This is a genomic window from Peribacillus asahii, from assembly GCF_003570725.1.
In the GTDB taxonomy this organism is placed as follows: Bacteria; Bacillota; Bacilli; order Bacillales; family DSM-1321; genus Peribacillus; species Peribacillus asahii.
In genome coordinates this window covers 1-57,671 of the sequence record NZ_QWVS01000008.1, presented here as the reverse complement: position 1 = coordinate 57,671, position 57,671 = coordinate 1, and the positions used below count along the sequence as shown (strand labels likewise).

49 protein-coding genes and 2 pseudogenes (2 of these 51 only partly in view) are annotated in these 57,671 nt (G+C 37.6%); 44 read left to right on the top strand and 7 right to left on the bottom strand.

Annotated elements, in window-relative coordinates; all coding sequences use genetic code 11:
* Positions 1-9, top strand: the end of a protein-coding gene (locus D1953_RS04615) for an OPT family oligopeptide transporter (RefSeq protein WP_119115992.1). 1,884 nt of this gene lie to the left of the window's left edge; the window shows 9 of its 1,893 coding nt (coding positions 1,885-1,893); its start codon lies off the left edge, out of view; it ends in the stop codon at positions 7-9.
* Positions 1-355 carry the 3' portion of a PqqD family protein gene (locus D1953_RS04610; protein ID WP_119115991.1) on the top strand. The gene continues 2 nt to the left of window position 1, outside the view, so the window shows 355 of its 357 coding nt (coding positions 3-357); only part of the start codon is in view: it crosses the left edge, with 1 base visible at position 1; the stop codon is at positions 353-355. Before D1953_RS04615 ends, D1953_RS04610 begins: the two co-directional genes overlap by 11 nt.
* A gap of 352 nt (positions 356-707) precedes the next feature.
* On the top strand, positions 708-1,886 hold the full coding sequence (locus D1953_RS04605) for a glycerate kinase family protein (protein WP_119115990.1): 1,179 nt from the start codon (positions 708-710) through the stop codon (positions 1,884-1,886).
* A gap of 5 nt (positions 1,887-1,891) precedes the next feature.
* Complete coding sequence (locus D1953_RS04600; protein ID WP_119115989.1) at positions 1,892-3,343, top strand: SLC13 family permease; 1,452 nt, start codon at positions 1,892-1,894, stop codon at positions 3,341-3,343.
* 11 nt (positions 3,344-3,354) lie between these two features.
* Positions 3,355-4,044 carry a response regulator transcription factor gene (locus D1953_RS04595; RefSeq protein WP_119115988.1) on the top strand — a complete coding sequence of 230 codons (690 nt, stop codon included), beginning with the start codon at positions 3,355-3,357 and terminating at the stop codon, positions 4,042-4,044.
* 3 nt (positions 4,045-4,047) lie between these two features.
* Positions 4,048-5,388, top strand: a complete 1,341-nt coding sequence (locus D1953_RS04590; RefSeq protein ID WP_119115987.1) for a sensor histidine kinase — start codon at positions 4,048-4,050, stop codon at positions 5,386-5,388.
* A gap of 9 nt (positions 5,389-5,397) precedes the next feature.
* Positions 5,398-6,174, top strand: a complete 777-nt coding sequence (locus tag D1953_RS04585; protein ID WP_119115986.1) for a PepSY domain-containing protein — start codon at positions 5,398-5,400, stop codon at positions 6,172-6,174.
* 223 nt (positions 6,175-6,397) lie between these two features.
* On the top strand, positions 6,398-8,755 hold the full coding sequence (nirB, locus tag D1953_RS04580; protein ID WP_119115985.1) for a nitrite reductase large subunit NirB: 2,358 nt from the start codon (positions 6,398-6,400) through the stop codon (positions 8,753-8,755).
* A gap of 59 nt (positions 8,756-8,814) precedes the next feature.
* Entirely contained in the window at positions 8,815-10,950 is a 2,136-nt protein-coding gene (nasC, locus tag D1953_RS04575) for an assimilatory nitrate reductase catalytic subunit NasC (protein WP_119115984.1), read from the top strand.
* Positions 10,951-11,189: 239 nt separating this feature from the next.
* Entirely contained in the window at positions 11,190-11,438 is a 249-nt protein-coding gene (locus tag D1953_RS04570; RefSeq protein WP_142920435.1) for a hypothetical protein, read from the top strand.
* Between the two features lie 172 nt (positions 11,439-11,610).
* On the opposite strand, the gene D1953_RS04565 is transcribed toward D1953_RS04570, so the two are convergent.
* Entirely contained in the window at positions 11,611-12,810 is a 1,200-nt protein-coding gene (locus tag D1953_RS04565) for a nitrate/nitrite transporter (protein ID WP_119115982.1), read from the bottom strand.
* Positions 12,811-13,209: 399 nt separating this feature from the next.
* Positions 13,210-13,539 (bottom strand): MerR family transcriptional regulator, encoded by a 330-nt coding sequence (locus D1953_RS04560; RefSeq protein WP_119115981.1) that lies wholly within the window; start codon positions 13,537-13,539, stop codon positions 13,210-13,212.
* A gap of 340 nt (positions 13,540-13,879) precedes the next feature.
* On the opposite strand from D1953_RS04560, the gene nirB (D1953_RS04555) reads away from it, so the two are divergent.
* From nirB (D1953_RS04555) to D1953_RS04495, 13 genes are all read left to right on the top strand, one after another.
* Positions 13,880-16,294 (top strand): nitrite reductase large subunit NirB, encoded by a 2,415-nt coding sequence (gene nirB, locus D1953_RS04555; RefSeq protein WP_119115980.1) that lies wholly within the window; start codon positions 13,880-13,882, stop codon positions 16,292-16,294.
* Between the two features lie 20 nt (positions 16,295-16,314).
* Positions 16,315-16,638 carry a nitrite reductase small subunit NirD gene (gene nirD, locus D1953_RS04550; protein WP_119115979.1) on the top strand — a complete coding sequence of 108 codons (324 nt, stop codon included), beginning with the start codon at positions 16,315-16,317 and terminating at the stop codon, positions 16,636-16,638.
* Positions 16,639-16,680: 42 nt separating this feature from the next.
* Positions 16,681-17,529, top strand: coding sequence for a formate/nitrite transporter family protein (locus D1953_RS04545; protein WP_119115978.1), 849 nt, complete (start codon positions 16,681-16,683; stop codon positions 17,527-17,529).
* Between the two features lie 13 nt (positions 17,530-17,542).
* On the top strand, positions 17,543-18,328 hold the full coding sequence (cobA, locus tag D1953_RS04540; RefSeq protein ID WP_119115977.1) for a uroporphyrinogen-III C-methyltransferase: 786 nt from the start codon (positions 17,543-17,545) through the stop codon (positions 18,326-18,328).
* The gene (locus D1953_RS04535) at positions 18,325-19,083 is read left to right on the top strand and encodes a sirohydrochlorin chelatase (RefSeq protein ID WP_119115976.1); all 759 of its coding nucleotides are present in this window, start codon (positions 18,325-18,327) and stop codon (positions 19,081-19,083) included. Before cobA ends, D1953_RS04535 begins: the two co-directional genes overlap by 4 nt.
* A gap of 47 nt (positions 19,084-19,130) precedes the next feature.
* On the top strand, positions 19,131-20,183 hold the full coding sequence (locus tag D1953_RS04530) for an anthranilate phosphoribosyltransferase (RefSeq protein ID WP_119115975.1): 1,053 nt from the start codon (positions 19,131-19,133) through the stop codon (positions 20,181-20,183).
* A 314-nt stretch (positions 20,184-20,497) separates the two neighbouring features.
* Positions 20,498-21,136, top strand: coding sequence for a YczE/YyaS/YitT family protein (locus D1953_RS04525; protein ID WP_142920434.1), 639 nt, complete (start codon positions 20,498-20,500; stop codon positions 21,134-21,136).
* 326 nt (positions 21,137-21,462) lie between these two features.
* Complete coding sequence (locus D1953_RS04520) at positions 21,463-22,572, top strand: CaiB/BaiF CoA transferase family protein (protein ID WP_119115973.1); 1,110 nt, start codon at positions 21,463-21,465, stop codon at positions 22,570-22,572.
* Between the two features lie 169 nt (positions 22,573-22,741).
* A complete protein-coding gene (locus D1953_RS04515) occupies positions 22,742-23,539 on the top strand; it encodes an NUDIX domain-containing protein (RefSeq protein WP_119115972.1) in 798 nt (265 codons plus the stop codon).
* Positions 23,540-23,642: 103 nt separating this feature from the next.
* Complete coding sequence (locus tag D1953_RS04510) at positions 23,643-24,188, top strand: cysteine hydrolase family protein (protein WP_119115971.1); 546 nt, start codon at positions 23,643-23,645, stop codon at positions 24,186-24,188.
* Between the two features lie 28 nt (positions 24,189-24,216).
* Positions 24,217-25,686 carry a nicotinate phosphoribosyltransferase gene (locus D1953_RS04505; protein WP_119115970.1) on the top strand — a complete coding sequence of 490 codons (1,470 nt, stop codon included), beginning with the start codon at positions 24,217-24,219 and terminating at the stop codon, positions 25,684-25,686.
* Positions 25,687-25,705: 19 nt separating this feature from the next.
* Positions 25,706-26,404 carry a nicotinate (nicotinamide) nucleotide adenylyltransferase gene (gene nadD, locus D1953_RS04500; RefSeq protein ID WP_182480501.1) on the top strand — a complete coding sequence of 233 codons (699 nt, stop codon included), beginning with the start codon at positions 25,706-25,708 and terminating at the stop codon, positions 26,402-26,404.
* 247 nt (positions 26,405-26,651) lie between these two features.
* Positions 26,652-28,196, top strand: a complete 1,545-nt coding sequence (locus D1953_RS04495) for a GGDEF domain-containing protein (protein WP_142920433.1) — start codon at positions 26,652-26,654, stop codon at positions 28,194-28,196.
* Between the two features lie 58 nt (positions 28,197-28,254).
* On the opposite strand, the gene pepT is transcribed toward D1953_RS04495, so the two are convergent.
* Complete coding sequence (pepT, locus tag D1953_RS04490; RefSeq protein ID WP_119115968.1) at positions 28,255-29,490, bottom strand: peptidase T; 1,236 nt, start codon at positions 29,488-29,490, stop codon at positions 28,255-28,257.
* Positions 29,491-29,737: 247 nt separating this feature from the next.
* Here pepT and D1953_RS04485 point away from each other — a divergent pair, with 247 nt between their 5' ends.
* The 10 genes from D1953_RS04485 (at position 29,738) to D1953_RS04440 (ending at position 40,127) form a co-directional block, all read left to right on the top strand.
* On the top strand, positions 29,738-31,498 hold the full coding sequence (locus tag D1953_RS04485; protein WP_142920432.1) for a XylR N-terminal domain-containing protein: 1,761 nt from the start codon (positions 29,738-29,740) through the stop codon (positions 31,496-31,498).
* Between the two features lie 249 nt (positions 31,499-31,747).
* The gene (locus tag D1953_RS04480; RefSeq protein WP_119115966.1) at positions 31,748-33,304 is read left to right on the top strand and encodes a 4-hydroxyphenylacetate 3-hydroxylase N-terminal domain-containing protein; all 1,557 of its coding nucleotides are present in this window, start codon (positions 31,748-31,750) and stop codon (positions 33,302-33,304) included.
* 66 nt (positions 33,305-33,370) lie between these two features.
* Positions 33,371-34,333 (top strand): catechol 2,3-dioxygenase, encoded by a 963-nt coding sequence (locus tag D1953_RS04475; protein WP_119115965.1) that lies wholly within the window; start codon positions 33,371-33,373, stop codon positions 34,331-34,333.
* 62 nt (positions 34,334-34,395) lie between these two features.
* Positions 34,396-34,878: a flavin reductase family protein gene (locus D1953_RS04470; protein ID WP_119115964.1), complete on the top strand. Its 483-nt coding sequence runs from the start codon at positions 34,396-34,398 to the stop codon at positions 34,876-34,878.
* A gap of 25 nt (positions 34,879-34,903) precedes the next feature.
* Positions 34,904-35,689, top strand: coding sequence for a 2-keto-4-pentenoate hydratase (locus tag D1953_RS04465; protein ID WP_119115963.1), 786 nt, complete (start codon positions 34,904-34,906; stop codon positions 35,687-35,689).
* A gap of 2 nt (positions 35,690-35,691) precedes the next feature.
* Positions 35,692-36,564: an acetaldehyde dehydrogenase (acetylating) gene (locus tag D1953_RS04460; protein ID WP_119115962.1), complete on the top strand. Its 873-nt coding sequence runs from the start codon at positions 35,692-35,694 to the stop codon at positions 36,562-36,564.
* 25 nt (positions 36,565-36,589) lie between these two features.
* Complete coding sequence (gene dmpG / locus D1953_RS04455; protein WP_119115961.1) at positions 36,590-37,606, top strand: 4-hydroxy-2-oxovalerate aldolase; 1,017 nt, start codon at positions 36,590-36,592, stop codon at positions 37,604-37,606.
* A 20-nt stretch (positions 37,607-37,626) separates the two neighbouring features.
* The gene (locus D1953_RS04450) at positions 37,627-38,421 is read left to right on the top strand and encodes a 2-keto-4-pentenoate hydratase (protein ID WP_119115960.1); all 795 of its coding nucleotides are present in this window, start codon (positions 37,627-37,629) and stop codon (positions 38,419-38,421) included.
* Between the two features lie 15 nt (positions 38,422-38,436).
* A complete protein-coding gene (locus D1953_RS04445) occupies positions 38,437-38,646 on the top strand; it encodes a 4-oxalocrotonate tautomerase (protein WP_119115959.1) in 210 nt (69 codons plus the stop codon).
* A 5-nt stretch (positions 38,647-38,651) separates the two neighbouring features.
* Complete coding sequence (locus D1953_RS04440; RefSeq protein WP_119115958.1) at positions 38,652-40,127, top strand: aldehyde dehydrogenase; 1,476 nt, start codon at positions 38,652-38,654, stop codon at positions 40,125-40,127.
* 87 nt (positions 40,128-40,214) lie between these two features.
* Here D1953_RS04440 and D1953_RS04435 read toward each other — a convergent pair whose 3' ends face one another.
* From D1953_RS04435 to D1953_RS04425, 3 genes are all read right to left on the bottom strand, one after another.
* Positions 40,215-42,476, bottom strand: coding sequence for an SH3 domain-containing protein (locus D1953_RS04435; protein ID WP_119115957.1), 2,262 nt, complete (start codon positions 42,474-42,476; stop codon positions 40,215-40,217).
* 323 nt (positions 42,477-42,799) lie between these two features.
* Entirely contained in the window at positions 42,800-43,342 is a 543-nt protein-coding gene (locus tag D1953_RS04430; RefSeq protein ID WP_119115956.1) for a GDYXXLXY domain-containing protein, read from the bottom strand.
* Positions 43,332-44,396, bottom strand: a complete 1,065-nt coding sequence (locus tag D1953_RS04425) for a DUF2157 domain-containing protein (protein WP_182480500.1) — start codon at positions 44,394-44,396, stop codon at positions 43,332-43,334. Before D1953_RS04425 ends, D1953_RS04430 begins: the two co-directional genes overlap by 11 nt.
* A 188-nt stretch (positions 44,397-44,584) precedes the next feature.
* Here D1953_RS04425 and D1953_RS04420 point away from each other — a divergent pair, with 188 nt between their 5' ends.
* Genes D1953_RS04420 through D1953_RS04410 form a run of 3 tightly spaced genes read left to right on the top strand, consistent with a single transcriptional unit; the run spans position 44,585 to position 46,254 of the window.
* The gene (locus tag D1953_RS04420) at positions 44,585-44,908 is read left to right on the top strand and encodes a PadR family transcriptional regulator (RefSeq protein ID WP_119115954.1); all 324 of its coding nucleotides are present in this window, start codon (positions 44,585-44,587) and stop codon (positions 44,906-44,908) included.
* Positions 44,901-45,455: an HAAS signaling domain-containing protein gene (locus D1953_RS04415; RefSeq protein WP_119115953.1), complete on the top strand. Its 555-nt coding sequence runs from the start codon at positions 44,901-44,903 to the stop codon at positions 45,453-45,455. Before D1953_RS04420 ends, D1953_RS04415 begins: the two co-directional genes overlap by 8 nt.
* The gene (locus tag D1953_RS04410) at positions 45,448-46,254 is read left to right on the top strand and encodes a DUF4097 family beta strand repeat-containing protein (RefSeq protein WP_119115952.1); all 807 of its coding nucleotides are present in this window, start codon (positions 45,448-45,450) and stop codon (positions 46,252-46,254) included. The genes D1953_RS04415 and D1953_RS04410 overlap by 8 nt, the downstream gene beginning before the upstream one ends.
* Before the next feature lie 50 nt (positions 46,255-46,304).
* Here D1953_RS04410 and D1953_RS04405 read toward each other — a convergent pair whose 3' ends face one another.
* Positions 46,305-47,264, bottom strand: a complete 960-nt coding sequence (locus D1953_RS04405; protein ID WP_119115951.1) for a bile acid:sodium symporter family protein — start codon at positions 47,262-47,264, stop codon at positions 46,305-46,307.
* Between the two features lie 356 nt (positions 47,265-47,620).
* Between D1953_RS04405 and D1953_RS04400 the strand changes: the two genes are divergently transcribed.
* From D1953_RS04400 to D1953_RS04365, 8 genes and pseudogenes are all read left to right on the top strand, one after another.
* Positions 47,621-48,613 carry a thiamine pyrophosphate-dependent dehydrogenase E1 component subunit alpha gene (locus D1953_RS04400; RefSeq protein ID WP_119115950.1) on the top strand — a complete coding sequence of 331 codons (993 nt, stop codon included), beginning with the start codon at positions 47,621-47,623 and terminating at the stop codon, positions 48,611-48,613.
* 25 nt (positions 48,614-48,638) lie between these two features.
* Entirely contained in the window at positions 48,639-49,673 is a 1,035-nt protein-coding gene (locus tag D1953_RS04395) for an alpha-ketoacid dehydrogenase subunit beta (RefSeq protein ID WP_119115949.1), read from the top strand.
* 60 nt (positions 49,674-49,733) lie between these two features.
* Positions 49,734-50,963, top strand: coding sequence for a dihydrolipoamide acetyltransferase family protein (locus tag D1953_RS04390; protein ID WP_119115948.1), 1,230 nt, complete (start codon positions 49,734-49,736; stop codon positions 50,961-50,963).
* Positions 50,964-50,981: 18 nt separating this feature from the next.
* Positions 50,982-52,364, top strand: coding sequence for a dihydrolipoyl dehydrogenase (gene lpdA, locus D1953_RS04385; protein ID WP_119115947.1), 1,383 nt, complete (start codon positions 50,982-50,984; stop codon positions 52,362-52,364).
* 31 nt (positions 52,365-52,395) lie between these two features.
* The gene (locus tag D1953_RS04380) at positions 52,396-53,172 is read left to right on the top strand and encodes an acetoin reductase (protein ID WP_119115946.1); all 777 of its coding nucleotides are present in this window, start codon (positions 52,396-52,398) and stop codon (positions 53,170-53,172) included.
* 253 nt (positions 53,173-53,425) lie between these two features.
* Positions 53,426-55,300: a sigma-54-dependent Fis family transcriptional regulator gene (locus D1953_RS04375; RefSeq protein WP_119115945.1), complete on the top strand. Its 1,875-nt coding sequence runs from the start codon at positions 53,426-53,428 to the stop codon at positions 55,298-55,300.
* A gap of 532 nt (positions 55,301-55,832) precedes the next feature.
* Positions 55,833-55,937 (top strand): annotated as a pseudogene (locus D1953_RS21650) (SEC-C metal-binding domain-containing protein); the annotation flags it as partial.
* Between the two features lie 290 nt (positions 55,938-56,227).
* Positions 56,228-57,079: pseudogene (locus tag D1953_RS04365) on the top strand (VOC family protein).
* Positions 57,080-57,671: the final 592 nt, after the last annotated feature.

Here is a 57,671-nt window from a genome sequence, read left to right as displayed (position 1 = left end):
GTTTCATAAGCGCCAATCTGAAAAGAGGAACCTATTAACAATGGTTCCTCTTTTGAAAGAAAGCGTTAGCCTGGAACGAGATAATGTTAAAGGGAGTTATTTAATCATTCAGCGGACAAATGCTTTGGAACGATTTTCTATTCGTTTCTTCAAACAGCCTAAGGTTCGTCGAATTAAGCTAGATCAATTCGGGGCATTTGTTATTGAACAAATAGAGCAACACAAAAATGTTCAGGATATCTCCGAAGCGATGATTGCCCATTTTGGAGAAGCGGCTGAGCCGGCCCTGCCACGCCTGGCTAAATTTCTAGAAATCCTTGAAGTGCAAAATTGGATTACATGGGAGTCACAGTGACTTTAGGTGTTGTGGATAAAATGTGGATAAACTAAAGACGATATACATTCGAACCCTTGTAAAGAGTGCTTTCTGCAAGGGTATTTTTTATTTGGAGAATAGAAGAAGGATAGATAATCGTGAATGATATTAGCGATTGTCTATCCTTTTTTCTTATAAACTTTTGGCTATATTAATGAATATTGTTGATGTTTTTCGATTGTAACGAATGTATGGGAAGGGCTCATATGTTTCGTTAGCTAATTGATTTTAATTCACTTTCTAATCATTTCTTAACATTTCTCTAAATTTCTATTAGCTTTTTAAACGTATCTTATAAAGTAATAAAAGATTTTTGGGGGAGGAATGTTGAGTGAAAATTGTAATGGTGCCGTCACGATTTAAAGAATGTTTGGATGCGGAGGAAGTGGCGTTAGCGATGGAGAGAGGGGCAAGAAAATTTAATCAAACGTTTGATTTAGAAGTTGTTCCGATGATTGATGGAGGAGAAGGGTTTGCCAAAACGATTGTAAATCTAAAAGATGGAGAGTTCATTTATAGAGAAGTGACGGGTCCCGTAGGAGAGAAGATTGTCAGTTACTTTGGAATCTTTGTGGAGGGTGATAGACGAACGGCTGTGATTGAAATGGCTGCTGTTGCAGGGTTAAAGTTGGTGCCGCGCAATCAAAGAAACCCGTTAAAAACGACAACATATGGTGTAGGAGAGTTGATTCGTTCTGCCCTCGATTTTGGTGTTGACCATATTCTCATCGGTTGCGGTGACTCAGGTACATCGGATGGAGGAGCAGGATTAGCTCAAGCATTAGGTGTTCGATTTTTAGATAAGGAAAAACAAATGATCGAAGTCCATGGAGGAGAGGATTTGATAAAGGTCGATTCGATTGACACAACACAGCTGGATCAACGGTTAGGGAATGTGACTGTCGATGTTGCTTGTAATTGGAAGAACGTGTTATGCGGAGAGAACGGGGTCGCACGTGTTTTCGGTCCTCAAAAAGGAGCAACATCCCAACAAGTAGAGCAATTATCAGCAGCGTTAGAACATTATGCTTCTTTAATTCAAGAAGAGTTAGGGATGGATGTTCGATTGCTTCCAGGGAGCGGAGCATCGGGTGGACTAGGAGCAGGACTGATTGCTTTTGCAGGTGCTGTATTGCATCCCCGTTTTGATATTATTATGGACTACATTCGAATAGAAGAAAAAATTGCGACGGCAGATGTGGTTATGACGGCGGAAGGGAGTTTGGATTTTCAAACACCAAATGGAAAGATTCCGTCAGAGGTTGCGAGAATTGCTAAAAAACATAATATACCGGTCATTGCTATCACCGGTACGATTGGTAAAGGGGCCACTTTAAACTATGAGGCAGGTATCGACGCTTATTTAAGCATTATTCAAAAGCCGACATCTTTGGAAAAAGCGATGATAAAAGCTCCGGAATGGATTGAAGAGAGTACAGAGTCTGTGTTAAGACAAATCGTCATTGGCTTAGAAATGGCTGAGAAGAAGCTGATTAGAGAGAGGATTTAGTCAATATGATTAAGAGAATGGATAAATACGTATCGAAACAAAAGCAAATCTATACGTGGCTCAATCAAGTATCTACCAAGCTGTTAGCTATAGTAAGTGTGCACGTTTTTTTCTTAGTGCTTATTGTACTGATTGATGAGCTGGATTACCGTGCCAAAGTATCCTTATTTGCTTTCTTGTCAGCAATGACCTTGTGGATTGTGACGAAGTTTCCTGCTGGTTTTGTAGCCGTTGTGCTTATTTTATTCATTATCCTATTAAAGGCAGGAAATCCGGAATTATTATATAATGCACTCGCGGAGGAAGTAGTGTGGTTAATGATTGGCTCGTTTATTATTGGGGAAGCGGTGAAACAGTCGGGACTAGCTGAACGATACAGCCAGTACTTACTGAGGCGTTCTAAACAAAAAAGTCATGCCCTGTTTGGTATCACTTCAATTTTGTTCGGATCTGCTTTTTTTATTCCGTCTACTTCAGGAAGAGCGGCTTTGTCGATGCCCATTATCAAACAGCTGCATTCGAAATTTTCTCCGAAAGAACAAAGTGTGTTGGCGATTATGGCACCTGTTATTATATTAATCAGTACATCGGCTACTTTAATTGGTGCAGGATCTCATATTATTGGAATTAGTTTGCTTGAAAATACAGTCGGTGAATCGATTTCATATATACAATGGCTGATATGGGGTGGGCCGTTCGCTCTATTTATTACACTTATTTCATTTACTATAATAAAATGGATGTATTGGCCTAAAGATGGGGCAAAGGAGATGGAAGACGTAAAAATACAGGAAATTCCTGTGTTGAGACAGCCTTTGAATAAAAGTGAAAGAAAGACTGTGATGTTAATCTCATTTTTAATTATAGGCTGGGTGACAGAAAGTCTTCATGGGTATGGTATTGCATTGATTACGATGATTGGTGCTGTTCTATTTATGTTGCCGAATTATGGTGTCGTTAGTTGGAAGCAAGGGATGAAATCAGTCTCTTGGAACTTGATTATATTTGTCGCTGCAGCCACTGCACTTGGAAAAGTATTAGTGGATACAGGGGTCGTTCATTGGATCGAGCAAAAGATGTTTCGTATGCTGCATCTATTTGTGGATGCACCAGAATGGTTGATTGTGTTTGTTATTTTACTTGTAACGGTCACAAGTCATTTATACATTACTTCTCATACAACGCGTGCTGTCGTTTTTATTCCGAGTTTAATAGTTTTTAGTGAAACAATCGGAGTGAATGCTGCGACAGTTGTTTTTTTAGGGTTAATAGGCATGAATTATTGTGTGACGTTTCCTGTTAGCTCAAAGGCGTTGTTGCTTTTTTATGAAGAAGGGGACATTTCCTATGATGCAAAACATTTAGTTAAAGTGAGTGCGGTTCTAATGCCCCTTTATATTTTCGTTACGATGATGTTTTACTTTTCTTATTGGCAGTGGGCGGGGATGTATTTATAAGAGGTGAAGGAATGAACCATCATATATTAATTATTGAAGATGATGAAAAAATTGCACGAGTGATTCAGTTGGAATTAGAATACGAAGGATATCAAGTAAGTGTTGCCCATACAGGACGAGAAGGACTGTCTATTGTCGAGCAGAAAGAGATTGACTTAGTCATTTTAGACGTGATGATTCCTGAGTTAAATGGCATGGAAGTATTAAGACGAATTCGTCATATGAGCAATGAAATTGTTGTGATTATGTTGACGGCACGCAGCTCTGTCTATGATAAAGTGAATGGACTTGACTTAGGCGCAAACGATTATATGACAAAACCATTTGAAATTGAAGAATTGCTTGCTAGAATTCGGGTTAATCTACGTTTTAAGCATAAAAGTGAACTTTCTCAATCAGAGTCGAATATCTTTTATTGTCATTCTATTGCTATTCATACAAATACGAGAGAAGTATATAAAGATGAAAGAAATATAGAATTAACGCCACGGGAATATGATCTTCTGCTTTATTTAGTGACAAACAAAAATCAAGCGCTTGAAAGAGAACAAATTTTAAATCAAGTATGGGGATTTGACTACTATGGAGATACAAATGTAGTAGATGTATATATTCGCTATTTAAGAAAAAAATTAACGGACTCGAAGGAAGATCAGTTGATTCATACTGTTCGCGGTGTCGGTTATATGATTAAGGATTAGTGTATGAAATTACGAACTCGTATACAGTTATCAACAACTGTTGTATTAATTGTTTTACTTATTATAGCGAATACGTCGATTTATTTGATTTTTCAAAATAGAGCAATTACGTCGGAGCACAATCGTTTGGTAAATACCTCCTATAATATTATAGAAGAGTTGAATAAAAATAAAGATGCCTCTATGCAACAAGTATTAGAGGCGTATTTAATAAGCGATGGTATTATCCGTACCGTCGATGGAAAGGGTCATCCGATTAGACAAGTGACAACGGATGATGATTATTTGGATATAAAGAGTATGTATAATGATGATCAAATGGAAGATGTCTTTTCCTATGAAGAATCTATGTTTGTAAGTGTCTCCATTCCTACAATCGATGAAAATGGAGAAGTTATTAATTTACAACTAGTCGAAAATGTTGATTTTCTGTTTGATACGATTCATGAGTTGAAATGGGTATTAGTATTCGCAACGATTATTGTCATTATTATATTATTTGTAACGAGTGGTTTTTTAGGCCGTGTAATTTCGTTACCGATTCAACGTCTTACGCAAACGATGAAAACGATTGAAGAAGAAGGATCGTTTGAACAAATTACAATCACGAACCGTACAAAAGATGAATTAACGGAAATGGCGATGACATTCAATCGAATGATTAGTAAGTTAGAAGAAAGCTATACAAAGCAAGAACAGTTTGTATCAGATGCTTCACATGAGCTTAAGACGCCTTTAACGGTTATTGATAGCTATGTGAAATTATTGAAACGCTGGGGGAAAGAGCGTCCTGATATATTGGAAGAAGCGATTGAAGCGATTGGATCGGAAGCGAATCGAATGAAGTATTTAACCGAGCAATTATTACAATTAGCAAAATCTGAAGAGATTATTGAAAATGAAAAAGAAGTGGTCAATATCGTATCAATCGTCGAAACAACCATTCAAAGATTGCAGCAGGCTTTTGCGCATGACATTTATATAAGGAATGAACAATCGACCATTCAAATGAAAATACATGAACAAAGCTTTATTCAATTACTCGTTATTTTATTAGATAATGCGAAGAAATATAGCGATGATCATATTACTGTGGAATTGAAAGACAAGAAAGACAGTGTAAACATTAGTGTAACGGATAAGGGCGTTGGAATTCCGTTAGAAGCTCAAGCGCATGTTTTTGATCGATTATACCGTGTGGATAAAGCGCGAAGTCGTAAAACGGGAGGGGCTGGTTTAGGGTTATCGATTGCAATGCGTATTGTTGAACAGCATGGTGGGCATATCACCTTAGAAAGTGTCGAAGGAAAAGGGGCGACTTTTACGATTATCTTGCCTAAATAGGAGGTGTAGATGGTGAAAGTGAAGATTGTATTAATTGTGTTTATTGTTTTAGGGTTGTCATTTACTTTATTTCAAGTTTTTATAAAAGATTCTCCTAAGATGATTTCTCAACAAGATGCTGAACAAATTGCAACGAAACTATACGGTGGAAAAGTGTTAAATACAACAGTAGATGCTGAAAAGGACAATTATCAAATTTCGCTTGAAAACGATCAAGGAATCTATGATTTGTATGTAAATGGGCAAACGGAGAAAGTTAGCAATGTCCGACTTGTTGAGAAGAAAGAAATCGCATTAACTGTTGATGAGGCGAAAAAGAATATAGAAAATGAACTAAACGGCCGCGTACAGGAGATTAAACAAATGGATAAGGAAGGTCGACCTTTTGTAGAAGCTATTGTAGAGAAAAATCAAAAATACTATCAGGTTGAGTATGATTTAAATGAAAAAAAGATAATAGCTAATCATGAAGTGAAGGAGCAAGTGGAAACACCTGTTATTTCAAAACAAGAAGCAAAAGAAATCGCATTGAAACAATATAAAGGGGAAGTTACGAAGATATCTACAGTGGAAACTGCAACAGGTACACACTACAAAGTAACCATTGATGGTCAAAAGGCAGATGCTAATGTCTATGTGCAAGGACATACAGGAGTTGTATCCTCTATCTCGGTTAACTCTAAGCAAGATGATGATGAGGATGAAGCGGATGATGATAACGACGACGAAGATGCAGATGAAAATGAAAACGAAGATGACAAAGATGATGAAGATGACGACGATTAAATTCAAATAAAGATAGATTTGTCCACAAAGATATCCACAAGTTACCCACAAATGAAAAAGTCACTGTGACATTTAAGCCTGAGTTCTAAAAAGAACTCAGGCTATTTGTCGTATATTTCGTGTGAGAAAACATGACATATTTAATTTTTATAATTGTATTTTGTGGTAGGCTAAGGAAAATATCTGTTGGTTGGTATCATCTTTTTTTACTGGAGGTTTTAGAATGCATAAACAGAAGCTGGTGTTGATTGGGAACGGAATGGCGGGCGTACGCTGTGTTGAAGAAATTATAAAAAATGCCCCCGATACTTATGATATTACGGTTTTTGGAAGCGAACCGCATGTTAATTATAATCGAATTTTATTATCGACTGTATTACAGGGCAGTACGTCATTTAAAGATATTGCAATAAACGACCGCAATTGGTATGAAGAGCATCGCATTCAGTTGTTTACCGGAGAAACAGTTGTGCAGATTGATATAGAGAAAAAAATGATAAAAACAGATAAAGAAAGAGAAGTAGATTATGACAAGCTTATTATTGGAACTGGTTCTGTTCCATTTCTTATTCCTATCCCAGGCGCAGATAAAGAAGGAGTTATGACATTTCGTACAATTGAAGATTGCCAAAAAATGATGGAAGGATCGAAGCGCTATAAGAAAGCCGTTGTAATTGGCGGAGGGTTATTAGGATTAGAAGCGGCAAGAGGGTTATTGAACCTTGGGATGGAAGTGAGTGTTGTTCATATTGCGAGTCATCTAATGGAGAGACAGCTTGATTCAACAGCGGCCAATATGCTGAAGAGGGAATTGGAAGCTCAAGGGATGAATTTTCTGTTAGAAAAAGAGACTCAAGAGATTTTTGGTAACGATCGTGTAGAAGGTTTACGTTTTAAAGATGGAACGGAAGTAGAAGCTAACTTAGTTGTGATGGCCGTGGGTGTTCGTCCTAATATTCAGTTAGCGAAGGAAAGTGGAATCGAAACAAACCGTGCAATCGTTGTTAATGACTATTTAGAGACGAATATACCTGATATTTACGCTGTTGGTGAGTGTGTGGAACATCGAGGGATGGTCTACGGTCTTGTAAAACCTCTTTATGAGCAGGGGAAAGTACTAGCAAAGCAGATTTGCGGTGCACCATGTGAAGGATATCAAGGCTCTGTACTCTCTACACAGTTAAAAATATCCGGTGTGGATGTATTTTCAGTTGGCCAATTTACTGATAGTGAAACGACGAAATCTATTACAGTTTTTGATGAGGTAGATGGGGTATATAAGAAGATTGTTCTTCAAGATAATAAAATGGTTGGGGCCGTCTTGTTTGGCGATACAAGTGATGGACCAAGATTGCTAGATATGATTCTTGAAAAAAGAGATATATCCGAGATGGAAAAAGTCGCACTGTTTCAATCATCTGAAGGAAATGAAAGTCAAGTTGCTTCCATGGCCCACGGTGATATGATTTGTCAATGTAATGGTGTGTCAAAAGGAGCGATTATTGAAGCGGTTCAAAAGGAAGGATTAACGACGGTTGAACAAGTGAAAACATGTACAAAAGCCTCGGGTTCTTGTGGAGGATGTAAACCGTTAGTAGCGGAATTATTAACGTATATTCAAAGTGACTCCTTTGATGAAGTGATTGAACAAAAGACTATGTGTTCTTGTACAGCGTTAACGGAAGATGAAGTGGTACAAGAAATACAGCAGAGAAATTTTACCTCTATACAAGAAGTAATGGATGGATTGAACTGGGAGAAGTCAGAAGGCTGTGCTATATGCCGTGCTGCACTACATTATTATTTAGGCATGATTTATCCGGAATATGAGCGTGAACAAGAAGCTCTGCTTATAGCAGATCAGATGAATGCTACTTTGCGACAAGACGGTACGTACTCTGTTACCCCGCAAATGTATGGGGGGATGACAACCGCAGAGGAATTAAGAAAAATCGCAGACATTGTAGAGAAGTATCAAATACCAAACGTTGCTGTAACAAGTGAACAAAGAATTCATTTAACCGGAATAAAGAAGGAGCAGCTGCCGTATGTCTGTGCAGAATTGAATATGTCGTTACGTTCTATTGATCAACATGCAGTCCAAAATGTAAAAGTAGAGTTAGGTGAGGGTACGTGTCAATGTAATCAACATCCAGCTTTTCAATTGGCTGTTGATGTAGACAAGAGATTAGAATTTCTAAAAACGCCTAATCAGGTGAGGCTGAGTATCGCTTCTTGCTTGCATAACGGTGAAGAAGCGTTAATAAAAGATATAGGATTTATTCCTATTCATAGAGGATGGGAAATGTATGTTGGTGGAAATAGCGGGCGTAATGGGCGTGTTGGCGAATTATTATATGTTGCCGAGACAAGCGAGGAAGCACGAGAAATGATTAGTGCTTTTGTTCAATATTATCGTGAAACGGCTAATTATTTAGAATATATAGGACAGTGGGTTGATCGAATTGGTTTAATACACATACGTGAAGTGTTGTTTGCAAGAGAGTTTCGCAATCAACTCTGTCAGCGATTAGAATTTGATATTTCTCAACGTAAACCCAATTTAGTGAAAAGTCATTGAGGAGCGATGGATTTTACAGTTGAAAGAGCAATCATGTCAGTAAAAAAGGAGCAAAGGCTATGACTGAAATGTTATTAAAATACTTTCGCAATCAACAAAAACAAGTGCAGTCGGAAAAGCTATATGATACTCAATGTCCATATTGTAGTATGCAATGTAAAATGCAATTTGTCGAACAAACGATTGTCACGAGAAAAAAGTATATGACTATTGGAAAAGACAATCCGACTTCTCAAGGACGCTTATGCATAAAAGGAATGAATGCTCATCAGCATGCTTTGCATCATGAGCGAATTAAATATCCTTTATTAAAAGTAAATGGAGAATTTACTCGCATTTCTTGGGAGGAAGCGTTAAATCATATTAAAGAAAATTTCACGAAAATTCAATCTGAAGATGGGATGAATGCACTAAGTGTATATGGCAGCGCGTCGATTACAAATGAGGAAGCTTACTTATTAGGGAAGTTTGCACGCGTAGCATTAAAAACCAAATACATTGATTATAATGGGCGCTTATGTATGTCGGCCGCAGCTTCTGCCGCTAGTCAAACCTTTGGGATGGACAGAGGTTTAACGAATAGTTTATCGGAAATTCCATCTGTACAGTGTATCATTTTAGCGGGGACAAATATTGCTGAATGTCAACCGACTATCATGCCTTACTTTGAAAAAGCGAAAGAAAATGGCGCGTTTATTATTGCGATTGACCCACGAGAAACGGCAACAACGAAAATAGCAGACTTACACTTGAAGGTTAAACCAGGAAAGGATGCTGCTTTAGCCAATGGCTTATTAAAGGTGATTATTGATGAAAATTATGTGGATGAAACATTCGTTCAAGAAAGAGCCAAAGGCTTTACGGAAGTGAAGGAGCATGTTTCTTCTTTTACCTTGGAAGAGATTTCAGAATGGACGGGAGTTCCTGTAGCCGACATCCGTAAGGCTGCTACGATGTTTGGAAAAAAAGAAACGGGCATGATTTTTACAGCAAGAGGGGTTGAACAACAAACGGATGGATCTATTGCCGTTCGTAATTTCTTAAATATTCTAATTGCTACAGGTAAACTTGGAAAATGGGGCTGCGGTTATGGAGCTATTACTGGACAGAGCAACGGTCAGGGAGCGAGAGAACATGGTCAAAAAGCAGACCAACTTCCAGGATATCGTTCCATTGAGAACGAGGAACATCGAGCTTATATTGCGAGTGTGTGGGGAATCGATCAAGACGAGATACCTAGAAAAGGTGTATCTGCTTATGAAATGATGGAGAAAATTCATGATGGCGAGATTACAGGGATGTTTTTAATGTGTTCTAATCCGATTGTTTCAAATCCTAATGCCAATTTCGTAAAAAAGGCATTAAATAAGTTAAAGTTTCTTGTAGTAGTAGATATGTTTATTTCAGAAACTGCTAGATTGGCAGATTTAATTTTACCTACTTCATCTTATTTAGAAGATGAGGGGACGATGACAAATGTCGAGGGGCGAGTCACGTTGCGGGAAGCGAGCTGGCCGACTCCGGGAGAAGTGAAGCATGACTGGCAAATTATTTGTGAGATTGCCCGTGTGCTTGGAAAAGGGGAGTATTTTTCGTTTTCATCCGCTGAGGAAGTTTTTAATGAATTAAGAGTAGCAAGTCGGGGAGGGATAGCAGATTATTATGGAATAACGTATGAGCGTTTGAGGAAGGAGGGCGGTCTTTTGTGGCCTTGTCCAACACTTAATCATAAAGGAACAGATCGGTTATTTGAACAATCATTTGCCCATTCTGATGGCTTAGCGTCTATGGTGACTGTACCAAATAGACCTGAAGTCCCGAAAGAACAGTTAAGTGAAGAATTCCCGTTGTACTTAACAACAGGAAGAGTGATGTCTCATTATTTAACAGGTGTACAAACGAGAAAAAGCTCTTCGCTTTCAGCTAGGAATTTCGAATCTTATATGGAAATCCATCCAAATACCGCAAGAAAGTATGATATTCAAGATCAATCTTTAGTGAAGATTGAATCTAAGCAAGGAAGCATTATTGTTAGAAGTAAATGGTCAGAAACAATTCGGCCTGATACCGTTTTTGTACCATTTCATTGGGCTGATTCGCAAAATGTGAATTGTCTTGTTTCGGAGAAGTTAGATCCTACATGCAGGATGCCAGGTTTTAAAGTGAGTGCAGTAAAGATAGCTCCAGTTGTGTAAATAGAAGCTAAAATGAAAAAGAACCATGAGGAAAGAAGATGGAGGCTGATAGCCGAAGTCCTCTTTTTTTATGGAATCGTATTAATGAATGGGGCTTGTGAACCTTATTCCTCCTGTGAGTAGGAGATGAGGGTAGAAAAACTATTTTTAAAGAGCGTAGGATTACGCTGGTAAGTTATAAAGAGGCTAAAAAAGAAATGGGTGAACAAACTAAGTATTATAGAGTGGGAGCTTTGGAGATGGGGAGGAAGTGTTATGAATATAAAGACAGCGAAAGTGAGGGGGGGTTATTACCCCTCTCTGCATCTAAGTCATTTTGCTCTTCCGGTACACGTGCCGGTTTATCCCTGAATGGATTTAATTTAGAAAGTTTAATTGGAAGTGAAGCGAAAGATGAGGCGTTATTAGATGCTATTTGTAACGTATGGACTGTACATGTAGATCCGCGCATTATTAATCTGACGAAAGAACCGAGCAAACTGCTATAAATTGCGAAGAATAGGGCTGTCTTATATGAAGGAGGAACGAATAAGAGAAAAGCCCGGCTTACTTGCTTATTCTCTAGTTGGATAAGTTAAAAATCAATAGAATAAAATAAGGTAACTCATGGAGGTACAAGCCTCTTATAAGTTACCTTATTTGTTTTGCCTTTCTTTATAATTAAGCCGTTTTTTCTTTTAGAGATAAGGCTCTTTTCCATGAGTGTTGGGCTACTATTAGCAGAATAAGAGCTGCGATTCCGATGCAAGCATAGACGGTGAATCCGGCTGCATATGTACCGGTAATTTGCTTGAGTGAGCCAAGTAGATTTGGAAGGAAGAATCCGCCTACGCCTCCTGCTGCCCCGACAATACCGGTAATAACACCAATCTCTTTTTGAAAGCGTTGAGGCACTAGTTGGAAAACTGCTCCATTTCCCATTCCAAGACACATCATCCCTACAAATAATAATATCGTGACGAGTGTAAGAGATGGAAGGGTGCTAATTCCAAACATACATCCAGCAAGGATGATAAATAAGAATTTTAATAGCGTTGCTCCACCGATTTTATCAGAAATAAAACCACCAATCGGGCGGACAAAGCTGCCAGCGATTACACATAATGTAACAAAATCTCCTGCCTGAATCTTGGATAAAGCATATTGATCAACGAAGAAGATGCTTAAAAAGCTGGTTAATCCAACGAATCCACCAAATGTTACACTGTAGAGAAGACAGAAATACCAAGTGTCTTTTAGTTTGAAAACAGTTAAATAATTTTTAAGCGGCTGTGGCTTAGGTTGTGTAGGTGGGTTTTTGGCAATAAATATATAGGTGATTAAAACGAGTGTGAGTGGAATTAAGGCAATCCCCATTACTCCGTTCCAGCCAATGTTTTCTGCTAGGCGTGGACCAAACAACGTTGCGAGAACGGTTCCGCTATTTCCTGCCCCGGCAATCCCCATTGCTAACCCTTGTAAGTGAGGAGGGTACCAGCGGCTTGCCATTGGAAGTGCTACTGAGAAACTTGCTCCGGCGACACCGAGTAATATTCCGATAAAGTAAAGTTCTGACATGGAGTTTCCGAATAACCATCCCCATAATAGAGGAATCATAGTGACAAGCATTCCGCCAATTGCTGTTTGTCGCGGGCCGATTCGATCTGTTAAGACACCGAGTATTAATCGAAAGAAAGAACCGGCAAGAATAGGAATCGCTACAATCATCCCTTTTTCAGCGGGAGATAAATTAAAATCTTCAGTGATATACACACCGAGCGCACCGAGTAACACCCAAATCATAAAACTAATGTCGAAATATAAAAATGAAGCGAGCAAGGAAGGTGCGTGACCGGCTTTGGTTAAACTTGATAATTTCATGTGTTAGTCTCTCCTTTTTAAATATTGATTAATGCAAGTATATAGTTTGGTATAAGGGTCTGCTATACTTGCGTAAGGAAATCTAACATCTTTTTTGAAGGTGCATCTCTTGCTCTTTCTGTATGGTTATATTTGTGAATAGTGTCGATTTATATGATATTTTGTTTATACGTGTCGAAAGGTTATGAAGCTAAGAATTAAACATTACATTATTATTTATCAGAGCTTTGCATGAAAATAAACCAGTAAAGGTACTGGGTGCGTTATTTGGGCTACAAGAGAAAACTATCGAAGCTTATAAGTAAATGGATTAAAATTCTTCATTTCTTGATAAATTAAAATGTATAGTGGTAATCGTGATGTTGATATAGAAGGGATTGTTTGTTTCATATAGAGTCTTCATTTATAGTTTTTGATACCAAATTGTGCATTTAATTGACCTTGTAGCATTTTCTTGCGAATAGCTTTTTGTTCTTCTTTTTTCTTTTCTTTTACTATTTCTTGTCGGATTTCAAATGTTTGGACACCGTCTTCGATTTTATTGGCTATTTCCATTAATAGCTCCACATCTGAAAAAGAATACTTACGGTTCCCGCCGCTTGATCTTTCAGGGAAAATAAGTTTTCTTTCCTCGTAATACCGAATTTGCCTTTCTGATAAACCTGTTAATTCGCGCATAACTCCGATAGAAATAACCTTTTTATCTTTATAGGATATATCTTTATCCATTTTCATTCACCTCGAAAAGAATAATTATTTAATTCTTCAAATTTATTTAATTTTTCAGATTTAAATAAATTATACACTATTTATGACAGAATTGTGTCATTAAATATAACGTAATGAGAAATTTGGTACATTGTCCATAAAAAATACTTAATTTATATAGAAAGGAGTTATATTTAGAAATCTCTGTGGAGAACCAACTTCTTTAATATAAGCGGTACTCTGTGAAGGGAGTACTTTGTAAAAATGATGTCAGATTTACTAACAATACTGTGGAACATTCTTGTTAAGCTGTTTATAATTTGGACTATATTCATTTCCAAAATTGATTGGGGGACCTTACATGTCAAAGCAAAAAATCGTATTAATCGGGAATGGTATGGCCGGAGTTCGATGTATCGAAGAAATGTTGAAAATTCAACCAAACCATTTTGAAATAACCATTTTCGGAAGTGAGCCTCATCCGAATTATAATAGAATCCTATTATCCAAAGTATTACAAGGTGATACGACGATTGATGATATTACTTTAAATGATTGGAATTGGTATGAAGAGAACGGTATCCAATTATATACGGGTGAGACAGTGACACATATTGATACTGCGAAGCAAGTCGTTTATTCCGATAAAGATCGTGAAGTTCGCTATGATCAATTAATTTTGGCTACAGGGTCGCTTCCTTTTATTCTCCCAATTCCGGGAGTGGATAAAGAAGGCGTAACTGGCTTTCGGGATATTCAAGATTGCGAAAAGATGATGGAATATTCTAATAAATACAAAAAGGCAGCTGTAATCGGTGGGGGATTGTTAGGTCTTGAAGCGGCGAGAGGTCTGTTGGATTTAGGGATGGAGGTTGACGTAATTCATCTTTCTGATTATTTAATGGATCGACAGTTGGATTCAGCAGCTAGTAAATTATTGCAAAAGGAATTAGAAGGTCAAGGCATGAACTTTTTACTTGGAAAAAATACGCAAGAAGTCATTGGTAACACACATGTTGAGGGGCTTCGTTTTAGTGATGGGGAAGAAATTAAAGCTGACTTAGTAGTAATGGCGGTTGGAATTAAGCCTCATATTCAACTTGCTATAGATAGTGAGATTCCAGTTAATCGAGGAATTATTGTCAATGATTACATGGAAACGAACATCCCGAATGTTTATGCAGTGGGTGAATGTGCAGAACATCGTGGTGTAGTGTATGGATTAGTTGCTCCGCTTTATGAACAAGGGAAGGTATTAGCGAAAAGAATTTGTGGAATAGAAGGAGATCCGTATGAAGGAACAGTGCTTTCTACACAATTAAAGGTTTCAGGTGTGGATGTCTTTTCGGCGGGGGAAATTTTCGAAAGTGAACAGACAAAAACAATTAAATCTTTTAATGATTGGGAGGGAACATATAAAAACATCCTTATTCAAGATGGGAAAATAATAGGGGCCGTCTTGTTCGGCGATACAAAGGAAGGCAATAAATTACTAAGTTTCATTAATAAACGTGCAGACGTTACAGAATATTTGGAAGCGGAAAAAGGGGAAGAAGCAGGTGCTAGTCTTGTTGCTACAATGCCTAACGAGGAAATCATCTGTGGATGTAATGGTGTTACAAAAGGAGATATTGTTCAAGCGATCGAGTCTCAAGGGTTAACAAGTGTTGAAGAGGTCAAAGGCTGTACGAGTGCTTCGAGGTCATGCGGGGGCTGTAAGTCGTTAGTTGCTGATCTTTTAGAATGTACATTAGGGGATGCATTTAGTAAATCGAATCAAAAGGAACCAATTTGCAGTTGTACAACATTATCTAGAGATGACGTTATAGCTGAAATTCGCGAAAAGAATTTGACCCATACTCGTGAAGTGATGAGTGTTCTAGGATGGACAACGAGCGAAGGGTGTTCTAAATGTAGACCAGCTCTGAATTATTATTTAGGTATGGTTAATCCGCTAGAATATAAGGATGAAAGAGAATCTCGTTATGTGAATGAGCGTCTTCATGCCAATATTCAAAAGGATGGTACATTCTCTGTTGTACCAAGAATGTATGGAGGAGTTACAAATCCAGATCAATTACGGAAAATCGCAGATGTTGCAGATAAGTACAATGTTCCATTATTAAAAGTGACCGGTGGACAGCGAATTGATATGTTTGGTGTGAAGAAGGAAGACCTTCCAAAGGTTTGGGCAGATCTTGACATGCCATCCGGTTATGCTTATGGAAAAACACTTCGAACAGTGAAAACTTGCGTCGGAGAAAGCTTCTGTCGCTTTGGTACACAAGATTCTATGAGCTTGGGTATTGCTCTAGAAAAGAAACTCGAGCGTGTAGGCACACCGCATAAGTTTAAAATGGCTGTTTCCGCTTGCCCGCGTAACTGTGCAGAATCAGGAATTAAAGATCTTGGTGTTGTTGGTGTAGATGGTGCATGGGAAATTTATGTTGGAGGAAACGGCGGTACGCATTTAAGAGCAGCGGACCTATTATGTAAAGTAAAAACAAGTGATGAAGTGATTGAAATAACAGGTGCCTATTTCCAATATTACCGTGAGACGGCTGTCTATTTAGAAAGAACTTCCGTATGGGTGGAGCGAATGGGTCTTGATTCTATCAGAGCCGTTATTGAAGATAAACAAAACCGAATCGAGTTAAATCAACGGTTAGATGAGGCATTATCTGTATTACAAGATCCGTGGAAAGAAGCGCTTAACAGCGATAGAATCTTAAAAGATTTATATCAGAGTGTGAAAGTGCCTGCGGGAGTCAAATGAAAAACGAGGAGGAAATGACTATGGAAAAAACCCTTCAACGAATCAAGGTTGCAACAGTGAGTGAATTACCAAAAGATCTTGGGAAGACGGTACGTGTCGGTTCTCACGAAATTGCGCTCTTTCATTTAGTAAATGGCAAAATTCGAGCGATTGAAAATCGTTGTCCTCATAAAGGGGGCGTGCTTGCGGAAGGAATGGTAAGCGGAGAGCATGTTTTTTGCCCAATGCATGATTGGAAAATCAATGTTTGCGATGGGGAAGTTCAAAAACCAGATAGAGGATGTGTAAATACATTTAAGGTTGAGATAGAAAATGAAGATGTTTATATTGTTCTAGATAAATAGTAATATAGACAGATAAGAATATAGGAAAGAGGGAAGTCTACGATGACGTACGTACAGCCAGAACAAGTTGTGAAAAATATGGTTCAAGCAGGAGCGGCTAAGTCGAAGCTTCCCATTCGAGACCTTGTAATAAGAGGGGCATTAGCCGGGGCACTTCTCGGCTTTGGCACCACTCTAGCCTTTACTGCAGAAACACAAACACAAATGGGGATTGTAGGTGCACTACTTTTCCCCGCTTGTTTTGTGATTATTATTCTTCTTGGACTAGAATTGGTTACAGGGAATTTTGCTTTAATTCCTTTAGCCGTTTTAGAAAAGAAGGCAACGTGGCAAGGAATGCTGACCAACTGGTTCTGGGTAATCGTTGGCCATGTTATTGGCGGTTCTTTTTATGCAATGTTATATGTAGTTGCCGCTACTCATTTGGGGCAGGTAACGGATCATGCTGTGGCCCAAAAGATTATTCAAGTTGCTGAAGCAAAAACGCTAGGCTACTCAGCGTTAGGAACTACAGGATTGCTTATTGTTTTTGTAAAGGGGATTCTTTGTAACTGGATGGTGGCGTTAGGGGCTGTTATGGCCATGACATCACAAGCAACCCTTGGAAAAATCGTTGCGATGTGGCTGCCTATTTTACTGTTTTTTGCCCAAGGATTTGAACATGCGGTCGTCAATATGTTTGTTATACCCGCTGGAATGATGTTAGGTGCGGATATTACGCTGTCTCATTGGTGGTTGTGGAACCAAATCCCAGTGTTGCTTGGGAACCTTGTTGGTGGTTTGTTATTTACTGGACTTGCTTTATACGTTACATACCGAAGTCAAGAAGTGAACAAAGGGAAAGAACAGGTGAAGAACAATAAAGGCAAGCGAGAGAGAATGGTAAGCTGAGGAGGGACAGCGAATGGGAAAAGTATACTTAGTTGGAGCGGGTCCTGGAGATCCTGACTTAATTACGATTAAAGCATTAAAGTGTATTCGAGAAGCAGATATTATTTTATATGATCGGCTAGTTAATAAATGTTTATTAGAGGAAGCGAAACCAGATGCTACACTTATTTATTGTGGAAAACTTCCGAATAATCATACGATGAAACAAGAAGCGATTAATGCTCTATTAGTTCAATGTGGAAAACAAGATAAAGTTGTCACCCGTTTAAAAGGTGGTGACCCTTTTGTATTTGGTCGAGGAGCTGAAGAGGCTGAGTCTTTAGTGGAGAATGGTATTCCTTTTGAAATTGTTCCAGGTATTACATCGGGAATTGCAGCACCGGCTTATGCAGGAATTCCCGTTACACACCGTGAGTATGGAAATTCATTTGCGGTTATAACGGGTCATGGTGTAAAAGGAAAGCCTGACGATATCAACTGGGAAGGGTTGGCGAAAGGCGTAGATACTCTCGTGGTTTATATGGGAGTCGGCAATCTATCATATATTTGTCAATCGCTGATTAATCATGGAAAGAGCACTGATACGCCAATCGCGTTAGTTCATTGGGGAACAAAGGCGGAGCAGCGTACGGTAACGGGTACACTTAGTACGATTGTAGAAGTTGTGAAAGAGAAAAAGATTGAAAATCCGAGTATGATTATTATTGGAGAAGTAGTGAAAGTAAGAGAGAAAATTGCTTGGTTTAAGGAAGCTAATTTAGTGGAATCTAAATGGTTTTTAGAAGAGGAAAGCGTATGAAGGCAGTCTTATATGTATGCCATGGCAGTCGAGTGAAGGAAGGATGTCAGCAAGCCATTGAATTTGTTCAAAAAACGCAACAATTAGTGCCAGTGCTGATTCAAGAAATTAGTTTTCTAGAATTGGCTCATCCGACAATAGAAGAAGGATTTACCCGATGTATTGAACAAGGAGCAACAGAAATAGCGGTTATGCCTGTTCTTTTATTAGCGGCCGGACATGTTAAAAAGGATATACCAGAAGAACTAGAAGTTCTACAAGCTCGTCACCCCCATGTGAAAATTTCTTTTGGCAAACCTTTTGGCGTTCATGAAAGAATTGTGGACATTTTATTAGAAAGAATTCAAGAAAAGACAACCGTCATAGACGAGAATACAGCAATTCTATTGGTGGGACGCGGAAGTAGTGATGCAGATACCATTCGAAATTTTGAAGAAATTATTCACCTTTTCCACAATAAAACTAACTTCTCTTATGTGGCGCCATGCTTTTTAGCCGCAGCTAAGCCTCGTTTTGAAGATTTGTTAGAAGAAACCCTTGCGCGAGATGTAGATTCCATTATAGTCATTCCGTATTTACTATTTACAGGTCTGTTAATTAAAGGTATAGAAAAAACAATTGATATGGTACAATCGGATAAGGATATTACTCTATGTGATTACTTGGGATTCCATCCATACCTTAGAGAAATTTTGGCAGACCGGGTGAATGAAGCGTTACAGCAAGAAGGAATGGTTTTAGCCCAGTACGCTTGATTATATACAGAGTGATGAACATGTTTAAGTTAAGAGGGTGAAATACATTGCAACAATGGATTAAAGAAGTAGCCAGAGGCAAGCGTGGTGCAAAAGATCTTTCCTATGAACAAACGAGAGAGCTTGCGCGTTTTATCGTAGAAGGAAAAGCAACAGATGTTCAAATTGCAGCTTATTTTATTGCAGAACGCATTAAGATGGAGTCTCCAGAAGAGTTACTGGCATTTGTTCAGACTTTTCAAGAGAATACGGACAAGCTAACTATAAAAGAGCCTGTTCGTGATCGTATAGTCGATTTTGCTGGAGCGTATACAGGCAGAAATTTATTTGCTGCGACAGTACCAGCCTCTATTTTATTAGCTGAAAGTGGTCTTCCAGCTTTTTTGCATAGTAGTGAATCATTACCGCCAAGGTATGGAACGTCCATTAAGGAAATTACGGAAGAACTAGGGGTAAACACGAATCAAGATGTCCAATCTCTTTCTGAAACCATCGATTCTGCTAACATTGGATTTGCTTGGGCAGACCGATTTTGTCCGCCTTTAGCACAATTGCGATCCATTCGTGAAGAATTGGGTGTTCGTACTTTAATGAACACAGTGGAGAAGCTTTTAAATATATCCAATGCAAAATCGTTGATGATGGGGGCATTTCATCGAACAGCGATTGTCAAGATTGCCCCGATTTTTGCTAGTCTACCTTATGACAATGTTTATATTGTTCAAGGGGTAGAGGGTTCTGAAGATTTGCCTGTTCATCGCAACAGTTTTATTTATACATTAAAGAACAATGAGTTGGATTCCTTCATTGTCAAGCCTGATGAGTACGGTCTGTTTGAGGAAGAAAAGAAGGAAAAGCTCACTCGTAAAGAACAAGCTGATATTACTCTCGCTTTATTAAACGGCGAGACATCGGAACAATTGAAGTATTATTACAAGCAAGTTCTCTTTAATACAGGTATTCGTTATTATCTTTTTGATGCTACACCGACGATTGAAGAAGGAATTGCGTTGGCTAAAGAGCAGCTGCGTTCTCGAAGAGGAATGAAGCAATTGCAGAAATGGAAAGAATCTTGTGTGTCGCAACCTTATGTAGGATAAAGGAATAGAAAAAAGCAGCAGGTTTGGAGCCGGCTGCTTTTTTCTATTCCTATTTAACATGATTAAAAAATGCATTCATTTTCTTATTCTTGGAAAGAGATTAGTATCCGTTGAAATCAGTAGTAATGAAGACGGAAGTTTTGACTTTATTGTTGAGAATGAATACGCTGAACATTCGAAAATATTTGTTACAGAAGATACCGAAAAAAGATAAGTATATAGGCTTTCTTGCTTATTTTTTCCCCGAAAACATAATAATTCGGGTACAATTTAAAAAACAAACATGGAAACAATTCATCGAGGAGAGAATTATTATGAAAATTAGGTTTTCTTTAAAAGAAGGAACAATGTTTTTTATAGGTTTAATTATAATAGCACTTGGAAGTATTCACATGATAAAAGCTTCTGATTTAGGCGTGCAGCCTTTCGACGTGCTGTATATAGCGATAAATCAGTTAACCTCCATTTCGATTGGAAAAATATCCATTTTAACAGGGAGTGTACTGTTAATTATATCTTTTCTTATTAGTAAAGAGAAGAAGTTAAAAATAGGAACGATTTTGGACACTGTTTTTTTAGGGACATTTGTTGATTTATTTTTATATCTCGATTTTATACCAGTTCCGGAAACATTATTGTTAAAGATTTCCTACTTATCAATAGGCACTATCTTTATTTCGTTTGGAGCGGCTATGACGATTTATTCCAAATTGGGTGCTGGACCTATTGATACTTTTATGTTATCTATACATACTAGATTTAATATTTTGGTAAAAAAAGCAACAACGATGATAGAAATCACTGCGTTGCTAGTAGGCATGTTATTAGGAGGACCAGTTGGAATTGGTACGATTATATTTTGTATATCAGTAGGACCTCTAATAGAAGTTTCACTAAAAATTCTGCATAGCCTAAATGGTGGTTTCTTAAAAAAGTTAAATCCACAAGATTAAATATTCATAAACATAAAGCCGATGTACTTGTGAACCATTGATACAAAAGGCTTTTTTTACTTTATTACAGATAACACTTAATTATCTGTAGTAAAAATACATGTATTTAACATGATTAAAAACGCATTATCTTCTCATTCTTGGAAAGAGACTAGTATCCACGAGGGAATATGCTTCTTATTTCCTTATATTTCTACAAAATATCCTAGATTTAGAGGGGATTATCAGTTATTGTTGTGGTTTTAAAAGGATAATTTGTATAAATATAGAAAATATATAAAAGCTAGTTTTTTAATACGGAATATGTTTCGGAGAGGGAGAAGATAATGACACTATTATCCAATTTGAAAATATTAGATTTTTCAACATTGCTGCCAGGACCTTTTGCTACGCTCTTGCTAGCAGATTTAGGAGCTGATGTAATTCGGGTTGAAAGGCCTTCTGGTGTAGAAGCGTGGGCAATGGATCCATACTTAAATCGTTCTAAGCAGTCTATTACGTTAGATTTAAAAAAGCAAGAATCGATTGAAGCAGTTAAAAAATTAGTAGAAGAATATGATATTGTACTAGAGCAATTTCGCCCAGGTGTGATGGAGCGTTTAGGACTAGGATATGAAACTTTGAAGCAAATCAATCCGCGTCTAATTTACTGCTCCATTACAGGGTTTGGACAAACAGGTCCTTATAAAGATCGCCCAGGTCATGATCTTAACTATGTATCCATGGCTGGTTTATCGAGCTATTCTGGCACGAAAAAGGAAGGCCCAGCGAAGAATGGCATCCAAATTGCAGATATCGCAGGCGGTTCGATGCATGCAGTAGCGGGCATTTTAGCGGCCGCTTTATATAGGGAACAAACGGGAGAAGGTCAATATATTGATATTAGTATGACAGACTGCGCCTTTACATTAAACGCATTATCTGCGCCCACGTATTTAAATGATGGGATCGATTTGGAGCCAGAGGCCATGCTGTTAAATGGCGGTACATTCTATGATTTTTATGAAACGAAAGATGGCCGATATTTTTCCGTAGGCAGTTTAGAGCCTGTATTTCGGAAACGATTGTGCGAAGGCATCGGGCGTCCTGAACTATTTGAGATGAGTATGAGTCAAGAACCGGAACAGATTCGGGAGTTTAAAGAAATCGTTCGAGAGGCGTTTCTAACAAAGACATTTGCCGAATGGCATGATATTTTCACAGAAATTGAAGCGTGTGTCGAGCCCGTTTTAACCTTTGCAGAAGCTTGTGAGCATCCTCATATGAAAGCGCGCGGCATGCTTGTCGATGTTCCGAATGTCCATGGAGGAAGTGAAAGGCAGATAGCTTGCCCGATAAAATTCTCAAGTTTTACGCCGAATTATAAATATGTTGGGCTGAGTCCAGGAGCGAGTAACGAGAAGATTTTAGGAGAACAGTGGAAGAGTAAAGCATAAGAATAAAAATCAGGTGACTGCATAAAGCAGTACCTGATTTTTATTTGTTTTTATAAAAGGGCTTGCAAACAGATTATATATGTTATATCATTTCATTAACGATTAGTTAAACATTAATAATTGAAATGGATGTATAAAAAGTTTGAATGTTTGTTATGAGGTGAAAGGTATGTCGGAGGAGTTCGTGAGACCTGAGGAAGCACTTAAAGAATATAAGGTAAGTCAATATAAGACGCCTGATGGCTATACGAGTGATAACGTAATTTTTACAATTGTTCAAGATGAAGAGGCGGTATATGGAAGGACGTTAAAGGTGATGTTAATCAAACGTTCTTTAAAAAATAGTGAAGGGCAGCCGAATATTGAAGGAGGGAAATGGGCCTTACCTGGCGGATTTATTGATAGTAAAGAAACGGCATATGAAGCTGCTCAGCGAGAGCTTGAAGAAGAAACAGGTGTGACTAATATTCATGTAAAACATTTTGGGGTATATGATAAGGAAGGAAGAGATCCCAGAGGTTGGATTATTACAAATTCTCATTATGCAGTCGTGCCAGAGTATTTATTATCTATGCGCAAAGCAGGAGATGATGCCGCTGAAGTGGAATTGTTTACTATAGAAGAAGTCTTTGCCTTACCTTTGGCCTTTGATCATCAAAAGATTATAAAAGATGCCTTGACTATCATTCAATTAGATATGGTTCAAACAACGTTGGCCCGGGAGTTCTTACCTGAAGAATTTACATTGTCAGAGCTGCGAAGTGTTATTTTATCTGTAGCAGAAGATATAGTGGATGAAGTGGTAAAGTCAGAACCATTCTTTTGGAGAAAAGCACCCAAATTACCGTTTATTGAATTAGTATGTGATAAAGAAGGAAATCCAAAAACAACTCAAAGAAATTCAAAGTTTAAAACAAAGCTTTATCGGTTTAATGATCAAAAACCTGTGAAGAGTATTTATAAATAAGCTTTCGAAAAAGAGAAAATGTGCCGGTGTGTTTCTCTTTTTTTAGAAAAATAATTAACGTTTAGTTAATCATTAATATAAAACACAAGAGGAGAGGGTATAAATGAATAAAAGAGCATTGATTAATATTGATTACACCAATGATTTTGTTAATGGAGCTTTGCCGGTAGGAGAGCCAGCAGAAAAGATTGAAGAAACGATTGTTAGTCTAACAAAAGAGTTTATAGAACAAGGTGATTTCGTCGTTTTTGCGATTGATGCCCATGAGAAAGAGGATCCTTTTCATCCGGAAACAAGTTTATTTCCACCTCATAATATCAAAGGAACATCGGGTAGATTATTATACGGACATTTGCAATCGATATACGAACGGCATCAACATGAGGACCATGTATATTGGATGGACAAAACAAGATATTCCGCTTTTGCAGGAACGGATTTGAATCTTAAGCTTCGTGAAAGAGGAATAACAGAAGTTCATTTAGTTGGTGTTTGTACAGACATTTGTCTGCTGCACACAGCAGTAGATTCTTATAATCTTGGATATCATATCGTCGTACATGAAAAAGCAGTAGCTAGTTTTAACGAAGAGGGACATAAATGGGCGTTAACGCACTTTGTAAATAGTTTAGGTGCTGAAATTCGATGACATTGAATAAGGAAAAGGAGAGAAGATGATGAAAAGATCATATAGAGATGATAGTTTAGCTCTTCATACCGATTTATATCAAATTAATATGGCGCAAGCGTATTGGAGTGATGGCATCCATCAAAGGAAGGCTGTATTCGAACTGTACTTTAGAAAACTTCCCTTTGGAAATGGCTATGCTGTTTTTGCGGGGTTAGAAAAAGTAATTGAGTATATTAATGAGTTTGCCTTTAGCGATAGTGATATTGAATATTTACGCGATGAATTAGGATATAATGAAGAGTTTTTAACATATTTACGCAGCGTAAAGTTTACGGGAACCATTCAGGGAATGAAGGAGGGGGAATTAGTTTTTGGGAATGAGCCTATTATGCGTATTGAAGCACCGTTGGCAGAAGCGCAGCTCATTGAAACAGCCTTGCTCAATATCGTCAATTACCAAACATTAATTGCAACGAAAGCTTCTAGAATCAAACAAGTTGTAGGCGATGAAATCGCTATGGAATTTGGAACTAGAAGAGCTCAAGAGATGGAGGCCGCAATCTGGGGTACAAGAGCCGCTTTCATAGGTGGGTTTGACGCGACAAGTAACGTTCGAGCGGGGAAATTATTTGGAATCCCTGTTTCAGGTACTCACGCTCATGCAATGATTCAAGCCTATGGAGATGAATATGTAGCTTTTCATAAATATGCAAGCTGCCATAGAGATTGTGTATTTTTAGTCGACACCTTTGATACGTTAAAGTCAGGGGTCCCGGCTGCTATTCGAGTAGCCAAAGAGCTAGGCGATAAAATTAATTTTATCGGTATTCGGTTAGATAGCGGTGACCTAGCTTATCTTTCTAAGCAAGCTAGACAAATGTTGGATGATGCTGGTTTTACAGAGGCGAAGATTATTGCTTCTAATGATTTAGATGAATATACGATTATGAACTTAAAATCTCAAGGGGCAAAAATTGATAGTTGGGGAATCGGCACAAAGCTTATTACAGCGTATGACCAGCCGGCGCTTGGAGCTGTATATAAATTAGTTTCAATTGAAGAGGAATCTGGAAATATGATAGATACGATTAAGATTTCTGCTAATCCTGAAAAAGTCACAACACCCGGACTGAAAAAAGTGTACCGAATTATTAATCAAGCTAATAAACGCTCTGAGGGAGATTATATTGCTTTAGAAGAAGAACAAGTTCAACAAGAAGAAAAATTAAAAATGTTCCATCCAGTTCACCCTTACATTAGTAAGTTTGTTACGAATTTTGAAGCGAGAAACTTGCATCATGACATATTTGTGAATGGAACATTAGTATATGAATTACCTGATATTTATGACATTCAACAATATACAAAAGACAGCTTACGGTTATTATGGGACGAATATAAACGTATCTTGCATCCAGAAGAATATCCAGTGGATCTTAGTACAAAGTGTTGGGAAAATAAAATGCAGCATATTGCTGCTGTGCAAGAGAAAGTAGCTAAGTTGAAAGAAACATAAAGGATAAGGAGGGGGAAGGATGAGTCTGACAGCAACTAAATTGTATTTTGAAAATTTAAATCCAGGTAAGGATGTCGATGCGTTATTTAAAGAGGGAGCACGAATTGGCGTGTATGGTTCATCCTTTGATCCGGTTACGAATGTGCATTTATGGACAGCGAATACAGTTCGTCATCGTAAAAAGTTAGATTTTGTTATCTTTTTGCCTTCCTCTCATAAACGAGTAGATAAGAAGTTGCAAACATCTGATCAACATCGAGAAGAAATGGTCCGTTTAGCTATTAAGAATAAACAGACCTTTCTTTTAGATACGTATGAATTACATGTTTTACCGGGCAAACAATATACGTACTATACGATGGAATATTTCAAAGAAATCTTTCCTAAAGCAGATCTTTTTTTCATTATGGGGGCGGATCTTTTAGTCGATATTGCTGAGAGGAAATGGAGGATGGATGAACAATTAGTTGCCAATAATCAATTTATTGTGATGGCTAGAAATGGAATTGATATGTTAAAAACGATTAGTTCATCAGCTTTGCTAAGAAATTATGATGATGGAAGATTTCAATTTTTAGATAAAGGCCTTGCAATGGAAATTAGTTCTACCTATATTCGAGAAGAACTAGCAAGAAATGGTGACCCGGAGTTTTTACTTCCAGATGAGTGTTATTCCTATATAAAGGAGCACAATTTATACCGCGAAATTTCGAGGTAAATGAATACTATTAATAAAAAAAGTACCAGATTACCTTTTGGGTTTCTGGTGTTTTTTATTTTTTAGGTGGGGTAAAGTGTTAGGGTTAATTCATATAAACCAAATGTTTTTTATGGTATGATATCAAAATAAAGACATTTATTATATATTTTAGGTAATATATGTTTAAACATAAATCTATTCTACTAAAATCAGCACCTTGTATAACTACTCTGTTATCAAATTTAAAAAGAGCGTGGTACTATTGTTGAAGAAATTTAGATGGAAATTATTAATGATGATGACTGTCTTTTCAGTCCTTCTTATTTTGTTATTATCATTGGTTAATATGAATAGAATGAGCCAGGAATTAATAGAGGACCATGATACCAAAATCGAATTGGTAGAAATGAATATTGTTCAGGTTTTAAAAGATTTAGATCAAGCATATGCAATATTTGATAATAGCATTGCAAAGGTTATGGAAAACAACTCAATGGAGTTATTAAAACAATATGAGAAGAATAGCAACTTTAATGAGTGGAATTTCAAGGCGTTAAAAAATGAATTAGGTATGGATGTATATATTATTAATAATGAAAATACCATTATTCATAGTAGCTTTCAAAAGGATGTAGGAATTAATTTTAGTCAGTGTTGTAAAGAGTTTTCAGAATTATTGGACGACAGGAGGATAAGCGAAGGATTTACGCATGATGGGGTAGATATTCAGCAAAAAACAGGAGAACTGAAAAAATTTAGTTATCTGCCGACAAAAGATCAGCAATATATCATTGAATTAGGATACGATTTAAAAAATGATGAAATTTTTAATAAGTTTAATTTTCTAAAAACAATTGAAGAGTTGAAAGAGAAGTACGAATTTATTGAGAACATAGCGATTTATAACAATGATGGATATTTAATAGGAGAATCGTCACCAGAAGGCAATAGATTAGGTGTGGATCGTAGAAAATATTTAGAGTGGCTAGAAGATGATGAAGATACGTTACTATTTAGCGATACATACAAAGGGAAAGATGTTGTCTATAAATATGTAAAGTATCATTCAGATGAGAGCAGAGGTCATTCCACAACTCGTTTAGTAGAGATTGTATACAATGAAGATGCCGTACAAAAGGAATTATCAAAAAATAAGTTGGCATTTATTTTTCAGTTTGTAGGGACTGTAATCTTAGCCATTATCTTAGCCTTTTTAATAACAAAAATGGTGGCAAAACCGATGTATTTAGCTTTTCATGATGGGCTCACGGGTTTAAAAAATCGAGCGGCATTTGAAAGTGAAGTCAATGAGATTTTAATGAAGCGTAAAAAGAAATTTGGAATGTTGTTATTAGATTTGGATAATTTTAAAGTAGTTAATGATGCGCTGGGTCATGATAAAGGAGATATTTTATTAAAGTACGTGGCTGCATATATGAAACAGACTTTGCCGGAGGATGCTTTTATTGCTAGGTTTGGTGGAGACGAGTTTGCTATAGTCATTGAAAATATAAGTGATCAGGAAGAACTTCAAAAAATAGCCTGTTCTATTATAGACGCCTTAAATAGGCCGTGGATTAATGATTGTGATAGCACATCAGAGTTACTTTCACAAGGGAATAAAATCCTTCATAGCAAGAACGTTACGGTTAGTGCGGGTGGTGTGTTATATCCAAATGATGGAACAGATTTAGAAGCACTTTATAAGCATGCTGATGATGCGTTGTACTATTCTAAATCATTAGGGAAAAACATGTATATGTATTACGGAGCGTTAGAGGAAAAGGAAAGAAGCCAACAATCATTGTGATAACATGAAAAGATGCCAGTGTGCCTTATCTGATGAAAAGGCACACTGGCACTTTTTATTATTCTTCTGCTTCTTCAAATAGCTTTGCAATCTCAATAATGACATAGGTTGCTTTTATCATATTATCGACGGAAATGAATTCGTATTTTCCATGGAAGTTCTCGCCGCCTGTAAATATATTTGGTGTAGGCAGTCCCATATAAGATAATTGAGAACCATCTGTACCGCCGCGAATAGGCGAAATTTTTGGCTCGATGTTTAAATTTTTCATAGCTTGAGAGGCGATGTCGACAATTTCTTTAACGGGTTCGATTTTTTCTCTCATATTATAATATTGATCGTTTAAATCAAGAAGAATACGATCTTGGCCGTACTTTTCACGCAATTCATCTACAATCTGTTTAATGAATTGTTTTCGTTCGTTAAATTGATTTCGATCAAAATCGCGAATAATGTAGGATAATTTTGTTTCTTCCACATCTCCGTTGAAAGAGAGAAGATGATAGAAACCTTCATATCCTTCTGTATATTCAGGTGCCTCGGCTATAGGTAGCCTACTATGCAGCTCCATCGCAATTTTGGCAGAGTGGACCATTTTTCCTTTCGCTGTTCCAGGGTGGATATTCGTTCCTTTAATCGTAATCTTAGCACCCGCTGCGTTAAAGCTTTCGTATTCTAATTCACCGAGAGGACCACCATCAACTGTGTAGGCAAATTTGGCGTTAAAGGCATCTACGTCAAATTTATGAGGGCCTCGACCAATTTCTTCATCAGGTGTAAAAGCTACACGGATTTTTCCATGTTTAATTTCCGGATGTTTTATTAAATAGTCCATAGCGGTCATAATTTCAGCAATCCCGGATTTATTATCGGCTCCAAGAAGTGTTGTTCCATCCGTTGTTATGAGTGTATGTCCGATATACTGAGAGAGTGAAGGGAACTCTTTCGGAGATAAAACGACAGAGAGCTCTTTATTTAAGGTAATCTCTTTGCCGTCGTAGTTTTCCACAATTTTCGGTTTTACATCTTTCCCCGTAAAATCAGTGGCTGTGTCCACGTGGGCTAAAAATCCAATCGTTGGTACTTGTTTCGTCGTATTAGAAGGCAGTGTGGCCATCACATATCCGTTTGGATCAATAGTTACGTCTTCCATGCCAATCGTTTTTAGCTCTTCTACTAATTGATTTGCAAGGATTAACTGTCCTGGAGTAGACGGACATGCTGCGTTTGCTTCATTGGATTGAGTGTCTATTTTTACATAGGAAGTGAATCGTTCGATTATTTCAGTTTTCAAATTATTTCCTCCTTTTTCCTTCATGTGTTTATAGTACCACGTTTGGTGATAGATTATAAGCGATGGGGGGCGGTACGGTGAAGGTGGGGGTAAATAGGTTCCAGGTGTTTTATAATGTAGATTTTAGAGAATATTTGTTATAATAAATGTAATTTTATGTAAAATAAGTCATTTGATTGTAAACGCTTCCTAGAGTGTACTGGATTTGTTATCGATTCATCTGTTTTCTAAAGTGTTGGGAGAGGGGTTGAACGAAATAAAGGCTCATCATTTGTTATTTGATAATGCTATTGATATCAATCCAAGGCTTGGTACGATTACACTGAATGAAAAAAGAATGGCTTTGCTGTCTGTCGAGGCACTCGGACTTTTACGAAAAGAATTGATTACAACATTAAGTATGGATCGAGCAAAAGGATTTTTATTACGTTTGGGTTGGGCTTCCGGCTTTAATGATGGTAGTTGTATTGAGGAAATGCATGATTGGAATTCTAAAAAAGAGTTAATCCTCGCTGGTCCATCACTTCATACTTTAGAAGGTCTTGTTACAGTTGAACCGGATGTATTAGAACTATCGGATGATAAGTTTTATCTTTCAGGTAACTGGTATCATTCCTTTGAAGCGGAAGAGCATATTCGTCATTTTGGGTGCTGTGATGAAGGTGTGTGCTGGATACTGATTGGGTATGTAAAAGGGTATTTAGAGAAAACATTAGGAAAGTCAGTCTATATATATGAACAACAATGTATGGGCAAAGGTGATGAAAAATGTTATTTTGTTGCGCAAACGGTTGAAGAACATGTACCGGAATATCAAGCTCTTTTGCGCTACTTTCAAACCGAATTATTAGCCACTGAGTTAGATAAAATGTATAGTGAAGTCCATTCATTAAATCAGTCCATTAAACGTTCGGAAGAAATTCATCAAAAGTTGACCAATTTGTTATTAGACGGAGATCGTTTATCTAGCCTTTTAGAGGTATTATCTCGCGTATTAGGAAGAAGTGTTGTTATTGAACGAGGTAAGGTTCTTGCTTCTGTTTTCTACAGAGAAGAAGATAGGAGAGTATATCAGGAAACCATTTCAAATGAAACCTTTATAATCAGCGCCAACAAAGTGAATCTCGGAAAACTGATCATTATAGGAGATCAACCATTGAATCAAGAAGAACAAATGATCATTCAACGTTCTTTATCTGTTTTTGCTATTCAATTGTACACTCAGCGGATGATGGTTCAGTTAACATGGAAGAAAAAAGTTGATTTCTTTGAAGAATTGTTAGAAGGTCGATTAGATACAAAATCCTTTTTAGAAAGTGCTCAACATCTTTTTGAATTTGATATAGAAAAAAGAAATCGAGTCATTGTGATTAAAAGTGAATCGGAAGAAAAGAACGAGAGTATTAGACTTGTGTTGAATGCCGCCTATCCGACAATCGATATGTTTATGAAAGAATGTTATCTTGTACTGATTCTTCCGACAGGGCTTGAAGAGAAAACGACCATTTACGACACCTTATCTCATATGGAAAGTTTAATAAAAAAGGAAATAAAAAAGATTCAATATTATATCGGTATTGGACGTATTTCGAATTCAATTGTTGAAATAGGTGATAGTTATCAAGAGGCCTTTCGCATTTGTGATTTCTTAAAAGAGGCATACCCGAAAGAAAGTAAACGAGCTATTTCTGATCAAATTGATCCTATTATGTTGTTTTTAAGAAGTATGAATCCTAAAGAACTTATCGTTTTCTATGAGAAGACATTAGGTCATTTAATAGAATACGATCGACAAAATGAATCAAGTTTAGTTCTAACTTTAAAACACTATTTAGATAACAATGGAAATATTAATATGACGGCACAGCAATTGAATTTATCCATTCCAGGATTACGTTATAGAATGGAAAAAATCGAGTCTTTATGCCAAGTTGATCTCAAAACAGGAAATGGGCGTTTTCATTGCCAAATCGCTATTTTGGTTTACTATATGATGAAGGTCATTTAATTGAATGGCTACGTTGAAAGGAATATAATATTGCGCTTTCAAAAAATCGAGAGGATTCTCGATTTTTTTGTTTTGAGGCAGTGTTTCTCCTTCTTTCTTTTTTAATGAAAAAAATAAAAATTTCCATATGTTTTGGTAATTATAAAAAAATAGAAAATTTATTAACATTTACGTATAGAGTAGCTTAAAGGTTCAGCAACATGAAAGCGCTTTAATTAAAATGGGTATCCATTATGAGGAGGGAATAAAATGACTGTAGAACAAAAATTAAGAAAGCCGTTAACAGGGGAAGAATATTTAGCGAGTTTACGAGATGGACGTGAGGTATGGTTACACGGTGAGAGGGTAACAGACGTTACGACACATCCTGCTTTTCGTAATTCTGCTCGTTCAATAGCTAGGTTATATGATGCCCTTCATGATGAAAAAACAAAAGATGTATTAACGAAGCAAACAGATACCGGATCAGAATCCTATACTCATAAATTCTTTCAAACTCCAAAAACTCCTCAAGATTTAATAGAAAGTCGCGATGCCATCGCAGCATGGGCTAGATTAACCTATGGGCAAATGGGAAGAACTCCAGATTATAAGGCATCCTTCTTAGCTACACTAGGTTCGCATGCCGAATTTTATGCACCATATTCAGATAATGCTATGCGTTGGTACAAAGAAGCTCAAGAGAAAAACTGGTTCTTTAATCACGCTATTGTGAATCCACCAATTGACCGAAACAAGCCAGTTGAAGAAGCTGGGGATGCATTTATTAGAGTGGAAGAAGAAACGAGTGAGGGATTAATTGTAAGCGGTTCAAAGATGGTCGCTACTGGCTCTGCGCTTGCCCACTATAATTTTGTTGGTCACTACGGTGTTCCAATTAAAAAGAAAGAATATGCGGTTGTTTTTATTGCGCCAATTAATGCTCCAGGTGTGAAGCTCATCAGTCGTCAATCATATGAAATGACAGCTGCTGTTCTAGGGAGTCCATTCGATTATCCGCTAAGTAGCCGATTTGACGAGAATGATGCGGTTCTTGTTTTTGATAAAGTGTTAATTCCTTGGGAAAATGTCTTGATTTATGGAGACTTTGATAAAGTGAATCGATTTTTCCCCGAAAGCGGATTTGTTAATCGCTTTACTTTCCACGGAGCGACAAGACTTGCAGTGAAACTGGATTTAATTTCAGGCATATTACTGAAAGCGTTAAAGACTGCTGGTACGGATACATTCAGAGGTGTTCAAGTGAATGCAGGTGAAGTGATTGCTTGGCGAAATTTATTCTGGTCAATCACAGATGCCATGGCATTGAACCCTGTACCGGGTCCAAATGGAACAGTTCTTCCGAATATGGATGGGGGATCAGCATATCGAGTATTTATGACGGAAGCATGGCCGCGCGTGAAAGGGATTATTGAGCAAATTGTAGGTGGAAATTTAATTGTTCAGCCGTCAAGTGCTCGTGATTTTCAAAATGAAGAGTTAAGACCGTATCTTGAAAAATATTATCGAGGATCTAATGGAATTGAGGCGCTAGAAAAAATCAAAATTATTAAATTACTTTGGGATTCTATCGGAACAGAATTCGGAGGTAGACATGAACTTTATGAGAGAAACTATGCAGGAAATCATGAGGGAATCCGTATGGAAACTTTATTTGCTGCACAAGCCTCTGGAAAAGCAGCCGAGTTTGAAGCATTCGCAGAAGAATGTATGAACGATTACGATTTAGACGGATGGAAGAATCCGACGTGGGTCAATAATGACGATATTCACTTCTATAGTCAAAAGCTGTCCAAAACTTTGTAGAATCAGCTATTAATCTCCTTAGTTAGTAAAAATATTATAAATGTCTTGATTAAGGGAGGAAGTATTATGTCGAATTTTGATGTTGCTCAATTAGCTCACGTGGAGTTATTTTCACCTAAACCGGAAGAAACGTTGAATTTCTTTACTCAATATTTAGGGTTACAAGTAACAGCACGAGAAGGTCAATCTGTCTATCTAAGAGCGTATGAAGACTTTTATCATCATACGTTAAAGATTACGGAAGGAAAAGAAGCAGGGATGGCGCATTCTGCTTGGCGAGCTGGTTCAGAAGAAGCATTATATCGTAAAGTGCAGTCTCTCGAAAAAAGCGGCTATGGTAAAGGATGGATTGAAGGAGATTTAGGTCACGGTCAAGCGTATCAATTTCAGACGCCTGATGGACATAATATGGAGCTTCTCTGGGATGTCGAATATTACGAGGCCCCGGCGGATCAAAAAACATTGTTGAAGAGTCGTCCGCAGAAGCGACCGAATGTAGGCGTTCCGGCAAGACGTCTAGATCATATCAACTTAATGTGTAGTGATGTGACGAAGAATAAGGAATTCATGGCAAATGAGCTAGGGTTTAAACTACGGGAAAATATTGTGATGAATGATGGTTTAGAAATGGGCGCTTGGATGAGTGTGAGTCCACTTGTACATGAGGTGGCGTTGATGAAAGATCAAACAGGACACAAAGGGCGCTTCCACCATATTGCATTCTGGTATGGTTATCCTCAGCATTTAATGGATGTAGCAGATTTATTAGTTGAAAATGATATTTTCATTGAAGCTGGTCCAGGAAAACACGGTGTAAGTCAAGCGTATTTTATGTATGTATATGAGCCAGGTGGAAACCGGGTTGAATTATTCGGTGATTCTGGATACCTTATTTTAGATCCAGATTGGAAACCAGTCACATGGAGAGAAAATGAACTGGAAAAAGGTATTGTTTGGTACGGATCTCAACTGCCATCTGAATATTTCTTATACGGCACACCACATAAAATTCTATCTGAAACAAAGTAAGAAAATCGAGAGAGGGAAGGTGAAATCATCTTCCCTTATATGAAACAAAAGGGGGATTTAACATGGATGATCGTAAGTTTAGAAATGCAATGGGGAAATTTGCAACAGGTGTCACTGTGATTACGACTGAGTTGGAAGGGGAAGTTCATGGCATGACAGCTAATGCATTTATGTCTGTCTCTCTTGATCCAAAATTGGTGGTTGTTTCAATTGGGCAAAAAGCTCAAATGTTAGAAAAAATCAAAGCTAGTAGAATTTTTGCTGTGAATATTTTAGCAGCTAATCAACAAGAATTATCGCAGATTTTCGCAGGACAAGTAAAAGAAAAGAAAGAAGTCGATTTTGACAGATTGGAAGGGCAACCAGTTATAAAGGGAGCCGTTGCTCAAATTACATGTGAAGTGGTCAATGAACATGTAGAAGGAGATCATACTTTATTTATAGGAAAGGTGACGAATATTTATCTTGAAGATCATGATCCGTTACTATTCTTTAATGGACAATATCGTTCGTTACTTCAACAAGAAAAATTAGTACAGCCTTAATGTTCTAGAAGAGGAGGAGGACAGGATGAATATTCAAGAGATAGCAGTACAGCTATTAGAAGCAGAAAAAAAGAAACAGCCAATTGAACCGTTAACAGATGTTTATTCCGATCTTTCAATAGACGATGCTTATCGAATTCAATTACAGCAAATTCGTACGAAAGTAGCAAATGGTGCAGTGGTGGTTGGCAAGAAAATTGGTTTAACAAGTAAAGTCATGCAAGATATGTTTCAAGTAAGTGAACCAGATTACGGACATTTACTAGATAACATGATGCATGTAGAGGGAGAGACCGTGCCACTAGATGATCTTCTTCAACCAAAATTGGAATTTGAAATAGCCTTTATTTTAAAAAGGGATTTAAAAGGCCCTGATGTTACGGTTCAGGATGTAATAGAAGCAACGGATTATGTGGTCCCTGCGTTTGAAATAATTGATAGCAGAATTAGAGATTGGCAAATTCGCTTTGAAGATACGGTTTCTGATAATGGTTCATCCGCAAAAGTAATTATTGGTGGGAAACCGACTAAATTGGACGAAGTGGATTTAACACATATCGGAATGGCTGTTTATAAAAATGGACAATTTCTAGATTCAGCTGCAGGTGCCGCTGTAATGGGAAATCCTCTGATTGCAGTAGCCTGGTTAGCCAATGCTTTAGGAAAATATGATATTGCCTTGCATGCTGGAGAAATTGTATTATCAGGTGCTTTATCAGCAGCTGTACCAATTGAAGATGGCGATACATTTACAGCAGAGTTTGCACATATTGGGTCGGTTACTGCCTCATTTGAAAAAGGGAGAGAGTAATCATGAGAAAATCTAAGGTGGCTATTATCGGTTCTGGAAATATTGGAACAGATTTAATGTATAAAATTGAACGAAGTGAGTACTTAGAAATGAGTGTGATGGTAGGCATTGATCCGAATTCAGAAGGGCTCAAACGGGCCAAAGAACGTGGGTATGAAACAATTGATACAGGCATTGAAGGATTATTAGAAAAAACAGAATTAGCCGACATTGTATTTGATGCAACAACCGCTAAAGCTCATGCTGGACATAGTGAATTGTTAAATGGGATTGGAAAAAAAGTAATTGACTTGACTCCAGCAGCGATTGGTCCCTTTGTCGTACCAACAGCCAATATAAAAGAACATTTAGATGCTTCCAATGTCAATATGATTACATGCGGCGGGCAAGCGACGATTCCGATTATCCATGCGATTAATCAAGTCTCTCAAGTAGAATATGCAGAGATTGTAGCCACAGTTTCGAGTAAAAGTGCAGGACCCGGGACGAGAGCGAATATTGATGAATTTACGAGAACGACATCTCGAGCAATTGAAAAAATCGGTGGTGCCCAAAAAGGAAAAGCGATTATTATTTTAAATCCAGCTGATCCTCCAATTATTATGCGCGATACGATTCATGCTTTAGTAGAAGAAGGAAAGGAAGCTGGAATTATAGCTTCTATTAATAAAGTCGTACAGTTAGTTCAAGAGTACGTTCCAGGATATCGAATGCGTGGCAATCCTGTATTCGATGGTCGAAAAGTGTCTGTCTTTATTGAAGTGGAGGGAGCTGGGGATTTCTTTCCGCCATATTCAGGGAACTTAGATATTATGACCGCAGCTGCTGCAAAGGTTGCGAATGAAATAGCGAAAAAACAATCGACATTTGTCTAATTATAGTTATAGGAGATGTGGTGAGATGAAACGCGATCTTCATATTTTGGATGTAACATTGCGAGATGGCAGTCATTCGATGAAACATGCTTTCACAGAAGAACAAGTACGACAAGTAGCAAAAGGGTTAGATCAAGCTGGTGTGGAATATTTTGAAGTATCGCATGGAGATGGTCTTGGAGGATCTTCTTTACAATATGGTCTTTCAAACGTGAATGAATTAAAGCTGATTGAAGCAGCAGCGGAAGAAGCAAAGCGGGCCAAGATTTCGGTTCTTCTTTTACCGGGAATTGGGATTCAAGAAGATCTTGAAAACGCTGTGAAGGCTGGAGCAAAAATGGTTCGCGTGGCAACCCATGTGACCGAAGCTGATGTAGCTAAGCAACATATTCAATTAGGGAGACATTTAGGATTAAAAACAGTAGGTTTTTTGATGATGGCGCACATGGCTCCTGTTGAGAAATTAGTAGAGCAGGCTAAATTATTTGAAAGCTATGGAGCGGAAATGATCTATGTTACCGATTCAGCTGGCGCTTTACTTCCACATGAGGTCAAAGAGAGAATTCAAGCACTTAAACAAAGCATTTCAGTAGATATCGGTTTTCATGGACATAATAATCTTTCCTTAGCCATGGCAAATACAATGGCGGCTGTTGAAGCTGGAGCTACTTATATAGACGGAAGTTTGCGATGTCTAGGAGCTGGAAGTGGCAACACACAAACGGAAGTGATGGTAGCAGTGTTTGATCGTTTGAACTATAAAACGGGTGTTGATTTATATCCTATTATGGATGTGGCTAATCATGTTGTAGCAAAATTCATGCCTCGTCCACAAGAGATTACAGGTTCTAGTCTTATTATGGGATACTCGGGTGTGTATTCAAGTTTCTTATTATTTACAGAAGATGCAGCTAAAAAATTCGGTGTAGATGAACGGGATATTTTGGTAGAACTTGGAAGGATGAGAGCTGTCGGGGGTCAAGAAGATTTGATTTATGATGTGGCACGAGAGCTGGCTAATCGAAAACATTCCGTCATTTAAGAAGAAAAGAGGTGCTAAATATGATTAAAACAAACGTCATCGATCATATTATTGACACATTATACAATGCAGAAAGAAATCGGATCGAGGTAACAAAGTTCGTTGATGAATTTCCAGAACTAGATCTTACATTAGCTTATGAAATACAAGATCAATTAATAGAAAAGAAGTGTCAAGAAGAACGAACGGTGATTTCTGGACGGAAGCTTGGTTTAACGAGTCGAGCTAAACAACAGATGATGGGTGTACACGAACCTTCTTATGGGGTTCTTTTAGAAAATATGCAATTAGCAGAAGGAGAACCCATTTCTTTAGCTCCTTTTATTCATCCAAAAATTGAGCCTGAAATAGCCTTTGTGTTTAAGAAAGAAATTAAAGGACCGTTTGTCTCTGTCACAGACGTATTAGAAGCAACTGCTTACATAGCTCCGGCCATGGAAATTATCGATAGTCGTTATTTAAATTTCAAATTTACCCTTCCAGATGTCATCGCAGATAATTCCTCTTCATCCCGTTATTTAGTAGGAAACAAACAGTATAAAGTCGAGGATGTTGACCTCCGCTTAATGGGAATGGTGTATAGAAAGAATGGAGAAGTAGTTGCTACAAGTGCTGGTGCTTCTGTAATGGGGCATCCAGCTAGAGCTATTGCTTGGATGGCCAATCAGTTAGTAAAGAAAGGGCAAACCATTAAGCCTGGAGAAATTGTTTTAAGTGGTGCACTATCGGAAGCGTTCATGATTTCACCTGGAGATCATTTCTCTGTTAGCTTTGACGGGTTAGGATCATTAGAAGCTACTTTTTTAACAGAATAGAAGGGAGTTTGAAGTATGCCATTTATTCAAATTAAGATTCTTGAAGGTCGCCCTCCAGAAAAAAAAGAAAGATTAATTCGTGAAGTGAGTGATTTAGTAGCAGATGTGTTAGAAGCACCGGTTGAAAATGTGCGGGTACTGATTGAAGAAATGCCTGCGGCTCATTGGGGCATTGCAGGGGAATCTGTAAAGAAAAGAAAAGAAACTTCATCGATAAAGGGGTGAGTAGGATGTCAAAAATTCAAACACATATAAAAGAAGTGAAACTTTTTATTAATGGTGAATATGTAGAGTCGAGTAGTCATTCTATCTTTGAAGTGAAAAATCCTGCAACACAAGAAATTATTGCAACTGCGCATGAAGCAAGTTATGAAGATGTAGATCGAGCTTGTCGTGCGGCAAGAAAAGCGTTTGAAGAAGGTCCATGGCGAACTATGTCTGTAGCAGAGCGTTGTAGTAAAATTCGTAGAATGGCTGAAATTATTCTTGAAAGAAAAGAAGAGTTGGCAAGGTTGGAAGCTTTGGACGTCGGTAAGCCTTATCATGTAGCCTTAGAAAGAGAGATTCCAAGGGCAGCTGAAAACTTAAGCTTTTTTGCTAATTTTATGGAACAGCAAGGTGGAGAAACATATCCAATGGGCGAAGAGTTCTTAAACTACACTCGTTACGAGCCGGTAGGTGTGGCAGCTCTAATTACTCCATGGAATTTACCATTCATGTTAACTACATGGAAGCTTGGTCCATGCTTAGCCGCTGGAAATACAGCTGTTATTAAACCGGCGGAGACGACGCCGCTGACTGTTTCTTTACTTGGTGAAATTGCAAAAGAAGCTGGAATTCCAGATGGAGTTGTCAATGTTATTCAAGGATTTGGACCTGATTCTGCAGGCGAGTATATGACCGATCATCCCGATGTTGATTTGATTTCTTTTACAGGAGAAACGTCTACAGGAAAGGCGATTATGAAGACAGGAGCGAATTCCCTGAAGCGAGTGGCGTTTGAATTAGGAGGAAAAGCAGCTAATATTGTGTTTGAAGATGCGAATTTAGATAAGGCGATTCCTGTATCGATTCAAGCAGCTTTTATGAATTCTGGTCAAGTATGTTTAGCAGGCTCTAGAATTCTCGTACAACGATCAATTCTAGATGAATTTGTTGAGAAGTTTAAACAAGCAGCCTCCGAATTAAAAGTCGGTGACCCGCAAGATGTTGAAACAAAGATGGGACCTGTTGTAAGTGAAGAACACTATAAGAAAGTAACAAGTTATTTAGAAATTGCGAAAGAAGAGAATGCTACTTTAGTATTCGGTGGAAAGCGACCTGATCTCCCAGATTATTTAGAAGAAGGGTATTATTTAGAACCTACTATATACATTCAAGAGAATCCAAATGCCCGTATTTGTCGGGAAGAAATCTTTGGGCCAATTGTCACGTTAATTCCATTTGATACAGAAGAAGAGGCGTTAGAAATCGCGAATAATACGGATTATGGATTGAATGGCGTTGTATGGACAGATAACCTACAAAGAGCACATCGTATTTCACATCATGTTCGTGCAGGTACGATTTGGGTGAATTGTTGGTTTGTCCGCGATTTACGCGCACCATTTGGCGGATTCAAAAAGAGCGGTATCGGTCGTGAAGGTGGACATCACAGTCTTGAGTTCTTTACGGAAGCAAAAAACATTTGTATTGCGTTGAAATAACCATTAGAAATCAACAGCGTTCTATAACTTAATGAAAAAATCCGAGGAGAAATTTACATTCTCTTCGGATTTTTTGCCTGTCCATCATTAATTTAATTCCTTTGCAATATATGAAGAATATACCCATCCGATTGTGCCATCCGCCAATTGAACTTTATACCACTTCTTTGAGCTGTCCATCGTTAAAGTTCCATTTTCATTAAGAACTAAGTGGACATACGTATTTATATCTAGTGCAGTAATGATATCAGTTGAAGTGCTTGGACCTTTTCTGACTTTTAGATCATTTGCTGTTGTTCTACCTAAGTTTTGAACAGAGATATACTTTTTATACTCTACAAAGTTAACATCATTGGTCCAGTAAATCTTATCTTCTACCATAACTTTTACCCAATAGTCATTCGCTTTTTCAAGTAAAGTAAAAGTAGAGCCTTTCTTTAGTGTTAATGCACGATCATTAGCCCCTTTGCTGCTAGAGAGGACTAAATCTTGATTGGCTTTTGCTTGGATGTTGTCCGGGAAAATATCGCTGCCAATTGGAGTAGCTGGTGATTCTTGAATCTCTTTATTAACTGCTGCTTTGCTGTAATAGGATTTATCATATGGCAAAATGGCTTGCATATGCCTTGCGATTCCTTTTCCCCAGTTTGGATCACTTGCATAATAGAAGTTCATTCCCTCACTATTAGCATCTAACCGTTTATTATTCAAATCTTTGGTACTGAAGCCGAGATAAGCCCCTTTATAGCGGAAGCCTCCAGAAACTTCATTCAAGTACGTAGCTTTCATTTGTTGTGCAATGTACATAATATTCTCATCGATGGAAGGGAAGCGATACGATGCGATATATGGACTGGCATCATATGAACCAAAACCAAATAGATTATTTTTGCCTAACGAAATTTGAGAAGTACCAAAAGCACTTTCATGGATTGCATGGGCAGCTAGGTAAAGAGCATTCACACCATATTTATTTCCTGCCTCAATGAATACTGAACCTTTTCCTGTTAACACGCTGACTTGTCCATGAGATTTATAATTCTTTTCAATATAGTCATCAATTTGATTGGCTGTAACGAGTGATTTTGTACGTAAATCTATGAATTGATAACCTTCTCTACCATTCATTGGATCACCCGTTCTCACTTGTTTTAATATATCGCTAGAAACATAACCTATATTTCCTGCGTTGTTTACTTGATACCATCCATTAGATGTTTTTTTTGTTGCGACAATGATTGTGTCTTTCGATATCGTATTTACAACAGATGAAGCCGCATCAGGCTTTTGATGTAAGCTTACATCTAGTGTTGTCACAAATGTAGTTTCTGGGATTATTTCCTCTGTTATGTCTATGTCAGAAGAGGAATCGTTACGTACATCTTGGCTATTGATATATACATCTTGATTATTATACGAAATACGATACCATGTTTCGCCAAGACTATTCTCTACCTTCTGCGTAGAAGCAAATTTATTATTGGCAGCAATGGTAGCTATTTTCTCTTTTGTAGAGTCAGCAGCGGCATATAGATTAGCTTCTTTTGTTGTTATGTAGAAAGTTTCGCTAGTGTCTGTATACGTATAGGTGATTTCATCAACGTATTCAGAAAAATCCCCAATGTAAACATATCCTGTTTTTCCGGCATATTTTACACTATACCAATCTCCAATTCTCTTACTAGAAGAAATAATGGCATCCTTAGGGACTTGGACTAGTTTTTCATGGGCATTTCCGTAAAATTTATACAAAAATGTGTCTTTTTTTGCCTTATATTTTTTTTCTGAAAAAGAAGTGAAGGTGTTTTTCTTCACATTACTGCTATTTACGTACATGGTTTTTCCCTTATAGGCAATACGATACCATGTTTGCCCCGTACTATTAATGATCTTTTGTTTTGAATAAAAGCCGTTATTACTTGAAACGGTTGCCACTTGTTTTTTCTTTGTGTCAGGTGTGGAGTATAGGCTTGTTTGTTTTTGAGTGAAAAAGTAGGCTGTTTTGATCGTTGAATATTGATAATACTCTTTTAAATACTTATTGCTGACCCAGCCTGTCTTCGTTATATTTTTTCCTTTCGATTTGTATGTATAAGATACTTTAGACCATGTCCCTTTCTTTTGAGTAGACGTGACTATTTTTCCTTTTGGAATCGTAAGGATGAGTTTCGTTTTTGTGCTGGCGCTAGCTCGTAAATTTAAGTTAGCTGTTGTTTGATAGGAGGTTTTACTAATTTTTTGAGTAGAACTCGCTTCAACTGCAGTGATTCCTAGTGGCATCATAGATACGGTCGGTACACCTACCAAAATACTTGTTGATAAAACGAGTGCTTTTCCTAGTTTTTTCATTCTTTTCACCTTGCTTTCATAGTAATCTTGCTTCCGTCATAATTATTAAAAAATATAGCGTATATACAATACTTCGGACTTATTATTGAAAGTTATATAGATAGTAAGACCTATTCTGTAACAATATAGAAGACAAAGAGCAGTTAGGGTTTTGATTAAATCGTTCCTTCTATTAAATTACCAAACTTTGGCTTATGTTACTAGTTTTATGGGATATTTTGCTCTTTTTTTAATAATGAGGAGAGGTGAATGAATAGGACAAGACAAAGAGGATGGATCAAAAGTATCTACATTTGATTCACCCTCTTTTTATAATGGTTTTGTTACGGAACAATAATATCCATTAAAATAGCACGGCCATTTTTAACTTTGACAATCGCTACTGCTGGTTTAGTGGAGGTCACAGATTCGATCTCTTCTGCATCTTTTTTGGGAGCGTAGTAATTATCTAGATTGTATTGAATATGAAATGATTCCGGAGGCGTGGCTTGCATTTCATATGGAATATTTAAAGTGCCTTTTAGATAAACGCCGCTTGATGGTTTCTTGTTTGTCACCTTTTTGACGATGTAAATATTGTCGCTTCCTTTTTCTAATTGAACAAATACAGGAAGTATATCGCCTTCTGATTTACGCTTAATTTCTTTGACAACAGAGTCAGATAATTGTTCTGGCGTCACTTGTTCAATTTCATAATACAAAGTAACATAACTGCCGCGAAATAAATCGGTCGGATCGATGGGCTCGGTTTTTAATCGAATTTCTTCTCCTGTTAAAGAGGTCCATGTAGGTGGAATTGCTAATCCAATTAAGAGTAAAACGGGAATCGAAAAGACTAGTATTCGCATAAAAAGATTATTCTTCATGATTCGTCTCTCCTTTCTTTCGCTGATGCTCAAAGAAGAAGCCAAAACCGATTAAAATGATGCCTGCGATGATAAAAACAAGCGATTTTGGTAAGAAATCAAAGGAGAAATCTATATAATAGCGTAAGATTAGTGCACAAATAATTGCGATACTAATTAGGCTTCCTTTATTCACAAGATATAACAGGAAAATAAGATAGGCAATCGCAAAGATAATCGAATAATGATACGTAAGAAACAGAGCTGTTATGCCGTGTAGCAGATGACCTTGTAAGTGGGTAATCTTTTGTACTTGTTCCGGAACAGGCAGATAGGCTAGCGCTAATCCGAGTACGAATAAAATCGAAAGAACAATTTGTTCCTCATAAGCACTGATTATTTTCGGCACGAATTCGAATAACAATAAGATGATTGTATTAATCGCTAGTGCATTTAAAGAGAAGGTGAAACGTTTTGGGAAACGAAACTCTTTTAACATCCAGTAAAGAACTGGTAAAAAAATCAGAACGGCAAATGGATAAGCTGTTTCGTCTAAAAACATACTGCCATTTATATAAATGAATAGTAAAAGTGTTGTAAAAAGTAAAATGATTACATCTTTTGAATAATAACCAATAAGTATCGTTCCCAGTGCCCATAGGAGAAAGGAGGTATTAAAATTAATGCTAAGATTAAACATTTGTTCTACAAGGAAAATGCCCGCTCCAAAAATTAATAGTCCAATATAATGGAGGCTTCGAGCTGTTTTGGGATAGGTTGCTTCAAGACGAAGCCCAGCTTGTTGAAACCCAATGATACCAAAAATAATTAAGAAAAACTTAATTCCTTTATGAAAGTACATCCAATTGCTTGCAACGAAACTTAAAACTCCGATTCCTAGAAGTAAAGCCCCAATTGTTAATACAGTCTGAATAAAATTGGATCCCGTTTTTATTTCATAAGTGTTTAAGATTTTCTCTTTTTCTTCAGATGAAATCACTCCTGTTGTTTCAAGGTAGTGCATTTCATGTGATAGAAATTCGTAGTCCTTCTTTTTTACGGCTTTTTTAATCACATCATTCACTCCTTTCATCTTTAATTAGTATATCGGTTCATTTGTAAAAATAGTTCACTTTTGGAAAAATATAAAAAGGTAACTTGTAATGAATAGTAGCATATGCTACATTAAAATCAATGTATGAGATGTTGATAGGTACTATATAATGAATAGTACTAAAAGTTAAAGAAAGAGGTGGTGAGATTGTGAACGTTCAGTTTAAAAAAGGGGTCTTGGAATTATGTGTCCTTGTTTTAGTGGATAAAAAAGATTGCTATGGTTATGAGCTGGTGCAAAAGATTTCTGATCAAATCGAAATTTCCGAAGGGTCAGTATATCCGTTGTTAAGACGATTAACAAAAGAAGAATATTTCACAACGTATTTAAAGGAATCGACAGAAGGTCCGCCACGTAAATATTATGCGTTAACCGATAAAGGCAGGAATTATCTTCACGAGCTTTTAGCCGAATGGGTTCAATTTTCAAATGGTGTGAATCAATTAATAAAAGAAGGTGTAAATCATGAATAAAGAACAGTTTTTACATCAATTACAGTTGTCTTTAAGGAATATATCGGTAGAGGAACGCCAAGAGATTCTACAAGATTATGAGGAATATTTTGCAATTGGTTTAGAGGAAGGAAAGACTGAAGAGGAAATTTCAAAGGCGCTTGGCTCTCCTAAGCAAATTGCGAAAGAGCTAGTAGCTTCTGCGCGCATTGAAAAAGTGGAGCATTCAGCATCTGCCGGAAATATTATGCGTGCTGTTTGGGCGGTGATCGGTTTAGGCTTTTTTAACCTTGTGCTTGTATTAGGTCCATTTATTGGGGTATTAGCTCTTCTTTTTGCCGGCTGGGTTGTTTCCTTATCGTTTATTCTTTCTCCATTAGGTGTACTGTTTAATATAATAATGGGTGATTTTTGGTTGTTTGACGTATTTAGTGCGATCGGATTATGTGGAATCGGTATTTTTGTTGGAATTGGAATGTTCTTTGCAACAAAGGCGTTAACCAAAGGGTTTATTCGCTATTTACAATTTAATGTATCGCTTGTAAAAGGAGGGCTGAAGCATGATTAATGTAAAAAAATTATCAATTATCGCTCTTGTTTTGTTAGCAATTGGTGTTGTCGGAGGTCTTTTCACTTATCCTTCAACGATTGAAGCGGATGCAACGATGGAAGAAAAAATAATTAAAGAGGAATTTACGGCCTTGAAGGTAGATAGTGATAATGCAAGGGTAGAAATTATTCCTACAAAAGATTCTGAAGCTAAGATAGAACTCGTGACGAAAGGATACAAAGGGAGCGAATCTACTTTTACAACAGAAGTAGAAGGAGACACCCTTTCCGTTTCCTTTAAATTAAAAGAAAAATGGTTGTTTCGTTTTGGGTTTCATACTCAATCACAGCATTTAAAAATCTTTTTACCGGAAAAACAATATGAAGCTTTTACTATTAAGAACGGAAATGGTGAAGTTCAAATTGAACAAATGAAGGTAAATAATCTACAAGTGAAAATAGTAAATGGAGAGATAGAATTAGATACGATTGTGGCTAAGCGCGTGGATGTTGAGTCAACGAACGGTGAAATTTACTTACAAGGTGTAGAAGGAGATATTATTGGATCTACAACGAATGGTGAAATTTTAGTTGAAACGAAAGACTTGGATCGCAGGATGCAATTAACGACTACGAACGGAGAGATTATCGTTCGAACAGAAAAGGAACCGACCAACACAACATTTGATGTGGAAGTTACTAATGGAGATATTAATATTCTCGATAAATATGAAGGATCTACGACCATTGGGAAAGGGAAATATGTTATAAAATTAAAGACTACTAATGGTGAAATTACAGTTGCAAAATTGAGGTAGATAATCACTTTTAGACGAAAAGACCGACCGATGAAGGTCGGTTTTTTTCGTTATGCAGCTTTTTGTTTCGCGGAATTATGATAATAACGGTTAAGCCATGATCCGTAAAAGGATGCTAAAACTTGTTGGAATAGAGTACCGAGAATAACAGGTACAGCAACGGCAGCTGGGAAATAGGCAACAGCTAGAACAGCTCCTGCTGCGATATTTCGCATGCCGCCTGTATACATAACACTGATAATTTCTTCCTTCTCCCATTTTAAGAACTTCGCAATCATCCAAGATAGAAGATAACCTGAAAAGGCAATAAGCAAGACCATGATGGCCATTTTAATAAGCTTGGCATCGACTTTACTTAAATAAGGAGCTACTTTTGTGCTGTTTAATGTTACACAAACACCGATAGCCATTTTTGAAAAAGGGGCTAGCTTTGGACCAAGAACCGGCTTGATTTTTCCTTTTGTTGCTTGGTTAAGCAGCATAGCCATTACAGAAGGAATAACGACCATGCCGATCATCCCTTTCATTAAGGCCATTGTATTCATCTCAACTGTTGTACCACTGAAGAAAGCAACACTATATGGAACGATAATTGGTGATAATAAAGTGTCAATTAATACAATTGTAAGCGCTAAAACTGCATTTCCTTTGTAAATGGTGATCCAAAGTAAGCTAGTTACTCCAGTTGGAATGACGACACCTAACACTAATCCTGTAACCGTTAAGGAATCTCCAGGAAACACTAAATGTCCAAGTGTCCATGCCCAAACAGGCATAATGATGTGAAGAACTCCGAGTACAACAAGAATCGGCATTGGATTAGTTGCAACGTTCTTTAATGATTTGAAATTAGAACCCAGACTTCCTGTGAACGTAATAAAGGCAAAAATCCAAGGAACGAGGAAGGCATAGGATTCTAAATAATAAGCGAAGATTACACCGAGTACAACACTTGCTGGTGTAATGACAGGCATCGCTTTTTCAAGAAAACGATTTAAACTCTGTAACAAGCGAGTCCCACCCCTGACAATATATATGAAGAAAAAAGGAAGTTGCCCTCGTGAAATATTTCTTCTTTCAGACCAAGTTTACCATACCCATCTTATAATGCTAGGTCAGAATAGTAGATAGTGAGAATGGAATTACTTCCTGTTTATTATTTTTATGGTCTTGTCTCCAGAGAATGTTTGAAAAATCAAAGGAATAGCAAAAAGGGAAACAAAGTGAGACAAAACGAGACAGCCGTCCCGTTTTGTCTCACTTTGTTTTTATTAAAAAACTACATTCCTCTTTAATTTTAAGCTTTTTCACGTTGGCACATTACTTGCATTAATCTTTAGTGAATCAACATTAAGGAGGCTGGAAAATGGAAACGATCCAAAATAAAGAAGTGCAGTTATCTCAGGAAAAAGCGTATTGGATGTATAAAAAAATGTTAGAAATCCGTCAATTTGAAGATAAAGTTCATGAGCAATTTGCAAAAGGGATTTTGCCAGGCTTCGTTCATTTATATGCGGGAGAGGAAGCTGTAGCTGTTGGGGTTTGTGCCCACCTTAATGAAAAAGATAGTATTACAAGCACTCATCGTGGTCATGGTCACTGTATTGCAAAAGAATGTGATTTAAATGGGATGATGGCTGAAATTTACGGCAAAGTAACTGGGCTGTGCAAAGGAAAAGGCGGCTCCATGCATATTGCTGATTTAGATAAAGGAATGTTAGGGGCGAATGGCATTGTTGGAGGAGGCTTTCCTCTTGCTTGTGGTGCAGCCTTAACTGCTAAGTATAAAAAGACCGACAATGTAAGCGTTTGCTTCTTTGGCGATGGTGCCAATAATCATGGGACTTTCCATGAGGGGATTAATCTTGCGGCGATTTGGAAGCTACCTGTTATCTTTATTGCGGAAAACAATGGATATGGAGAAGCGACTCCATTTAGCTATGCTTCTAGTTGTAAAACGATAGCCGACCGGGCAATTGGCTATAATATCCCTGGTGTTCGCGTGGATGGAAAAGATGTTATGGCTGTTTACAAGGCGGCAGAAGAGGCGGTTCAAAGGGCACGAAGAGGAGAAGGGCCGACATTAATTGAATGCGTAACGTATCGAAATTATGGCCACTTCGAGGGAGATGCTCAGAAATATAAAGTAGAACAAGAGAAGAAAGAACATAAGCAAGAGAAAGATGCCATTGTACAATTCAGAAACTATTTATTAGATCAGCAGCTCTTGTCTGAAAAAGAATTGATTTCACTTGAAAAGTCAGTAGAAGAGGCCATTGAACAAGCGGTGAAGTTTAGTGAAGAAAGTCCTTACCCAGAGGCAGCGGATCTATTAAAAGATGTATATGTATCCTATTAAACATTGAAAGGGAGGAATGGGGAATATGAGTAGAAAAATTAGTATGTCTCAAGCGATTAATGAAGCGATGGCGATTGCAATGAGAAGGGATGAAGATGTCATTCTCATGGGGGAGGATGTAGCTGGCGGTGCAGAAGTCGATCATCTACAGGACGATGAAGCATGGGGCGGTGTATTAGGAGTTACAAAGGGGTTAGTGCAAGAATTTGGTCGAGAGCGAATTTTAGATACACCGATTGCGGAGGCTGGTTATATGGGAGCAGCGATGGCAGCTGCTTCTACTGGGCTGCGTCCGATTGCTGAGCTTATGTTTAATGACTTTATTGGGAGCTGTTTGGATGAAGTCTTGAACCAGGGCGCCAAATTCCGCTATATGTTCGGAGGGAAAGCACAGGTGCCGGTTACAGTCCGTACGATGCATGGCGCCGGGTTTAGAGCAGCTGCTCAACATTCACAAAGCTTATATGCGTTGTTTACGAGTATACCAGGATTGAAAGTAGTTGTACCATCTACACCTTATGATGCGAAAGGGTTGTTGCTTGCAGCAATTGAGGATAATGATCCTGTCATCTTTTTTGAAGATAAGACGCTTTATAATGCGGTAGGTGAAGTACCAGAGGGCTATTATACAATTCCGCTTGGAAAAGCAGAGATCAAGAGAAAAGGTTCAGATTTGACTATCGTTGCAATTGGAAAGCAAGTTCAAACGGCTCAGCAGGCTGCAGAACAGTTGGCTAAGAGAGGGATTGAAGTGGAAATCGTCGACCCACGCAGTTTATCACCTCTAGACGAGGATACAATTCTTTCTTCTGTTGCCAAGACGAATCGATTGATTGTAATAGATGAGGCAAATCCAAGATGCAGTATAGCTACTGATATTGCGGCATTGGTTGCGGATAAAGGCTTCGATACGCTTGATGCTCCAATCAAACGAATTACGGCACCGCATACGCCAGTACCATTTTCTCCACCGTTAGAAGATATTTATTTGCCAACACCAGAAAAAGTAATCAAGGCTGTATCGGAGCTATTAGGAGAACCATCTATTCTTGGAGTCTAAGAAAAACATAAGGCACTAATTTATTAGTGCCTTATGACTAAGTAAAGGGAGGAATGCAGTATGGCAGTAGAAATAGTAATGCCTAAATTAGGTATGGCTATGAAAGAAGGTGTCGTTTCCGAATGGAATAAGGGAGTGGGAGATTCTGTCGAAAAGGGTGAATTAATTGCTAGTATTAATTCCGAAAAAATAGAAATGGACATTGAATCCCCGGCAGAAGGAACATTACTAAATATTGCTGTACCAGAAGGGCAAGGTGTTCCGCCTGGAACGGTAATTTGTTATATCGGCAATACAGATGAGAAAGTAGTGACGAAGGCGTCCAATATTCAGACAAACAAAGTAGAAGATGAACAAATTGAAACATCCAACATTCCAGAACCATCAAGTCTTCCGGTTAGTAAAACGAATGATCGCGTAAAGATTTCTCCGGTTGCACGGAAAATTGCACAGGCTGCTAATCTTGATATTAGTAAAATTCAAGGTACTGGACCAGGAGGACGAATTACGAAAGAAGATGTACAGGAAGCCATTAAGAAACTAGAATCAAAGCCGTTAATTCAAGAAGAAAGAACGATTTCTCCTCAAGCATCTGTAGAGAGGAGAAAAGAAATGTCTGTTACTGGCATGCGTAAAGTCATTGCTGCACGTATGAAGGATAGCTTACAAAATAGTGCTCAATTAACGATTACGCTAAAAGCTGATGTAACAGATTTAATTCAATTACAGAAGCAATCTGCAAAAATTATTCAAACCGATAATGAAAATAAAATTACTATCACAGACTTTATTGCTAAAGCCGTTATACTTTCATTACAAGAGCATCCGCAAATGAACAGTGCTTATATAGATGAAACAATTCATTTGTTTGAGTCTGTTCATCTTGGTATAGCTGTCGCTTTGGAAAAAGGGTTAGTTGTTCCAGTGATAAGAAATGCGGAAGCTTGTACAGTTCGGCAGCTAGCGAAAAAAGGAAAGGAACTTGCTAAGCGCGCTCGTGAAGGTCAGCTTCCTAGCGAAGAAATGACTGGTTCTACTTTTACAATTAGCAATCTTGGTTCATACGGTGTTGAGTATTTTACCCCGATTTTGAATACACCTGAAACAGGAATTCTAGGGGTAGGCGCCGCTTATGATGCTCCTGTTTATATTGGAGAGGAATTGAAACGAAGAACTCTTTTGCCGTTGAGTTTAACGTTCGACCATCGCGTACTGGATGGAGCGCCGGCTTCAGCCTTTTTACAAACAGTGAAACGATATTTAGAACAGCCATTGACGATGCTTTTATAGAAAGGGGGAAGCGATTCTATGAGACCAATAGCCGTTATAGGAGGTGGGCCTGCTGGGTATGTAGCAGCAATTACTGCTGCCCAGCAGGGACAAAATGTACTGTTAATAACAGAGGGGCCCTTAGGAGGAACTTGTTTAAATGAGGGGTGTATGCCAACTAAATCTTTATTGGAAAGTGCCGATACGTATGAATTGGTCAAAAACGCAGAGAATCTAGGAATTCGTCTTTCTTCTAAGTCCATTGAGATAGAGTGGAGTGTCGTACAACAAAAGAAAGAGGAAATTGTTAGAACGCTTGTTCAAGGTATTCAATATTTAATGAAAAAGAATAAAATTCGCCTTATCCAAGGAAGCGCATCTTTCATAACAAATCAACGATTAAGGATTAACAATGGTGAACAACAAGAAGAAGTCGAAGTAAGTAAAGTCATTGTCGCTTCCGGGTCAGAACCAATCTCTCTACCATTTGCCCCGTTTGATGGAGAGTGGGTGATTCATAGTGGTCAAGCGATGTCTCTTCCATCGATTCCTTCTTCTCTTTTAATTATTGGAGGAGGTGTAATTGGCTGCGAGTTTGCTAGTATTTATAGCAGGATGGGAACGAAGGTTACGGTAGTTGAAATGGGAAAACAACTATTACCGAGTGAAGATCCAGATATTGCTGAAATATTACATAGGAAATTGGCGGATGATGGTGTTACTATTCATACCTCCACCTCTGTAACAGATTTGAACGTAGATAAAAAGCAAATCCTTATACAGTTTCAGGATGGTACTATTCAAGATTTGCAGGCGGATTATGTACTTGTTGCAATTGGAAGGAAACCAAGAGTACACGGCTTAGGCATAGAGGGAATTGGAGTGGATTTCTCTAAGCAAGGAATAGCTGTCGATGAATATATGCAAACTAATATCCCTTCTATTTATGCTTGCGGAGATGTGATCGGTGGAATTCAGCTTGCGCATGTCGCTTTTCACGAAGGCAGAGTGGCCGCTCTGAATGCCTGTGATCAAGCTGAAATAGTAAATTATCGTGCAGTCCCTCGCTGTATTTATACTTCCCCTGAGATTGCTAGTGTAGGTTTGACGGAAGAACAGGCGAGACAGCAATATGGAGATATTAAAGTAGGAGAATTTCCGTTTTCCGCAAATGGAAAAGCACGAATTTCTAATGAAACGATTGGAAAAGTAAAGGTTTTAGTAGAACCTCAATACAATGAGATACTTGGCATTTCCATTGTAGGTCCTCATGCAACGGAATTAATTGGCCAAGGAACGATTATGTTACATGCCGAGATCACGACAGATGTGCTGGAAAACCTTATAATGGCTCATCCTACATTGTCCGAATCAATTCACGAAGCATTGCTTAGTACGAGCGGGCATGCTGTACATGTTTGATTGATAATCCTTATTTTAAGGGGGAATTGATATGGTTACTAGTCAAAGAATCGCGATTGTGACTGGCTCAGGTCGTGGGATCGGTCGTGCTATTGCGTTACGTCTAGCCCAGGATGGATTAAATGTGGTAATAAACGATGTTAATTTAGATAACGCCGAATCTGTAGTAAATGAAATTAAGGAACTTGGCCGTGAAAGCTTCGCTGTTCAAGCTGATGTTAGTAACAGAAATGAAGTTTTTCATATGGTTAATCAAGTTGTTGAGCGTTTTGGACAATTAGATGTTATGGTTTCGAATGCAGGAATTGCTCAAATCAAACCTTTACTCGAGGTAACGGAAGAGGATTTGAATCAAATATTTAATATAAATGTGAACGGTGTTCTATATTGTCTTCAAGCTGCTGCAGAACAGATGAAGAAACAAAAAGGTGGAAAGATCATTAATGCAGCTAGTATCGCGAGCTATAAAGGATTCAGCCTGTTAGGTACCTACTCGGCTACTAAATTTGCTGTTAGAGGTCTTACGCAGGCTGCAGCACAAGAGTTGGCACAGTTTGGGATTACGGTGAATGCCTATTGTCCGGGAATTGTCGGCACACAAATGTGGGATTTAATCGATGAGAAAATGGGACATTATATGGGTCTAGAAAGAGGAGAGGCATTTAAAAAGTTTTCTGAATCGATTACACTTGGGCGATCTGAGACACCTGAAGATGTTGCGAAGTTTGTGTCTTATCTTGCTTCAACAGACTCGGATTACATGACAGGACAAGCTGTTATGATTGATGGTGGAGTCATTTTTTCATAGAAAAATAAGATATAAATTAAAATCAAACTTGTATTTTCATAGAGAGCTTCACGTTTAATTTTTTACGTGAAGCTTTTTATTATGAACTTCTTTTGAATTAAAATGGTAAAATATTGTAGGTATGTACATAATCTCATATAATAGTAGAATAAGCCTCTATAACAAATACTCATTTTATACTCCATATTTTTGCATTAATTAATACCACTCAATTCGTATTGCCAACGTTTATCAAATGATTAGAGGAGGATATATGCTAGCATCTACTTCTACTTTTAATAATTTGAGTACATGGAAACGTTTCATTAGTGAAGGGGTTCTCGATTCGGCACGTTTAAATAAGCAAATTGAGGAATCCTGGTACCGCTGCAGACAAGAACAAGTGAATCCGTATTTAAGGGAAGGTAACTATGTTTTAACGAATGAGTTATTAACCGCACAAAGAGAAAAAAACGCATTGCTCATGGAAATGGCGTTACCCCATTTGGCAAGAGTGAACCCGTTGATTAAGGAATCTGGAATGATGGCATTATTAGTTGATTCAGATGGATATGTCTTATCTCTTTCGGGAAATGAAAAAACATTGGATGATGCGAGAAAAATCAATTTTGTAGAAGGGGTGCGCTGGACAGAGGAAGAAGTAGGAACAAATGCTATTGGAACAGCCTTGCAAACGGGAGAAGCAGTGATGATCAGTGGGATGGAACATTATGCTATTGCCTCCCATAAATGGAGTTGTTCAGCTATGCCCATTTATAATGAACAAGGCATCGTGATGGGGGTTATCAATCTTTCGTGCCCTGTTACCCATTCTCACCCGTATATGCTAGGGATGGTTGCCTCTATGGCGTACACAATTGAACAGGAGGTTAAAATACGCTCCTATAAAAACGAACAAGCCTTTATCCAACACGCTATCAAATTGGCGGATTATTATTATAATCGTCATTTTATTGTTTGTGATGAAAATGAAATGATTGTTTCTGCCAGCAAACTAGTTCGGCAAAAGGTTCCTAGGTCCATTGGAATGAGATTGTCAGACTTCTTACAATGTGGATACCAAATTGAGTTGGAAAGTGCTTCGCTCCTCGCGAAAAATATAGAAGCATCAGGAAAATGCTTGTTTTTAGTAGAGAAAGGGGCAAGTGCCTCGAATAGACTGTTTTCTGCTAAAACCTTTCATTTTGAAGGGGAGATAGGAATTAGTGAAACCTTTCAACATACGATCAAACAAGTAAAACAAGTGGCATCGACAGAAGCTAGCGTTTATTTATTCGGAGAAACAGGTGTGGGCAAAGAGCTTGTTGCTAGGGCGATTCATGAAAATAGTTCACGCAAAAATGGGCCGTTTATCGCGCTAAATTGTGGAGCTATTCCAAAGGATTTAATGGAAAGTGAACTGTTTGGTTATGTGGAAGGCGCCTTTACAGGCGCGAAGCGTCAGGGATATAAAGGGAAGTTTGAACAGGCGAATGAAGGGACTCTGTTCCTTGATGAAATTGGTGAAATTCCGCCGGCCATGCAGGTGGCATTATTGCGCGTCTTACAGGAAAGAAAGGTAGTCCCGCTTGGAGGAAATAAAGAAATTCCCTTAAATATTCGTATTATTACCGCCACACATCGTAACCTAAAAGAGCTGGTTAACGAGGGAACCTTCCGCCAAGATTTATATTATCGTTTAAATGTCTATCCTATATATATTCCTTCTTTAAGGGAAAGAAGGGATGACTTTCCTTTTATCGCTTCTTATATTTGTCAACAAAACAACTGGAACCTTCCATTAACAGAAGAACTATTAGATAAATTGCAAAATTATCATTGGCCGGGGAATATAAGGGAACTGCAGAATGTTCTGCAACGGTTATCTATTTTACTTTTAGATGAAGGGGTCGATTATCAGGAATTAATACATTCTATGTATTCGCTTGGTATTCTCCAACAACCAGAGGAACAAGTCTCGATGGAGGTTGTGAATTTAGAAAATCAGCTAACCATTCGGGAGAGAATACAAAGAGACTTAATGCTTGAAGCGTTGCAAAGAACCAAAGGGAATGTTACAGCAGCAGCAAAATTAATAGATATTCCAAGAAGTACATTTTATAAACGACTTCAGAAATATGGTCTATAGAATAATGGAAGAGTAAAAGCCGTGATAAACTTTATTACGGCTTTTTTACATTGTGTAATTGTAAGTGACGGTTAGATTTTTAGTGTGTACAATAAAGGTTGCGAAATATTGTTGAAATAGGATGTGCTAATAGATGAGAACGATTGATTCTTTTGAAGTTTTAGATGGAAAAGCGATTAAGTATTTGGATGTTTTTGGCGTGCAAAATGATATCGCTCTTAAGAGTAAATATGAGGGGAAAACATATTGGATTTATGATTACTACTGCATGCATCCGAATTGTAAGTGTGATGAAGTGTATCTAGAGTTTCTAGAAGAACAGAAAGGGAAAGAAACAGCTGGTCAGCACTTTGGGGTGCGAATTTCGTTTGCAGATGAATCATTTGTTATTGAAGATTATAATTTTTCGAAGCAGAAAGCCACGGAAATTATTGAGGATACGTTGAAATATAGCAAAGATGCTATTGAATTATTTAAAGTACGCTATGCTCAGATGAAAGAAAAAGGAACACAAATCATTGTTGACCAAGCAAAGGCTGCCCGTCAACCGGTCGTTAATGGAGATGTAACAGGCAGAAATGAACCATGTCCATGCGGCAGCGGAAAGAAATATAAGAAATGCTGTGGCAAAGCATAAAAGAGGTGAGGAACAGAAACTTTAGGGTTTCTGTTTTTTTATGGACTTTATTAAGTGAGAAAATGAGCTCCCTCTATATCTAATATCAATAGGGGAGATGGTTTCAACTTTTCAATAGAATAAAGGATGAACTTATTATGAAAAACAGGGACTTTTACAGTTTCTGTTTTTCTTTTTGACTTTTATATATAGGAATGATTTCAATAAAAAATATAGAAGACGATTTTTATTGAAATCAATAACAAACTAATATATACTAACTTACATAAAGTAACTAATGGAAATGAGGAATGAACTTTCATAGCAAGCCTCATACGTATGTTGGGCAAGTACATTTATTAGTGAGTGATTTAGAACGGAGCATCACATTTTATAAAGGGATGATTGGTTTTCAAGTATTAGAGCAAACAAAGAATCAGGCAGTATTAACGGCGGATGGAACAACACCGCTATTAACAATTGAGCAGCCAGAGGGAGTGCAGCCGAAGCAGCCGCGTACAACAGGGTTATACCACTTTGCACTTCTTTTACCTAATAGAAAATAGTTAGCGAAAGCACTTCTGCATCTGTTACAAAATCGTTACCCGATGCAAGGGGCTTCTGATCATTCCGTTAGTGAGGCGCTTTATTTAGCGGATCCGGATGGAAATGGTATTGAAATTTATCGAGATCGTCCAGCTGATATGTGGAATTGGCAAGATGATCAAGTGTTTATGGATACAAGACGTTTAGACGTTGAGAGTTTATTAGCAGAAGCAGAGGGAGAAATATGGACTGGTTTGCCAAAAGAGACAGTTATGGGACATATCCATTTACATGTGGCAGATTTACGGGCTACAGAAGAGTTTTATATACAGGCTCTTGGTTTCGATATTGTTCTTCGTTATGGCCCACAAGCATTATTTACTTCTACAGGTCGTTATCATCATCATATCGGCTTAAATGTTTGGAATGGTGTTGGTGCCCCAGCTCCAAAGACAAATAGTGTCGGGATGAAGTATTTTACGCTGATTCTTCCAGATGAAGAGGCACGAGTGGAGACTGTAGCAAGACTTCAGCAGCTAGGTGCGTATGTCGTAGAAAAGAACGGTATTGCAATTACGAAAGATCCCTCAGGAAATGAGATTCATTTATTAGTGTAGGGATAAATCAGCATTGTTAGGCGAAAAAATTAACAGTGTTCTATCAAAAGTTTTTTGAGAAAAAGGGTATCCTTGTATGCAGGTCCTATACTCATTAAATCCAGGTTCAAAAGCCCTCGGCTTTTGAATCTTTTATCTATGATATATATCCAATTATGGTTATTCTTCTTATTATTCATAAAATTTTTATGAAAAGATATTGACTTTCTTATATCGAAGTAGTAATATTTTAATCCTTGTTAAGGAGTGCTAAACAAGCAGATTAGTTCTTTTTAATAGGCCGTAGAGAAATTAGTTCTAAATTAAAGTGTTTTTTATGGTGAGTTGTGTGATAAAAAACATTTTTGAAAAGATGTTGACTTCTTTATATTAAGATAGTAATATTATAATTCCCATTAAGGGATTGAAAGTTAACAAAAATGAATATTTAAGTTACTTTCAAGTTAAATAAAAAAAGTTGTTGACTAATATTGAGACGTTATGTTATGGTAATCAAGCGTCGTTAAGATATGGTTCTTTGAAAACTAAACAAAACAGAAACGCCAACGTTAATTTTTTAAGTGAGCACACACTATAAAAAGTGCAACATGAG

Excerpts from the sequence above, each read along its gene's own strand:
- D1953_RS04430 (WP_119115956.1), bottom strand. The coding sequence starts at position 43,342 with ATGAAGAATAATCTTTTTATGCGAATACTAGTCTTTTCGATTCCCGTT.
- D1953_RS04375 (WP_119115945.1), top strand. The coding sequence starts at position 53,426 with ATGCTAGCATCTACTTCTACTTTTAATAATTTGAGTACATGGAAACGT.
- D1953_RS04440 (WP_119115958.1), top strand. The coding sequence starts at position 38,652 with ATGTCAAAAATTCAAACACATATAAAAGAAGTGAAACTTTTTATTAAT.
- D1953_RS04560 (WP_119115981.1), bottom strand. The coding sequence starts at position 13,539 with ATGGATAAAGATATATCCTATAAAGATAAAAAGGTTATTTCTATCGGA.
- D1953_RS04525 (WP_142920434.1), top strand. The coding sequence starts at position 20,498 with ATGAAAATTAGGTTTTCTTTAAAAGAAGGAACAATGTTTTTTATAGGT.
- D1953_RS04570 (WP_142920435.1), top strand. The coding sequence starts at position 11,190 with ATGGGGAGGAAGTGTTATGAATATAAAGACAGCGAAAGTGAGGGGGGG.
- D1953_RS04520 (WP_119115973.1), top strand. The coding sequence starts at position 21,463 with ATGACACTATTATCCAATTTGAAAATATTAGATTTTTCAACATTGCTG.
- dmpG (WP_119115961.1), top strand. The coding sequence starts at position 36,590 with ATGAAACGCGATCTTCATATTTTGGATGTAACATTGCGAGATGGCAGT.
- D1953_RS04435 (WP_119115957.1), bottom strand. The coding sequence starts at position 42,476 with ATGAAAAAACTAGGAAAAGCACTCGTTTTATCAACAAGTATTTTGGTA.
- D1953_RS04380 (WP_119115946.1), top strand. The coding sequence starts at position 52,396 with ATGGTTACTAGTCAAAGAATCGCGATTGTGACTGGCTCAGGTCGTGGG.
- nadD (WP_182480501.1), top strand. The coding sequence starts at position 25,706 with ATGAGTCTGACAGCAACTAAATTGTATTTTGAAAATTTAAATCCAGGT.
- D1953_RS04475 (WP_119115965.1), top strand. The coding sequence starts at position 33,371 with ATGTCGAATTTTGATGTTGCTCAATTAGCTCACGTGGAGTTATTTTCA.
- D1953_RS04565 (WP_119115982.1), bottom strand. The coding sequence starts at position 12,810 with ATGAAATTATCAAGTTTAACCAAAGCCGGTCACGCACCTTCCTTGCTC.
- D1953_RS04590 (WP_119115987.1), top strand. The coding sequence starts at position 4,048 with ATGAAATTACGAACTCGTATACAGTTATCAACAACTGTTGTATTAATT.
- D1953_RS04395 (WP_119115949.1), top strand. The coding sequence starts at position 48,639 with ATGAGTAGAAAAATTAGTATGTCTCAAGCGATTAATGAAGCGATGGCG.
- nirB (WP_119115980.1), top strand. The coding sequence starts at position 13,880 with ATGTCAAAGCAAAAAATCGTATTAATCGGGAATGGTATGGCCGGAGTT.
- D1953_RS04460 (WP_119115962.1), top strand. The coding sequence starts at position 35,692 with ATGAGAAAATCTAAGGTGGCTATTATCGGTTCTGGAAATATTGGAACA.
- D1953_RS04515 (WP_119115972.1), top strand. The coding sequence starts at position 22,742 with ATGTCGGAGGAGTTCGTGAGACCTGAGGAAGCACTTAAAGAATATAAG.
- D1953_RS04480 (WP_119115966.1), top strand. The coding sequence starts at position 31,748 with ATGACTGTAGAACAAAAATTAAGAAAGCCGTTAACAGGGGAAGAATAT.
- lpdA (WP_119115947.1), top strand. The coding sequence starts at position 50,982 with ATGAGACCAATAGCCGTTATAGGAGGTGGGCCTGCTGGGTATGTAGCA.
- D1953_RS04445 (WP_119115959.1), top strand. The coding sequence starts at position 38,437 with ATGCCATTTATTCAAATTAAGATTCTTGAAGGTCGCCCTCCAGAAAAA.
- D1953_RS04595 (WP_119115988.1), top strand. The coding sequence starts at position 3,355 with ATGAACCATCATATATTAATTATTGAAGATGATGAAAAAATTGCACGA.
- D1953_RS04545 (WP_119115978.1), top strand. The coding sequence starts at position 16,681 with ATGACGTACGTACAGCCAGAACAAGTTGTGAAAAATATGGTTCAAGCA.
- D1953_RS04600 (WP_119115989.1), top strand. The coding sequence starts at position 1,892 with ATGATTAAGAGAATGGATAAATACGTATCGAAACAAAAGCAAATCTAT.
- D1953_RS04585 (WP_119115986.1), top strand. The coding sequence starts at position 5,398 with ATGGTGAAAGTGAAGATTGTATTAATTGTGTTTATTGTTTTAGGGTTG.
- D1953_RS04410 (WP_119115952.1), top strand. The coding sequence starts at position 45,448 with ATGATTAATGTAAAAAAATTATCAATTATCGCTCTTGTTTTGTTAGCA.
- nirB (WP_119115985.1), top strand. The coding sequence starts at position 6,398 with ATGCATAAACAGAAGCTGGTGTTGATTGGGAACGGAATGGCGGGCGTA.
- D1953_RS04415 (WP_119115953.1), top strand. The coding sequence starts at position 44,901 with ATGAATAAAGAACAGTTTTTACATCAATTACAGTTGTCTTTAAGGAAT.
- nasC (WP_119115984.1), top strand. The coding sequence starts at position 8,815 with ATGACTGAAATGTTATTAAAATACTTTCGCAATCAACAAAAACAAGTG.
- D1953_RS04505 (WP_119115970.1), top strand. The coding sequence starts at position 24,217 with ATGAAAAGATCATATAGAGATGATAGTTTAGCTCTTCATACCGATTTA.
- cobA (WP_119115977.1), top strand. The coding sequence starts at position 17,543 with ATGGGAAAAGTATACTTAGTTGGAGCGGGTCCTGGAGATCCTGACTTA.
- D1953_RS04400 (WP_119115950.1), top strand. The coding sequence starts at position 47,621 with ATGGAAACGATCCAAAATAAAGAAGTGCAGTTATCTCAGGAAAAAGCG.
- D1953_RS04470 (WP_119115964.1), top strand. The coding sequence starts at position 34,396 with ATGGATGATCGTAAGTTTAGAAATGCAATGGGGAAATTTGCAACAGGT.
- nirD (WP_119115979.1), top strand. The coding sequence starts at position 16,315 with ATGGAAAAAACCCTTCAACGAATCAAGGTTGCAACAGTGAGTGAATTA.
- D1953_RS04465 (WP_119115963.1), top strand. The coding sequence starts at position 34,904 with ATGAATATTCAAGAGATAGCAGTACAGCTATTAGAAGCAGAAAAAAAG.
- D1953_RS04450 (WP_119115960.1), top strand. The coding sequence starts at position 37,627 with ATGATTAAAACAAACGTCATCGATCATATTATTGACACATTATACAAT.
- D1953_RS04535 (WP_119115976.1), top strand. The coding sequence starts at position 18,325 with ATGAAGGCAGTCTTATATGTATGCCATGGCAGTCGAGTGAAGGAAGGA.
- D1953_RS04390 (WP_119115948.1), top strand. The coding sequence starts at position 49,734 with ATGGCAGTAGAAATAGTAATGCCTAAATTAGGTATGGCTATGAAAGAA.
- D1953_RS04510 (WP_119115971.1), top strand. The coding sequence starts at position 23,643 with ATGAATAAAAGAGCATTGATTAATATTGATTACACCAATGATTTTGTT.